We start from the raw sequence: 57,671 nt of genomic DNA on the forward strand, positions 1-57,671 counted from the left end.
TGTCATCCTGAGTGCAGCGAAGGACCTTCTCACGCAATAACAATTCGCAGTATTTCAACCCATGCGAACGTGAGAAGGTCCTTCGCTGCGCTCAGGATGACAGGCGCCTACCATTTCCCAACCCGCTACCTTTGCATCATGCCCAATACGGTTCTGTACCTCGTGCCCACGCCCATCGGCAATCTGGAAGACATCACCTTGCGCGCCATTCGCGTGCTGGGCGAGGTGGGCACGGTGCTGTGCGAAGACACCCGCACCAGCGGCCGCCTGATGCAGCACCTGGGAATTAAGAAGCCGCTGCTTTCCTACCACCTGCACAACGAGCACCAACAGGTGCCGCGCCTGCTGGAACGGCTGGAGAAAGGCGAAATCATGGCCCTCGTATCGGACGCCGGCACGCCGGGAATCTCGGACCCTGGGTTTCTGTTGGTGCGCGAGTGCCTGGCGCGGGGCCTGGGCGTGGAGTGCCTGCCGGGGCCCACGGCCTTTGTGCCGGCCTTGCTGAAATCGGGCTTCGGAGCCGAGCGGTTTACGTTCGAGGGCTTTTTGCCGGTGAAAAAAGGCCGGCAAACGCGCCTGCAACAGCTGGCCACCGAAACCCGCACCATGATTTTCTACGAGTCGCCCCACCGCATTGTCAAAACGCTGGGCCAATTGGCCGAAGTCCTGGGCCCGTTGCGGCCGGCGTCGGTCAGCCGCGAGCTCACCAAACTTTTCGAAGAAACCGTGACCGGCACGCTGGCCAGCCTGGAGGCTGACTTCGCGGCTCGGCCCGCTATTAAAGGAGAAATTGTCGTTGTCGTCGAAGGAAACCTCACCCCGCCTCCCCGCGAGCCCCGCCCCGGCCGCGATGACCGATACCGCCGCACCAACGAAGCCGATGACGAACTCGACGGCGACGACTAGCCCCTGGCGGCATCCCGTGGTGCTGGCCGTGCTTGGCGCGCTGCTCCTGTGGGGCGGCTGGGCGCCGCATCCCACGGCTTGGCTGGTCCCGCTGCTGTTCATCGGGTGGGTGCCCTACCTCGTTATGGAGCGGCAGCTCACCCTGGCCGGCGCCCGCAAAGGCCGGGTATTCGCCAGCACCTATTTATTTCTAGTGCTCTGGAATGCCCTCACCACCTGGTGGGTGAGTTACGCCGACCTCGCGGCCGGCATTGCCGCCGTCGTGCTGAATGCCCTGCTCATGTGCCTGCCGCTGATGGCCTTTCGCCAGACCAAGAAACGCCTGGGCAACCGCATTGGCTACCTGTCCCTGCCCGTGTTCTGGGTTGCGTTTGAGCAGCTGCACCTGCATTGGGACATCACCTGGCCCTGGCTCACCTTGGGCAATGGCTTCGCCGCGGCGCCGCAATGGGTGCAGTGGTACGAGTACACGGGCTTTCTGGGTGGCTCGGTGTGGGTGTGGGTAGTGAACCTTGCCTTTTTTCAATTAGCAATGAACAATGAGCAATTAACAATTGTGGGCAAGCAATTCAGTCGGCCATTGCTCATTGCTCATTGCTTATTGCTCATTATTCTACCCATCGGCCTGTCCTACCTCATCGGGGCCACTTACCAGGAAAAAGGCCCTACGGCGGAAATAGTGGTGGTGCAGCCCAACCTCGACCCCTACGTGGAGAAATTTGAAGGCGGTGCTAAGTTCGTTCCCTACGACGACCAACTTACCCGCCTCCTCGCGCTTTCCGAGCAGCACCTCACCCCCCAAACCCGCCTCGTGCTCTGGCCCGAAACGGCGCTGGAAGAACCCTACTGGGAAAACACCATCGAAAGCAACCCCAAAATTCGCCGGGTGCGGGAGTGGCTGGCGCAGCACCCCGGCGTGGCGCTGCTCACCGGCATCACCACCATCAACTCCTACCCCAACAAGGAAGCGGCCAGCGAAACCGCCCGGCACCGCGACGACCTCGGCTACTACGACATCTTCAACACCGGCGCGTACTTCGCCTCGGCTACTGCTCCTATTGCCTTCTACCACAAGTCGCGCCTCGTGCCTGGTGTAGAAAAAATTCCGCCTATCCTGGCCTCTCTCATTTCCCACATCGACCTCGGGGGCACCGTGGGCAGCGTGGGCAGCCAGGCCGAACGCACGGTGTACCGGGCACCGGCTAATGCCCCGGCTTTGCGCGTGGCCCCGGTTATCTGCTACGAATCCATTTACGGCGATTTTGTGGGCGAATACGCCCACAATGGCGCCACCTTATTGGGCCTCATCACCAACGATGCCTGGTGGCACGACTCGCCCGGCTACCGCCAGCTCCTCAGCTACGGCCAGCTACGCTGCATCGAAACCCGCCGCGACCTGGCCCGCTCCGCCAATACGGGCTTCACCGGCTTCATCAACCAGAAGGGCGAAATCACTCAGCGCGAAAAAGCCTGGGTGCCCACCGCCAGTCGCGCTACCGTGCATTTGAATGAGGAGGCGACGTTTTATGTGCGGTTTGGGGAGTTGATTGGGCGGGGCGCGCAGGTGCTGGCGGTGTTGTTACTGCTGGTGGCTATAGTAGTAGGCTGGAACAGAAAGACGGCGTTTACCTGAACGATGTAGAGACGCATACTTGCGTCTCGGCGTTGAACGAATGGAACCGCACCGGAATACCCACAACCACACAGCACTAACCACATCAGCAACGGCAATACGCAAGTATGCGTCTCTGCATCTTCAAAATTCTAATATGCCCCTCGACTTCTTCCAACTCTCCCACGCCCTTGCCGACCTCTGCCGCACCACTGCTCAGTTCATCCGCCAGGAAGCTTCCGTATTCGACCGCGCCAGGATTGAGCACAAAGGCCTGCACGACCTCGTGAGCTACGTAGACCAGGAAACCGAGCGCCGCCTCGTGGCCGGCCTGCGCCAGCTGCTGCCCCAGGCCGGCTTTATTACCGAGGAGGGAACTGCCGGGCCAGACACGCACACCGAGGAATTCACCTGGATAATTGACCCGCTCGATGGCACCACCAACTTTGTGCACGGGCTGCCGGTGTATTCCATCAGCGTGGCGCTGCTGCAAGGCCACGAGCTGGTGGTGGGCGTGGTGCACGAGGTGAACCGCGACGAGAGTTTTCGGGCGGTGCGCGGCGGCGGCGCGTTCTGCAACGACCAGCCCATCCACGTCACCGATATTCCAGAACTCAACAGCGCCCTCATTGCCACTGGATTTCCTTATAAGGATTTTGGCAAAATGCCGGCTTACCTGCAGCTGTTGGGCGCTTTTATGAGCCGCAGCCACGGGGTGCGCCGGCTGGGCTCGGCGGCGGTTGATTTGGCGTATGTGGCCGCCGGGCGTTGCGAAGCCTTCTTTGAATTCAACCTGAACTCCTACGATGTGGCGGCGGGCATTCTGCTGGTGCGGGAGGCGGGTGGGCACGTCACGCAGTTTTTGGAAGACGGCGACCCGCTGTTTGGCCGGGATGTAGTGGCCAGCAATGGCCGGCTGCACGCCGAGATTCAAGCCACCATTGGCGAGTTCTGGCAAGCATAAGAGGAATAATACAGGCTTAAACTATTCTCTTCCCATCGCAGTTTACCTCGCATGCTATTGCTTGCCATTGCTTCCGTCGAAATTCAGTACTTGCTTATTGGGGCGCTGTTTGTGGCTGCGGCGTTCTACGTGGCCCGGATTTTTTACCGGGCGTTCTTCAGTAAGACGGCCGCGGGCTGTGCCAAGGGCTGCGGCGGTGCCTGCGGACAGCTCGATGTAGACCGTTTGCAGCGCACCATTGAGGCACGGGCGGCGAAGGGCGGCCTCTGAGGCAGGCGCGACCCGAACCTGCTGATTGCTGAAATAAAGTTGCTGGAATAAATACATATAACCCGCCCCCGCCCTGGCTGCGTATAGCCGGGGCGGGGGCGGGTTGCGTTAGCTCCGGCTCCGCCGTATTTCCTTACCCACAACACCCATCGCCATGCAGGACAAAGAAGAAGAACGGTCGCTCGTAAACGTAGAAAACAAGCTGACCAAAGACGGCTTCACGCAGGATTTCAAAGTAACCAACGGCCGCTTGCACACCCTCGACCAGAATTCGTCGAAAAGTTACGCGCCCGACGAGGTAACCATTGTGGATTTCTACCGCTTCGAGGGCGAAAGCGACCCCGATGACATGTCCATTCTCTACGCCATTGAAGCGACTGATGGCGTGCGCGGCACCATTTCGTCGGCCTACGGCGTGTATGCCGACACCGACACCGACGACTTCCTGAAGCAAGTAGAAGACCTCGGCAAGAACCTGGACAAGAGCCACAAATAAGCCGGTTTCGGCTTTTCTGCCTGCTGCTACAGCACCATGCCACTGGCTTGCACCGAAAAGGCAAGCCAGTGGCATGGTGCGTTTCTGGCCTGAGGCATTTGGCCGGTGCACTTTTTGAATAGGCAGTCATGCTTAGCGGAACATCTCGCAGGCATCGCCTGTCATCCTGAGCGTAGCGAAGGACCTTATCACGATTGTACCGAACGGAGGTACTACAAAACTGTTTATGAAGCTGTTTAGAAAGAAGGTTCCGCCCGGTGCGACGCCGTAGGCGTTGCACCGGCAAACGACACCCTTCCCAAACAGCTTCTATTGGCGATAACGTCCTTCGCTACGCTCAGGATGACAAGTGCACGGGCGAGGTGCTTCGCTACGCGCTGCATGACGTGCTTGAGTTGCCAAGTGCCTCAGCCATCTAGCTAAAGAGGCCCAACAATTCCTGTTTTGTGAGGGACTTGAGCAGCGCGGCGTCGGTTTTCACCAGTTGGTGGGCCAGGGCCTGTTTGGTTTCCTGAAGCTTGATGATTTTTTCCTCAATGGTATCGGGGCAGATGAGGCGGACGGCCACCACGTGGCGGGTCTGGCCAATGCGGTAGCTGCGGTCGATGGCTTGGTTTTCGACGGCGGGGTTCCACCACGGGTCTACGAGGTACACGTAGTCGGCCTCGGTGAGGTTGAGGCCGGTGCCGCCGGCTTTCAGGCTGATGAGGAACACGCGCACGTCGGGGTTTTGCTGAAAGGTGTTGACGGCGCCGGCCCGGTCTTTGGTGTGGCCGGTGAGGTATTCGTGGGCAATGCCGCGCTGGGCCAGCTCCTTCCGAATCAGGTTGAGCATGGCCACGAACTGCGAGAAAATCAGGATTTTGTGCTGCGGAGCTTTTGTACTGATTTCCTCCAGCAGCACCTCCATCTTGGCCGACGCCTGGCCATAAAACTCCTCCTCGGGCAGCAGCGCCGGCGAGTTGCAGATTTGGCGCAGCTTGGTGAGGCCCTGCAGGATGTGCATGTGGTTTTTGAGGGGTTCGTCCTCGTGCAGGCCCAGGAGCTTGGCACGGAAATCCTCTTTGCAGGCCTCGTACACGCGGCGCTGCTCGGCCCCCATTTCACAGTAGAGCACCATTTCGGTTTTGGCGGGCAGCTCGGTGGCCACCTGCGCCTTGGTGCGGCGCAGCACAAACGGGCTGATTTTCTGCTGCAGCGCCCGCGCCTGCCGCGCATCCTTAAACCGGTCGATGGGCACCGCAAACTCGCGCTGGAAGTGCTGCCGGCTGCCCAGCAACCCCGGGCAGGCAAACGAGAGCTGCCCGTACAAATCGTAGGTATTGTTCTCCACAGGCGTGCCCGTCAGCACCACGCGGTTGCGGGCTTGCAGCAGGCAGGCCGCCCGGTAGCGCTGCGAGTCGGGGTTTTTGATGGCCTGGGCCTCGTCCAGAAACACGTAGTTGAAGCGGTAATCTTTCAGCCATTTACTGTCCGATACCACCGTGTTGTACGTCGTCAGCACGATGTCATGCTCTGCAAACTGGCTGATTTCCTGGCGCCGCCCCGCGCCGTGCAGCACGTACACCCGCAGCGTGGGCGCGAACTTCGCCGCCTCGGCCTGCCAGTTGAATACCAGCGACGTGGGCACCACCACCAAGCTGGCCGGGCGGTGGCCCGCCTCCTGCTGGTGCAGCAGAAAAGCCAGCACCTGCACGGTTTTGCCCAGGCCCATGTCGTCGGCCAGGCAGCCGCCGAAGCCAAACTCGTCCAGAAAATTCAGCCAGTTCAGGCCCTGCTGCTGGTAGGGGCGCAGGGTGGTGCGCAGGCCCGCGGGCACGGTCACCGGCGCAATGCCGGTGAAATCGGCCGCGGCGGCCCGGCAGCGCGCCAGCTCGGCCAGGGCTTCGGGTGTGAGGACGGCCGGCTCGTACAGCTCCGGCAGGGCCGCGAAGCTGATTTTGGGCGTACGGATTTTTTCCTCCACCACAGTGCCAGCCGCGAACCACGCTGCAAACTTCTCAACCCATTCCTGGGGCAACAGGCCGCGCGTGCCGTCGTCGAGCTGCACGTAGCGGCTCTGGTTGCGAATGGCCTGGCGCAGGTGCCGCAGCTGAGCCTCCTGCTGTCCGAAACGCACCCGCACCAGCGTTTCGAACCAGTCGGTTTCGCTGCTCACGCGCACTGTTATGCGGGCTTTGTGCGGGTTCAGCGTGTTGTTTTTAAGCTCATTAAATCCCAGAATGGTGATGCCGTGGTTGCGCCAGTCCTCAAACGCTTCCAAAAACCACTCCTCGCGCAGAAAATGGGTTTTGGGCACGTATAGCGCCTCCTGGCTCAGCTGCTCCTGAAAATCGGGGTAATGCCGCAGCAGGGCCAGCTCAAAGCGGGCTTCGGCGTCGCGGTCGCGGGCCAGCACGAAGGCCCGGCCCAGTTCATCGGTAGCATAAAGGCGGCGGTGCGAAAACACAGGCACTTCCTGCGGGCCGTAGCGCATGGCGGGCAACAGCTCCACGTGCGGGCCGGCATCGGTGAGGTAGAGCAGGGGCACCGGCGGCTCGTCGAAGCCCAGTGCGGCGCGGTCTTCGGGCGTGGCCGGCACCACGTAGCCGTAGTCGATGCGCAGCTTGCCTTCGAGGTTGGCCAGCACGTCGGTCCGAAACTCGGCGAACTTGCTTTCGTGAATCAGCAGCGTGTTGTTGCGCTTCTGAAAAAAAGCCACCACCCGCCACACATTGAGGTCGTCGAGCAGGTACAGCGCCTCGCGGGCCACCAGAAAATACTCGTAGCGAATGGCCAGGGTTTTCAGGTCGAAGGGCTCGTCGTGGAGCAGCAATTCGCCGCGCACTTCGAAGTACTCGCCCTGCTGGGTCACGCGCAGGCGCAGGTCGGTTTTGGCCTGGCGCAGCTGCACAGGCCGCAACGAAGCCGCCGTTATCTTTTCCGACGCCGCCGGGTTGTGTGCGTACACGGGCAGGCCGGCGGGGTTGCGCACCACGGCCCGCAGCGCGGCCAGGGCCACTTCGGTCCGTTCTTCATCGTAGTTGTGCTGGAACCGGCCCAGGGCCGTATAAAATTTCACCTCGTCGGGGTCCGTCAGCTGCCAGATGCCGTCCAGCGGGTTGAGCAGCGACACCGGGTTTTTGAGCTTGCCGGTGGCCGTGGTCGCAGCTTCGGCCAAGTGAATGGTGAGGTGGCCGTAGTAGCGGTGGCGGTCCAGCACCAAGAATTGCGAGCCAACGGATTGGAGCTCGGGCGGCGCTGCTTTAGGCAGCCACAGCTGCGCCAGCAAGTCCTGCTTGGCGGTAGACGTCACCGGATAAAGTTCGGTGCGTCGGGGCAAGGCCACCACGGTACCGGGCCGGCTGTAAGTCAGCTCAAAATGCGTGTCGAGGTCCTCGGCGTGCTCCAGGCCGTAGTCGCGGGCCAGCGTTCGCAGAAACTGCTGCCGCGCCGGCTGGTCAAAAAACAGCCGCAGCTCCCGCCGCTGCAACACGCTCAGCAGCACCAGCGCCTGGTGCTCGCACAGCTTCGGTTTGGGCTCGTCGCAGGCACACGCCACCAGTACACGGCCTGCCTCCTGCTGCACCACCACTGCCGGGAAAGTCCCGGCGCCGGCCCACGCCGCCGTGCTCGTAAAGGTGCCGAGGTTCAGCGTCAGCGCCTCGGGCTGAATGGCAGCCAGCGCACGGGCATCCGCAGCCGGCCAGGCGGTGCAGTGCTGCCCAATGAGCGCGCCGGTGAGTTCGGCCAGCGTGGGCACCGGCAGCACGTACTGGTGCGGGTGCGGCCCGGCATTTACCCCCATACCTTGGTGCCCTCCGAGCAGTTGCGGCACATCTCAATCTGGTCGCGCCCCTTGAGGAGCGTGCTGCGAAACCGCTGGTATTTCGGGCCGCGCCAGAGCTGACGGAAGGTTTCGGTTTTGAGGTCGCCCTGGCGGTATTCGGCGTCTTTGTCGAAGCAGCAGGGCACCACCAGCCCATCCCAGGTGATGACGCAGGAATGCCACATTTTCCAGCAGTGGTTCAGGAGCTGGTTTTTCAGGCTCCAGGTGCCGTTGCCGTTGTTCTGGTAGCGCGAGTAATAGTCGATGGTGGGGATGAGCGGCGAGCCGTTGGCGTGGTCGTAAATCTGGGCCGTTTTGAACCACACGTCGTCCACGCCTAAGGCTTCGGCCAATTGCTTGGCATCGTCAATCTGGTGCTCGTTGGGCCGCACCACCAAAAACTGAAAAATGATGCGCGGCGTGCTCGATTTCAATTCCTTGCGCCATTTCACCACGTTGCGGGTGCCTTCGAGCACTTTCTCCAGCTTGCCGCCCACGCGGTACTGCTGGTATACGTCCTGCGTGGTACCGTCGAGCGAAATAATGAGGCGGTCCAGCCCGCTTTCCACCGTGCGGCGGGCGTTCTGGTCGTTGAGGTAGTGGGCGTTGGTGCTGGTGGCGGTGTAAATCCCTTTATCGGCTGCGTACTTCACCAATTCCAGAAACTGCGGGTGCAGGTAGGGCTCGCCTTGAAAATAAAATATCAGGTACCACAGCCGGCTGGCCACCTCGTCAATGGTCCGCTTGAATAAATCGGCCGGTAGCATGCCCGTGGGCCTGGTGAACGAGCGCAGGCCGCTGGGGCACTCCGGGCAGCGCAGGTTGCAGCTGGTAGTGGGCTCAAAACTGAGGGCCATGGGCAGCCCGCGCAGCCGGGCCCGGCCCGTGAGCTTGCTCAGGATGTAGGAGCCAATGATTTGCGTCGCGTTCCAGACCCGCAGCGGGGTGACTTTCGACAAAACATTGAGGCTATCGGAGAGCACAGACATCGTAGGGACGGAAAACGGAAAGGCTAAAAATAGGTCATCCTGAGCGGAGCGAAGGACCTTGCCACGAGAGAACAGCTGGCGTTAGGAATGTTCTAACGGCTTTTCTGGCGTGATAAGGTCCTTCGCTCCGCTCAGGATGACAACTGGTGGGCTACCGCTATTTCTTGGTGGCCGGAAACTCGATGGCGCTGGTGTAGGTGCTGGCCTTGCCGAACGACTGGTTGATTTCATCCACGGCAGCGCGGCTGCTCAGGCGCTTCGGCTTGGTATTGAGGAAGGTACCGTCTTCCCCCACCAGCATGTAGGTGGGCACCTCCTGCAAGGCGTATTCTTTCGCCACGGGCGAGCGCAGGCCACCGCCGGGCACGCGCACCTGCACACCGGGCAGTTTTTTCACGGTCACGAGCTGCTTCCAGGCCTGCTCGTTCTCATCGAGGGCCACGTTGATGAAAACAATGTTTTTGCCCTCAAACTTGCGAATCAGCTCCTGTGCATAAGCCAGGTCGCGCAGACACAAGCCGTTGGTGCTTTTCCAGAAGTTGAGGTACACCAGTTTGCCCTGAAAGTCGTGCAGGTGTACAGTGTCGCCGGTGGCCGAGGTGAGGGTGAAGTCGGGGGCCGGCGCCCCAATGGCGAAGTCCTTGTGCTGGTTGAAATCGGCCAGCAGCGTCGGATAGTAGGCATTCTTGGAGTCATAGTTGCGGAAGTCGGCCAGCATGGCCGCCGACTGCTTCACGTGCCCAAACCGGAACGACTCCTGCAAGATGCGGCCGAGAATAATGGCGCGGGTCGTGCCGTTGAGCTTCCGACTGGCCAAGGCGTAGGAGGCCGGATAAAAGTCCGGGTCGGTGCGTTGGTGCTTGTCCTGCGCCACCGTAAAATGCACGTAGTTGAGCAGGAATTCGTGGTACAGCTCGCTCAGCACGGCATTGGGCTCGTTGAGCAGGCCGGGCTCGCGCAGGAAATTGTAGTAGTCGGGGGCCATTTTCAGGCGGCCTTCGGTGTTTACCACTTGCTCGCGCAGGTCCTGAAACGTGAGCCGGTCGTTGGCATAGGAGTACACCACTTCGGCGTGGGCGTAGTTGTAAAAGTCCTGCGTGAACGACTGCTTGGCGGCGTGGTCTTCCAGAAAGTTAAACTCGTGCTTGCGGCGGTATTCCAGAAACGACAAGAACGGGGCTTCGTACAGCTGGATGTTGTCGGGCAATACTTGAAAACCATCGTTTTCCACAAATTGCGCGTCTGCTTCCTGGAGGTAATTATTGGCGTTGGCAGCCTGCTGGCGGTGGCGCTGCTCGGCGTTCAGGTTGTTGCCGTTGCGCAGCTTGGTGGCCAAGCCAGTGGGCACGTCGTTGGCCTTGAAGCGCAGCGTCCCCGACATATCCGTGCCCTTGAAGCGGGCATCCAAGTCGGTGCCGGGGTCCAGGAACAGCGGGGCTACATCGTCGCCATACACGAAGTCAGCCTTGGAAGGCCCTTTCAAGGGCACCGTTATTTTGAACTCTCCTTTTTCAGTTATGGCGGACCGATACAGCTTTTCCTTTGGGTCGAGTGGATTTTCGCGCAATGAAATAGATACTGAATCCGTCGTCGGCCCGTTTATGCGTCCCGTGAGAATGGCTACGCCGCTGGTATTGACATCGTCGGTGAACTGGGCAGCCTTGGCGGCAGCGCCCACGACCGTCGTACGTCCCTGCCCCTGACCCAGCAGCGGCAGCAGTAGCAGTACCGTGCCAAGCAGCCGGTGTGCACAAAAACGAAAAGGTAACATCATAACCTCAAGGAGACGAGCAGCCAAAACAACTACCAAAACGGACCAGACAATGGATAGAACCAAGCCGCCTTACTTAAAAATTCGCGAAAAAAGCCTATCAGCAATCCGAAGATAAGGCTTTTCCGTTTATAAAGTCCAAAATAATATCGCGCCATTTTGCTTGGCATCCCGGAAGAACTACCCTGAGCAGCTGAACAATAGTATAGCAATACTTTTATAAGTATCGCCTTACTGCTCAATCAAATAAGCAGCTCAGTACTTCATCTAGCCGACTGACTGCGTGCACCTTCAGCCCAAAACGCGCCAGGTCTAAACCCTTGCCGTTGAACTGGGATACGTACATTTCCCGGAAGCCCAGCTTTTCGGCTTCGGCCAGGCGCTGGTCGAGGCGCGACACGGCCCGAATTTCGCCGCTCAGGCCCACCTCAGCCGCCAGGCACACGTTGCCGGGAATGGGCAAGTCGTTGAGTGACGACACCACGGCGGCGCACACAGCCATGTCGAGGGCCGGGTCGTCGAGGCGCAGGCCGCCGGCAATGTTCAGGAACACGTCGTGCTGGCCCAGGCGCAGGCCGGCGCGCTTTTCCAGCACGGCCAGCAGCATTTGCAGGCGCTTGGCGTCGAAGCCGGTGCTGCTGCGCTGCGGCGTGCCGTAGGTGGACGGGGTGACGAGGGCCTGCACCTCTACCAGCAGCGGCCGGTTTCCTTCCAGCGTGGCCCCGATGGCCATGCCGCTCAGGCTGTCGCCGCGCTGCGAGAGCAGGATTTCGCTCGGGTTGCTCACCTGGCGCAGGCCATCGCCCTGCATCTCGTAGATGCCCAGCTCCGACGTGCTGCCGAAGCGGTTTTTGGTGGTGCGCAGGATGCGGTAGCTCAGGTGCCGGTCGCCCTCGAATTGCAGCACGGTATCCACCATGTGCTCCAGGATTTTGGGGCCGGCGATGCTGCCGTCTTTCGTGATGTGGCCGATGAGCAGCACCGGCGTGCTGGTTTCCTTGGCAAATTTGAGGAACTCGGCGGTGCACTCGCGCACCTGGCTCACGCTGCCCGCCCCGCTTTCCACCAGCGTGGAATGCATGGTCTGGATGGAGTCGATGACAAGGATGTTGGGCTGCACCTGGTCTATCTGGCGGAAGATGTTCTGGGTGTTGGTTTCGGTGAGGATGTAGCAGTCGGGATGCTGGCCATCGGCCAGGCGCTCGGCGCGCATTTTTATTTGCGCCTCGCTCTCTTCTCCGCTCACGTACAGCACTTTCAGCTGGTGCAGGCTCAGGGCAATCTGGAGCATGAGCGTGCTTTTGCCAATGCCGGGCTCGCCGCCAATGAGCACAATGGAGCCGGGCACCAGCCCCCCGCCCAGTACGCGGTTCAGTTCGCCATCGGGGGTGAGGATGCGGGGCTCGTCCTCGGCCATGATGTCGCCGAGCGGGACGGACTTGGCCGCTTTCGTGAGGTTGCCGCCGGGCACGGTGCTGGCGGGCTTCCACTGGCCGGTGGTGGTGGCCGCGGTTTCTTTCTGCACCACTTCTTCGACGTAGGTGTTCCACTCGCCGCACACCGGGCAGCGGCCCAGCCACTTGGCCGACTGCGCGCCGCAGCTCTGGCAGAAAAATACACTTCTTGCTTTGGCCATGAAAAGGCTTAATTTCGGGGAGTTTAACGGATGTTTTATAAGGCCATCCCAGCCGAAAAAGTTGCCTTTTGGCCGTAGCTTTCGTCTTTCTGAAGCCTCGGGCCATCGGGTGCAAGGTACGGCTTCCACGGCCCGGACCTGCTCAACATTTTGCTCTTTTTATAGTTGTATAGCCATGGTCGAAACCGCTACCCTTTCCCCCGCCGAGCTGGCGACTGTCACCGTATTTGCCGACTTGCCGGCCGAAACCCTTGAGTGGCTGCTGGCCCACGGCGAAAGCCGCACGGCCGCCGATGGCGAAATTCTGTTTGAGCAAGGCGGGCAGGCCGATTTCATGATGGCCGTGGTGCGCGGCACCATTCAGTTCTACGCCGTGAAGGGCGCCCAGCGCGACCCCGTGTTCCGCGTTGAGACCGGGCAGGTGACGGGCGTGCTGCCCTATTCGCGCCTGCGTAACTTCGGCAGCCAGGGCGTGGCCGTGGGCGACACCTTGCTCTACCAGTTGCACCGCGACCAGTTTCCGGCCCTGGAGCAAGCAAGCCCAGAGCTGATTCAGAGCCTGGTGGCCGTGATGAACGACCGCAGCCGCGAGCAGGTGCGCGGCCAGGAGCGCGACGACAAGCTGCGGGCCCTGGGCAAGCTTTCGGCCGGCCTGGCCCACGAGCTCAACAACCCCGCGGCGGCCATTGCCCGCGCCGCCCAGGCCCTGGCCGAGCGCGCCGCCACCCAGCCCCACCTGCTCAGCGAGCTGCTGGAGCTGAGCCCCAACCCGGCCCACCTGTGCGCCTTCGCGGCCCTGGCCGCGCCCGTGGCCAAAACCGACGAGCCCGCGCCGCGCCGGTCGGCCCTGGAGCAGTCGGAGCGGGAAGACGAACTGGCCGACTGGCTCACCGCGCAGGGCGTGGCCGACGGCTACCGGCTGGCACCGGGCCTGCTCGAAATGGGCCTGACGGAAAAGACCCTGGCCGGTGCGGCCGAGGTGCTGCCCCGCGCCGCGCGCCCGGCCGCGTTTGCCTGGCTCGAAAGCCAGCAAACCACGCTCCAGCTAATCCGCGACGTGCAGGAGGCCGGCAGCCGCATCAGCAAGCTGGTGGCCGATGTGAAAACTTATTCCCACATGGACCGCGACGGCGGCTTTGAGCTGCTTGATGTGACAACCGGCCTCGACAGCACGGTCAATATGCTGGGTTTCCAGCTGCGCCAGAAAAACGTGCGCATTGTCCGCGACTATGCCCCCGACCTGCCCCAGATTCGCGGCCAGGTTAGTAGCCTTAACCAGGTATGGACCAACCTCATCGACAACGCCGTGGATGCCCTGCCGGCCCAGGGCGGCGAAATTACCTTGCGCACCCGGCGCGAAGGCGATTTTGTGCGCGTGTTTTTGATTGACAACGGCAGCGGCATTCCGGCCAATGTGCTGCCGCACATCTTCGAGCCTTTCTATACCACCAAGCAGGCCGGTGCCGGCTCGGGCCTGGGGCTCGACATTGCCCAGCGCATCATTAAGCAGCACGATGGGCGGCTGGAAGTGCATTCGGTGCCGGGCCGCACCGAGTTCTGCGCCTGGCTGCCGGTGCCCAAGCCGCTGGCGTAGCAGCAAAACCACTTGCTTCGGCGTTCGGCCTGCTGCGCATCCCAAAACATTCCCGGCGATTGAAACCACTTGCGTCCCAGCGTGAAGACGCTGCGCCACGCCTGACCCGACGGGCGGCGCGTGCTTCCGGCATAGCACCGAGAAGTCTGGGCCCTTACCTTAGAGCATCATCTTCCTTACCATGGCTGCAAAAAAACCCATTATCCTTACCATCGACGACGACACCCAGGTGCTGGCCGCCATCACGCGCGACCTGCGCCAGGAGTTCAGCCAGGACTACCGGATTCTGCGCGTCAACTCCGGCCCCGAGGGCCTGGCCACCATTCAGGAGCTCAAGGCCAAAGAAGAGCCCTTGGCCCTCATCATTGCCGACCAGCGCATGCCCGACCTGGAAGGGGTAGAACTGCTCACGGCTTCGCGCGAGTTTTACCCCGATGCCAAGCGAGTGCTGCTCACGGCGTATGCCGACACGGAAGCCGCGGTGCGGGCCATCAACTCGGCCCGGCTCGACCACTACCTGATGAAGCCCTGGGACCCGCCCGAAAACCTCCTCTACCCCACCCTGCACGACTTGCTCGACGCCTGGCAGGTAACGCACAAGCCGCCCTTCGACGGCGTGCGCCTGATTGGCTTTCAATGGTCGCCGCTTTCGCACGAGTTGAAGGACTTCCTCAGCGGCTACATGGTGGGCTACCAATGGCTGGATTACGAAACGAGCCCCGAAGCGCAGGATTTGGTGAAAGCCCGCGGCTTTGCAGCCACCGACTTGCCGCTGGTCATCTGTGCCGATGGCAAAACGGTGCCCAACCCCACCAAGGCTGAACTGGCCGACCACCTGGGCATTGCCAATAAGCCGCTGCAGGAGATGTACGACGTGGTGGTGATAGGCGCCGGCCCCAGCGGCCTGGCCGCCGCCGTGTACGGTGCCAGCGAAGGCCTCAGAACCCTCATTGTGGAGCGCCAGACGCCCGGCGGCCAGGCCGGCACCAGCTCCCGCATCGAAAACTACCTGGGCTTCCCCACCGGCCTGAGCGGCGCCGAGCTGGCCTACCGCGCCTGGACCCAGGCCGTGCGCCTCGGGGCCGAGTTCCTGGCCCCGCAGGAAGTAGCCAAGCTCTGCGTGCAGGACGGCTACAAGGTCCTCACCCTCACCGATGGCCGTGAAATCAGCACCAAAGCGGTGGTGATGACCACCGGCGTCAGCTACCGCACGCTCGACGTGCCGGGCATCGACCGCCTCAGCGGCGCGGGCGTGTATTATGGTGCGGCCCGCACCGAGGCCCGCAGCTGCGGCGAGCAGGACGTGTATATCGTGGGCGGGGGCAACTCGGCCGGGCAGGCGGCGATGTATTTGTCGACTTATGCCCGCAAGGTGTTCATCGTCATTCGCGGGGCCAACCTGGCCGCCAGCATGTCGGCTTACCTGATTGAGCAAATTCGCCATACGCCCAACATTGAGCTGCTGCCTTTTTCCCAAATCAAAGAAGTGTGCGGGCAAGACCACCTTGAAGCCGTGATGGTCGACATCAACGGCACCGTTGAAAAGCGCCCGGCTCGCGCCCTCTTCGTCTTCATTGGCGCCAAGCCCAGCACCGAATGGGTGCACGACCAAGTGCTGTGCGACAGCAAGGGCTTTCTGCTAACCGGCCGCGACCTCGTAACCGACCCGCGCTACGCTGCCGTGTGGAAGCAGACCCGCGAACCGTTTCTGCTCGAAACCTGCGTACCCGGCATCTTCGCCGCCGGCGACAGCCGCGCCGGGGCCATGGCCCGCGTAGCGTCCGCCGTGGGCGAGGGCAGCATGGCCATCAAGTTTGTACACCAGTACTTAGACGAGTAACGCTTCGCTCCATGAAGAACGAGGAGTGAGGAATGAAGAATTATCCAACGACAATTCTTCATTCCTCACTCCTCATTCTTCATGGAGCCAAAGGCGTCTTACTCTTCCAGCATCAACTGGTCGGGTAGGTGCATCAGGTAGTCGCCGTAGCCGCTTTTGCGCAGCGGAGCGGCAATAGCCCGTAGCTGGTCAGCATTGATAAAGCCTTGGCGATAAGCCGCCTCCTCAATCGAACCTACTTTCAGGCCCTGACGCTGCTCAATGACTCTCACAAATTCGCCGGCCTGCATCAGGCTTTCAAACGTGCCCGTGTCGAGCCAAGCCGTGCCCCGACCCAGGATACCTACTTTCAACGTGCCACGTTTCAGGTACTCGCGGTTTACATCGGTGATTTCGTATTCGCCGCGGGGGCTCATTTCGAGGTTTTTGGCAATTTCGACTACGTCGTTATCGTAGAAATACAGCCCTGGCACAGCGTAGTTGCTCTTGGGCTTGGCCGGTTTTTCCTCAATGCTAAGGGCTTTCTTATCGGCATCGAACTCCACCACGCCGTAGCGCTCGGGGTCGTGCACGTGGTAGGCGAACACCACGCCGCCCTCGGGGTCATTGTTGGCTTTCAGGAGTTCCTCTAAACCCGAACCGTAGAAAATATTGTCGCCCAACACCAGCGCCACTTTGTCTTTCCCAATGAAATCAGCGCCCAGCACGAAAGCCTGGGCCAGGCCATTGGGCACTTCCTGTATTACGTACTGAAAATCACAGCCGAGATTTTTGCCGTCGCCCAGCAATTTCTTAAACTGCTCCTGGTCGTGGGGAGTGGTGATAATCAAGACCTCCCGAATGCCAGCCGACAGCAAAATCGACAGCGGATAATAAATCATCGGCTTGTCGTACACAGGCATGAGCTGTTTCGAAACGGCCAGCGTGAGCGGGTGCAAACGGGTGCCGGAGCCGCCGGCGAGGATAATTCCTTTCATGAAATTTGAGGTGTTAGAACGTCATGCAGAGCGCAGCGAAGCATCTCGCGTGCAATAGTAATTCAACCGATTGATATAATGCTACACGCGAGATGCTTCGCTGCGCTCTGCATGAAAACGAATTAATTTCTCTCTTGAATAAACGCTTGGTTGGCCCGGAACCAGTCCAGGGTCTGGCGCAGCCCTTCGCGGATGCGAATCTGCGGGTTGTAGCCCAGCAGGTTTTGGGCTTTGGAGATGTCGGCCAAAGAGTCGCGAATGTCGCCGGCCCGGTCGGGGCCGAACTTCGGCGCCAGGTCCGAGCCGGCTTCTTCGCGTAAAATGTCATACATCTGCACCAGCGACGTCCGGTCGCCCACGGCAATGTTGTAAACCTGGCCCAGCGCTTCGGGCTTTTGCACCAATGCGGCGCGAATGTTGGCCTGCACGCAGTTCTCTACGTAGGTAAAATCGCGGGTCTGGCCGCCGTCGCCGTTGAGCGTGGGCGGCGTATTGTTCAGTATGGCGTCAATGAACAACGGAATCACGGCCGCATAAGCTCCGCCGGGGTCTTGGCGGGGACCGAAGATATTGAAATAGCGCAGGCCGATTATCTCCATGCCGTAGGTGCGGGCAAATACGTCGGCGTACAGCTCGTTGGCATATTTCGTCACGGCATAGGGCGAAAGCGGCTTGCCAATCCGGTCTTCTACTTTGGGCAAGCCGGGGTGGTCGCCATAAGTGGACGACGAAGCGGCGTACACGAAGCGCTTCACGCCCGCATCCTTTGCCGCGGTCAGCATCTGCACAAAACCGCCCACGTTCACGTCGTTGGTCAGCACGGGGTCTTTGATGGAGCGGGGCACCGAGCCGAGGGCCGCTTCGTGCAACACCACGTCTACGCCGGCGCAGGCGGCAGCGCACACCGCTGCGTCGCGAATGTCCCCGTCCAGAATTTCCAGGCGGGAATCTCCGGCAAACAGCGCCAGGTTTTTGCGGAAGCCGTTGGAATAATTATCCAAGGTCCGCACTTTTTTCACGCCGTATTTCAGCAGGTACTCCACGATGTTGGAGCCAATAAAGCCCGCACCACCGGTAACGAGAAACGTCAGGTTATCAAGCGGCTGCTCGTGGAAAGGGGTTTCGTACACTTTGTTTAATTAAGAATAAGGAATGAAGAATGAGGAATTGTTACTGACGAATCAGGCGAAGCAATTCTTCATTCCTCATCCTTCATTCCTCATTGAGCGCAGCGCTACCGTCCCGCGTACTGCTTCTGGTTGTAGTCCTGGTAAGCACCGCTCGTTACGCTGTTGAGCCATTCTTCGTTGGCGAGGTACCAGTCTACGGTTTGGGCGAGGCCTTGTTCGAAAGTCACGCTCGGCTTCCAGCCCAGCTCGTTCATGATTTTCGAGGAGTCGATGGCGTAGCGCATGTCGTGGCCGGCGCGGTCGGTCACGAACTTGATGAGCTTGCGCGAGGTGCCCTGGGCCTGGCCGGTTTTCTGGTCCACCACGTCGCAGAGCAGCTCGATGAGCTTGAGGTTCTGCCACTCGTTCACGCCGCCGATGTTGTAGGTATCGCCGTTTTTGCCCTTGTGAAACACCGCGTCGATGGCCGTGGCGTGGTCCTTCACAAACAGCCAGTCGCGCACGTTTTCGCCTTTGCCATACACGGGCACCGGCTGGCCGGTACGCAAGCGGTGAATGGCCAAGGGAATCAGCTTCTCGGGGAAGTGATTGGGGCCGTAGTTGTTGGAGCAGTTGCTCAGCTTGATGGGCAGGCCGTACGTATGATGCCAGGCGCGCACAAAATGGTCGGAGCTAGCCTTAGAAGCCGAGTAAGGCGAACGAGGGTCGTAAGCCGTTTCCTCAGTGAACATTTCGGGACCGAAGTCCAATGAGCCGTATACCTCGTCGGTGCTTACGTGGTAAAACACGTGGCCATCGTAGCCGCCGGGCTGCCACAGGTTGCGCGCCGCATTCAGCAGATTCACGGTGCCGATGACGTTGGTTTTCACAAACGCCATGGGGTCGGTGATGCTGCGGTCGACGTGCGACTCGGCCGCGAGGTGAATCACCGCGTCGGGCTCTTCGTTGGCAAAAAGCTGGTCGATGAAGTTCTGGTCGGCAATATCGCCCTTGATGAACTTGTAGTTCGACGCGTTTTCAATGTCGCGCAGGTTCTCCAAGTTGCCGGCGTAAGTCAGCGCGTCGAGGTTGAGAATCTGGTAGTCGGGATATTTCGTAACGAAGAGCCGAACTACGTGGGAGCCGATGAAGCCGGCGCCGCCGGTGATGAGAATTTTCATGGGTTGGATTATTAAATTGTTGACCTGTTAAATGGTTAAACTGTCGGAAGGCTTATCAGCCCAGGCAATTCAGCCATCCAACAGTTCAATAGTTCAGCCATTTTTATGAAGGGTTTGCTGCCATTTCCAGGCACTTGCCAAAGAGTCCAGCAGTGACGTTTCGGTTTTAAAGCCCAGCACCTGCTCGGCTTTGGTAGCATCGGCGTAGATGGCCGGCACGTCACCGGCCCGGCGTGGGCCGATGTGGTAGTTCAGCTTCAGGCCACTGGCCTGCTCAAAGGCCTGCACCACCTCCAGCACCGAATTGCCGTGGCCCGTGCCCACGTTGAAGGTCTCGACCACCTCACTGGCCTTACGGTCCAGCAAGCGCTGCACCGCAACCACGTGCGCTTTCGCGAGGTCAACGACGTGAATGTAGTCCCGGATATTGGTCCCGTCGGGAGTGTCGTAATCGCCGCCATTGATGGTGAGCTGCTCCCGAATGCCCGCCGCCGTTTGGGTAATGTAGGGCACCAGGTTGTTGGGCACTCCCAGGGGCAATTCCCCAATTTTAGCGGAATTATGGGCCCCGATTGGGTTGAAATAGCGCAGCAAAATGGTGTGCAGCTTATTGGTGGGCGCGGCCGAAACGTCGTGCACCACATCCTCGCACATTTGCTTGGTGCGGCCGTAGGGCGACGAAGCCGGCTTGCTGGGCGTGGCTTCCGTTACGGGCAGGGCATCGGGAATACCGTACACGGTGCACGAGGACGAAAACACCAGGTTTGTTACCTCAAACTCGGTCATCACTTCCAGTAGGGTCAATAGCGAACCCACGTTGTTCTGGAAATAGGCCAACGGCTTCTGCACCGACTCGCCGACGGCTTTGTACGCCGCAAAGTGTATGACGCCGTCAATCTTTTCCTCCGTCTGAAAAACAGTGCGAAGGGCCGCGTTGTCGGCGCAATCGATGCGATACGTGGGTACTTTGGCGCCAATAATGGCTTCAATACCGGCCAGCGCCGATTCTTCCGAATTGCTAAAATTGTCGACTATAACCGGCTGATAGCCCGCTTGGTATAGCTCCACCACGGCGTGAGAGCCGATGTAGCCGGCGCCGCCGGTAACGAGAATTTTCATATTGTTAGCGACTAGCTGAAAGCCATTAGCGGTTAGCTTTTTTGGCTATTGCTCCCATAGACAGAGAGCTAACAGCTAATAGCTATTGGCTAACAGCTCAATAAATTATAAGCTCCAGTAATGCAGGTCCTTCATTTTGCCGCGGTACAGGCCCTTGATGTCCACCAGCACGGCGTTATCGGAGGTGATGGATTTGAAATAGGCCTCGTCTTTCTCGGCATAGGGCTGGTGGCTCACGGCCACAATCACGGCGTCGTAGTCGGCACGTACGTCATCGTTGTGGGTGAGGCGGAAGCCGTATTCGTGGTGCAGCTCATTGGAATCGGCGTGCGGGTCAACGATGTCGACATTTACCGAGAAGTTTTTCAACTCCTGAATCACGTCGGCCACCTTGGAGTTGCGAATATCCTCCACATTTTCTTTGAACGTAGCGCCCATCACCAGCACTCGGCTTTTGGCCACGTCCTTGCCTTTTTTAATCATCATCTGCACCGTCTTGCGGGCAATGTAGGCACCCATGTTGTCGTTGGTGGTGCGGCCCGAAAGAATAACTTTGGCGTCGTAACCCAGCTCTTTGGCCTTGTAGGTCAGGTAGTACGGGTCGACGCCGATGCAGTGACCGCCTACCAGACCGGGCGAGAACTTCAGGAAGTTCCACTTGGTGCCGGCGGCTTCCAGCACCTCGTAGGTGTTGATGCTCATGCGGTCGAAAATCATCGACAGCTCGTTCATCAGGGCAATGTTGACGTCGCGTTGCGTGTTTTCAATGATTTTGGCGGCCTCGGCCACCCGAATGCTGCTGGCGCGGTGCACGCCGGCTTTCACCACCAGCTCGTATACCTTGGCAATCACGTCGAGCGACTCCTCGTCGCAGCCGCTCACCACCTTCACGATGCGGGTGAGGGTGTGCTCCTTGTCGCCGGGGTTGATGCGCTCAGGCGAGTAGCCAACTTTGAAATCAACCGGAAATTTCAGGCCCGAAAGGCGTTCCATCACCGGAATGCAGTCTTCCTCGGTGCAACCGGGGTACACGGTGCTTTCGAATACCACGTAGTCGCCTTTCTTCAGCACTTTGCCCACCGACGACGACGCGCCGAGCAGGGGCTTGAGGTCGGGCTGGGCATGCTCGTCGATGGGCGTGGGAACGGCCACGATGTAGAATTGGGCCTGGCGCAATACCTCCAGCGAATCGGTGAACGTGATGTCGCAGCCCTCAAAGTCTTTTTTCTCCAGTTCGCCGCTGGGGTCAATGCCCTGCTTCATCTGGGCCACCCGGCCGGCGTTGATGTCAAAGCCGATAACCTTGAGTTGCTTGGCAAACTCAAGGGCGATGGGCAGGCCCACGTAGCCGAGGCCGATAACGGCCAGCGTGGCCTCTTTGCGCAATAATTGGTCGTACACTGCTGGAATTATGAGTTATGAATTATAAATTATGAGTTCACCCGGGGGCGTTTGGCTGCGTTAGGCACCACGGGCCTCACCGAGTGTTCGTCGGGGCTCAACTGGTAAGCCTCCCCGCTTTCCGGGCACGTCGCACGGCCTTTTTCGTCAAAAGTGAGGCGGTGCCCGTAGGCACTCATCCAGCCTTGGGGCTGCGCAGGCGTGCCGTATACGAGGGCGTAGGCGGGCACGTCGTGCGTGACCACGCTTCCTGCTCCCACAAAGGCGTAGCGCCCCAAGCGCACGCCGCATACGATGGTGGCATTGGCCCCGATGGTGACGCCCTGCTCCAGATACGTGGTCAGGTATTGGCCGGGCCCTTTGCGAGCCACCGCGCTGCGCGGATTTTTCACGTTGGTGAACACCACGGAAGGGCCCAGAAACACGTCATCTTCGCAGATGACGCCCCCGTAGAGACTGACGTTGTTCTGCACCTTCACATTGCGGCCCAGGGTCACGCCGTCGGCCACGAAAACATTCTGGCCCAGGTTGCAGTCTTCGCCAATATCGGCGCCGGCGCACACGTGGCAAAAGTGCCAGATGCGGCTACCCCGGCCTACCTGGCAGCCCTCGTCGAGGACGGCAGTGGGATGGGCGTAGTAATCGGGCGTAGCGTGGGGCATGCGGGGTGCGGGTAGTTTCGGCCCGCAAAGGTAAGGAGAAGGGCGGGGTTGGCTTCGTACTTTTGGGTAATTCGCTTATTTCGCTTGTATTATGGAGCAACCTGCCTTTCAAGCTGACCCCACGGCCTTTGTTTCGCCCGAAGACTACCTACGCCTAGAGCGTGCGGCGGAATTCAAGCACGAATATTATCAGGGTGAAGTGCGGGCCATGGCCGGCGCCGGCTACGCGCACAACCTGATTTGTGCAAACCTGACAGGAGAGTTATATAGTCGCCTGCGCGGCAAAGGGTGCTCCGTAGTGGGCAGCGACCAACGCCTGCAAATCATGAGCGGCAGCGCCTTCGTGTATCCGGACCTGACGGTGGTGTGCGGCAAGCCAGAATTTAACGATGGCCAAAAGCCTGACACCCTGCTAAACCCCACGCTACTGGTCGAGGCACTATCGCCCAGCACCAGCCTCTACGACCGCAGCGACAAGTTTATGCTGTACCGCCAAGTACCAAGCCTGCGCCAGTACCTCACGCTGGACGCGCAGTCGGTTCACGCCGAATTGCATACGCTGGACGAGCTCGGCCGCTGGGTGCTCACCGAAACCCGCGACCTCAATGCCGTGCTGGACTTGAGTTGCATTGGCTGCCAAGTGCCGCTGGTGGAGGTGTACGCGGGAGTTGAATTTGACTAGCGCTTATGGCTTTGCGCCAAGAATTGCATGCAGCATTGCAGCTAGGCCGTAGCCGAATGAAATCAGGAGGTAAAAGCAAAAGCTTAGGTAGGTCAACCAAAGCATCCCGATGAATGCGGCCACTGATTCGCCCACGTGTCGCTGCCGTAAGGCCCACGCCAGCAGGCCAGCATTGAACGCCATTCCCAGTCCCCAACTGACCAACGCATTTGTCTCCACAGCTGCTTGGGACAAAGCGAAACCGCCATCTGACGCATTCACAGGCGCTTTTACAAAGTCAATGTAAAGCCCCATATACGACCATGCACTATCAAGCACGAGCAACACCAAAAGCATCACAAAGAAGCGGGGCCAGGCGGACCAGAGGTTTCCCATTTGCTGGTACGGCATAGCAGCTGCTTGTTAAAGCTTCACGCACACGTTCTGCGCTTCGGTGAAAAACCGTAAGGCTTCCAAGCCGCCTTCGCGGCCCACGCCGGAGTTTTTCATGCCGCCGAAGGGCGTGCGCAGGTCACGGTGTAGCCAAGTATTTATCCACACAATGCCGCTGTGTAGCCGATGCGCCACGCGGTGCGCGCGTTGCAAGTCGCGGGTCCAGATGGTGGCCGACAGGCCGTAGTCGGTGCTGTTGGCCATCATCAGGGCCTCTTCATCGGTGTCGAAGGGCGTAAGCGTCACTACGGGGCCAAATATTTCTTCCTGGTTGGTGCGGCAGTCAAACGGCAGGCTTTCGAAGACAGTGGGCTCCAGGAAGTAACCACCTTCGCAACGGCCGGGCACGGTGACGCGGTGGCCGCCGGCCAGGAGCCCCCCCCCTTCTTCGTGCGCCAGTTTAATGTAGGCCAGCACTTTGTTTAAGTGGGCCTCACTCACCAACGCGCCCTGCTTGGTATCGGTTGCGAGTGGGTCGCCTATTTTTTGGCCCTTAAGCTGCTTGAGAAACTCGCTTTTAAACGCCTCATATATGGGCCTTTCGATGAATATCCGGGAGCCGCACAGGCAAATCTGGCCCTGGTTGGCGAAGCTGCTGCGGATGCTGGTGGCCACGGCCGCAGCCAGGTCGCAATCGGCAAATATCAGGTTGGGATTCTTGCCGCCCAGCTCTAGGCTAAGCTTTTTGAACATGGGCGCGGCAGTGCGGGCCAAGTGCCGCCCGGTGGAAGTGCCCCCCGTGAAGCTGATGGCCTTAATGCCCGGATGCTCCACCATGGCCTGCCCGCAGTTAGGGCCGTTGCCGTGCACGATGTTGAGCACGCCCGCCGGCAGGCCCGCTTCAATGCATAGTTCGCTCAGTAAAAAAGCCGTAGCGGGGGTGATTTCTGACGGCTTGGCCACTACGCAGCAACCCACGGCCAAGGCCGGCGCAATTTTCCAAGTGAAGAGGTAAAGCGGCAGGTTCCAGGGCGAAATGCAGCCGACCACACCCACCGGGTGGCGCACGGTGTAGTTTACGGCCACGCCTTCCTGCACGTGGGCTTCGGTGGCGAAATGACCGGCAGCCGTACCAAAAAAGTGAAAGTTGCTGGCCGCGCGCGGAATGTCCATCACGCGGGCCAGGCTCAGGGGCTTGCCGTTGTCCTGGCTTTCGGCCTGGGCCAAGCGCTCCAGATTGGCATCGATTAGGTCGGCAATTTTGACCAGCAGGCTGCCCCGGCCTTCGGCCGGCAGGGCCCGCCAGGCTGGCAGAGCAGCTTCGGCGGCAGCAACTGCGGCGGCTACGTCTTCGGGGCCGGAATCGGGAATCTGGCCGTAGACTTGGCCGGTAGCGGGCTCGATGTTGTCGAGGTAGCGGCCGGCGAGCGGTGGCGCGAGCTGACCGTTGATATAGTTGTGAATGCGGAGCATGAGCGGCAATTGTGTGGGCAGCACCAAAAGTAGATACTGGCTCCAACAAGTGACATCTTGTCTGAAGCGGTGGCCTTCGATGGCTACCCATACCTTTGTCTCTAATTTGCCGGCTGCTCTAGCATCTACCAATTATTTGCTTATGAATTTCAACGCCTTATTCTCACAATCCGACAATGCTACTGAGCGCCCGTTTTACCTGTGGCCAACAGCCGTTTTGGCGTTGACGGTGCAGGCGGTTGTGCTGGCTAACACGTACGCTTCGTTGCTGTTTAACCCGGGCCAATATTTGATTTGCAGCCACTATGATGGCATCAAAAGCTACTTTTCCCTGGCTTCGTTTCTGAGGCAGCCCCTAAGCGATGGAATGTTGATACACGGCCATAACTACCCGTTTGGGGAATACATCTATTACACCGACTGTGCGCCGCTGCTAGCGGCCCCGTTGCATTGGCTGGTGCAGACGGTACCAAGCCTGGGGCCGTATGGGCTGTATTTCTTTGACCTGTTTATTTTGAGCGGTTTGGTGGTTTCCACCGGCCTGTTGGTTCTGATACTGCGTCGGCTGGGCCTGCCGGCTTGGTTTACGGTATTGCTGGCGGTGACCCTGCCCTGGCTGGCACCTCAGGCGTATCGGTTGCAGGTAGGCCATATGAGCCTTAGCTACACGCCAGCCATACTGTTTACCGCCTGGGGATTACAGCGGCTGTACAACGCGTGGAAAGCTAGCCGGCCGTTGGGCAAGCACTTTGGGCTGCTGCTGGCTGGCGTTGTGGCCGCGTCGTGGCTGCATTTCTACTATTTGCCACTCATGAGCGGCTTGGTTGTCCTATTTGTAGCCGTACTCTTGATTGAAAGCTGGCGTACGCACCGGCCGTGGCAAGGGCTGGTGCTGGGTACAGCGGGCTTGCTGGCAGGCGCCGTGGCCCTTACCTGGGGGCTGCTGCAGGTGCTGGACGGCCGCTATAGCCAACGCCCCGTGGGCAGCAATGGCTACGATTGGATAGAATGGAAACTGCAGTTTAGCTCGCTCTTCACCGGGTATATCTACAACAAGGTCCGTTTTCCCTTTGAGCGCACCAGTGGCGTCCCATACGAGTCGGTGTCTTATCTGACCGGCTTCGTGCTCTTTGGCTTGCTGGCGGTGGCAGTGCTGGCCCTGTTGCGCCGCCTGCCCAAAGAGGCGCACCTTTCTCACCAATTGGCCAACGAAAACGCAGGGTTTGTGAAATATTTCCTGCTGGCGGCCATCCCAATGGCCATTATCGCCCTGGGAGAAAGCATTGACATCGATAACGGCAACTACATCCTCTATAATTACCTGAACGTGTTTCGCTGGCTGCATAAGCTCACCGACCGGGTAACCCAGTTTCGAGCGCTGGGACGCTTTGTCTGGCCTTTCTGGTGGGCAGTGCTGTTGGGCTTTGGCTGGTATGCGGCTCAGTGGCGGCGCATCCCGGGGCTGCGCTGGGTGCTGCCGGTGCTGTGCGGGCTTCTGGTGACTGACGCTGTGAATGCCGTCCAATTCTACCACACCGAAACCCAACGCCCCAACCTGCTGGCCCAAAGTGGGGAGCTGGAGCCCATGCAACAGCTGGTGGGCTGGCCCAAGGCAAACCGCTATCAGGCCATCTTGCCTATTCCCTTCTACCACGCCGGCACCGAATGGCAGGACGAGCCCAGCAACTTCAACACGGACCCGGACGACCCCCACTGCAACCGCACCTACCAACTATCGATGGTGACCGGCCTGCCGCTCATGTCACAGAAAGCGACCCGGTCCATCAGCAGCCAAGCCGAGCAGTTGTATTCCATGTTTAAGCTCGGTGGGCCGGACCCCGCCCTGCTGGCATTACTCGACCAGCGGCCCATCCTGGTGTTTGTGGATACTGCTTATTTCGACGGGCGCAACAATTATTACCGCGACCTGCTGCGCGAGCGCCCCACGATGAAGGCGGTCTATGAGCGGGAGCCCGCTTTCATTCAGGAGCAAGGCATGCGGCGCATCCGGCACCAGGGCAGTTGGTCGCTATACGAGTGGTTTCCCAAAGGCACAGCCGCAGCGGCATCGCGGCTTTAGCGCGTAATAATACAGCGAGCGCATGCCCTGCGGGCTTATCGCTTTTGCGGCGGCCGACGGTCCGGCTACTACGGCTAAATCCCCCTATGTTTACGCTTTCAATACCTTCCCGATGGATTTAAAAGAACTGGAAAACGGCGTTAACCCGGAAACACATTGGTACTACCAGAGCAAAAAGCTGCCCCTGTTTTTCTATGCTGAACGGCTGCTGAATAGCGGCCATCCCCTGACCATCGTGGACGTGGGGGCTGGCTCTGGGTTCTTCGCGCTGGAGTTAGAGAAGCACTACCGCGCTTCCATTGCGAAAGTGTACCTGGTTGATATAGGCTATTCTGCCGAAGAAATAGCCAGCACGAAAGGTCAAAAAATTGAAAAAGTGGTCGCCATTCCCTCCGTCATCGAAAATGCACTTGTGCTGCTGATGGATGTGCTCGAGCACCTTCCCGATGACTTGGCCATGCTTCAGTCCATCAAGGAAGCCTGCGTAGGCACGAATAATTACTTTTTCATCACAGTACCGGCGTTTCAGTCCCTGTGGAGCGGGCATGACGTATTTCTGGGGCACTACCGCCGCTACCGTATTCCCATGCTGCGCCAAGTATTGGAAAAAGCGAAGTTTCGCCACATTAGCAATTACTACCTCTACGGCAGTCTGTTTTCCCCTATTTGGGCCGTGCGGCGCCTCAGTAATCTTTCCAAAAAGGAAGCCGCCTCGAACATGCGGCCCGCCCATCCAGTCATCAATCGCCTACTTCTGGGCCTGACCAGTGTCGAAATGAAATTCACCACTGCCAACAAGCTTTTTGGGGTGACATGCGTCGGGCAGGGCCAAATTTAACGACTGCTTCTTGATGACATCACTGCCCTGGCCCTAAGCATTCGCCCTATCGAGCCCGATTTAGGGTGTCCAAAGTTTACCGCGCACCAGCGTCAGCACAAGGATTAGGTTGAACTCATTGCTAGCTTTGCAGTAGCCTTTGATTAACTCCAAAATCTTTTGCGCTTTCTCTCCCTTGTTATTCCCGCTTATAACGAAGCCGCAAGGCTAGGCAGTACGCTTAAAAAAGTACTGGCCTACCTTCACGCGCAGCCTTTTCACAGCGAGGTCATCGTCGTCGATGATGGGTCCACTGATGATACGGTGCAAGTCGTGCAAACCATTTTTGCTGGCCGAACAGAAAACATTCTTACCCGCTTAATCAGCTATCCGGTCAATGAGGGCAAAGGGTATGCCGTGCGCAAAGGGCTGCTGGCAGCCGAAGGCAAAGTAGCGGTGTTCTCCGATGCGGATTTATCGACGCCCATTACCGAACTGCCAAAAGTGCTTGACCCCATTATGACCGGCAGCTTCGATGTGGTCTTTGGTTCTCGCGCGCTCGAACGCAGCTTAATTGGCGTGCACCAGCCGTGGTTGCGGGAGCAAAGCGGGCGGCTCTTCAATACGATTATGCAACTGGTGACCGGACTGCCGTATGCCGATACCCAGTGCGGCTTCAAAGCATTCCGACTCGACGTCTGCCGTCCGCTCATTGAAAATGCCATCCTGAACCGATTTGGGTTTGACGTAGAACTGCTTTACTTAGCCCACAAGGCAGGCTTGCGTCTCAGTGAGCAGCCCGTGCGCTGGGACGATGCTGCTGGCAGCAAAGTGGGTATTTTCAGTGGCATTGATGGCTTCCGCGAACTATACCAGTTGCGCCGCCGAGCTGGGAGCGGCTATTACAATGCGGCTTTGCAGCGTACGCGCCAAACGGTAGCCGAAGGGGTTGGAACACCGGAAGATGCTTCCCTCCCCATGCACATCCATAACAAGTGATAGTGCGAACTCAAGTCCCCGGTGACGTTGCAGGCCACGACAACCAGTCCAGCTTAAGGGGTCACCGTCAATCTGTTCTGAAACACAAGGCTTTCGCATTTGATTGCGCCATGCTCTGGCGTTTAAGCATCAGAAATATCCGATGCTTGTGTGAAAGCCCACCGTCTATTTAATGTAATACGTCCCTACACAAGTGGGCATAAGGCTTCGTCTTTTCAGAAGCGCGGCACAGTATTTTTGCTATCCCATGTTTGTGTCTGGGCACTGCAGTATAATTATATGATTCCTTCAAAGGCTTCACGCTGGTCGTTCCGCCCACGTCCCTACCACGTCGCGGCAGCGTTGTTTTTTATTGTATTAGGGGCTGCCTTCTATACTCCTTACCTTTCCGAACTGCCAACCGGTATTCATACCTGGGCCCAGTGTGACCGGCTGGCCCTCGCATTTAATTTCTACGATTACGGGCTGCATTTTCTAACGCCTCAAACGTACTCGCTTGCATCGATTGGCGGAGTAACAGGGGTAGAGTTTCCGCTACAAGCTTACTTAGCGGCGCTTGGCGGCTTGGTTTTTGGGCGCGGCAGTATTGTTACGCTGTTTCGGCTACTTGATGTTGCGATGGTCGTATTGGGGTTTTATTACCTTTTTCGGCTCGTGTACGAGCATACCGGGCATTTTATAGCCGGATTGGTACCGGGAGCCTTTTTGCTGGCTTCGCCTTTTTTTGCCTTCTACGCAGGCAGTTTCATTCCCGACCCGTTTAGCCTGAGCATCAGCTTTATTGCCTATTATTACTGGTTTTGCTTTTTCGAAAAAAGGCGCTTTGTTGATTTACGGCTTTCGCTGTTGCTACTGGCTTTGGCGGGCCTCATCAAAACTACTTGCGCCATGCATTTTGGGGCTGTTGCGGGAATCACGCTGCTATGGGCTTTTTTGCAGCCCCAGCTTCTGTTACCCAAGGAGCGCTGGCAACTGCTTCTGGTGTCAGCGGCTGGCGCGGGGCTTATTGTGGTCTTTTTCCTGCATAATCAATACCTCAACGCCACCTACCAGTCGTGGATGTTCAAATCGAGTGCGAACCCGGTGGAAGGCGTGGACGAATGGCACGAAGTGATTTACTCCATTCGGCAGAATTGGCTGCAAGAGTACGCAACCAGCACGCAATACCGAACCCTGGGCGTCTGCCTAGGGCTGTTTCTGGTATTCTTGCTTCCTAATTTGCGTCGCTTTCTGCCCCTGACGCTGTTGTTCGGGGCATCGGTCCTTATCGCCTACGCTTTCACCCAGATAATGGGCGCCGGGCTTGGCGTTCACGATTATCACATGATATGTGCAATGGGTCCCCCGGCCATGCTGTTGCTGGTACTGGGTTTGCTGAACCTCGGGCGCTACGCAGGACGAGTTCGTCTGCTTACCAGTGTGGGCCTGGGCGTACTGGTGTTTTTTTTGGTGGCCAACGGCTACAAGCGTCTGCACCGACGCATGAGCGACGACTACCCGCCCTTCACGCCCTACGCCCACGTGTGGATGCGGGGCGGAGCTGCCGAACTTGCCAAAGCCGGGGTCCCTGCAGGGGCCAACATTTTGGCATTCAATGAAGGTGCGCCAAACGTTGCGTTGGTTTATTTCGACCGCCGCGGTATTAACTGGCAGCCCGAAAACGTGGCGACAGTTACCTCCGATAACTTTCTCGACCGCATGGCTATCGATAGTCTTGACTATGTAGTAATGGCCCCCAGTGTGTACGCACAAATGGCCCCGCAACACGCGGCCATGGCCATCGACTTTGAAACCGTGGGCCAGCAGCCCGCCGTCGTGTTGCGCCGACGCAATCGCCTGCACCCTTGGTAGGTGCTATGCCAGAGCTCTTCCGACTGATAATCAGCTATGTAATGTCTCAAGTAATTCAAAAAATTTGGCTTCTGCTTTTGTTCGCCCTATGGGCTTCGGGATGCGAGCCTCGTAATGGAAGGTTCGAGACTAAGCAACACGAGCTAATGCATACCAGCTTCGAAGACGTAGCAGGCTGGATGCCCGAAATACCGCCGTCCCTTGCCACGGAGAAGGCGCACACTGGGAAATACTCCATCCGCGTAGACGCGCAGAATGCTTATTCGCTCACCTACCGTGCCAGTTTGGGCGCGCTGAGTAGCGGCCACCGGCCACGCCGGCTCACCCTTAGCGCTTGGGTATGGGTGCCCAGCTTCCGCGAAAACGCGGTAATTGTGGCGGCTGTCACCAACCCCAGCGACCCCGACCACCCTATCATGAGCAAGTACGTGTACCTCAACGACAGCGGTCCATTTGAGAAGTGGAAGTACGTGAGCCGCGACTTGGACCTGCCCGCCGAGATTCATTCTACTACTCAGCTGGTGATTTACCTCTGGAGGGTAAACGCTCAGGAGCCGGTGTATGCCGACGACCTGCGCCTCACCGAGCTGTGGTAGCAGTACCGGGTATTCTTACCTGTTTCCTTAATCAATAACTCTTACCTACTAAACCCTTTACGTTTTCTGATTTTATGAAGACTCCCCTACTTTTGCTGGGCTCCCTGGTGGCCCTGACGGTTGCAGGCTGCGGCGGCAGCGACAGTTCCGCGGCCGACCCCAGCCTGCTGGTCAGCTGCGACTTTGACACCCTGGCTGGCTGGCTGCCCGAAGCTCAGAGTGGCATGCTCAGCCGCGATAAGGCCCACTCTGGCCGCTACGCGATAAAAGTGGAGCCCGGTCACGATTACAGCCTGAGCTATAAAGCCCCCCTAGGCCAGCTGCACGAAACGCGCGTTAAAAAAATTAAGGTGACGGCCTGGGCATTCGTGCCAACGGCCGATGCCAAAGCCTCGCTCGTGGTAACTGTGGGTAACTCGGACCCTGCCAACGACAAGCCGCTGATGTGGGATGCCGTGGAAGTGAACAGCACAAAAGACACGGGCAAATGGACCGAAGTGAGCAAAGAGTTTACCATTCCCGACAATGCCATGCCGACCAGCCCGCTGGGCGTTTACCTGTGGCGCACCGGCGGCAGCCAGCCCGTGTACCTCGACGATTTGCGCATAAAGGCGGTAGAATAAGGCAGTACCGGGGCCGCCGGCAGGGCCGGGGCGCTGGGTTTGGCTGCTGCACGGGGGCCGGCTAGTGCAGCCGGCCCCCGCGTTGGGTTTAGGCGGGGGCTAGTGCCCCTTGCGGGGTGTTGTCAGGCCGTCGTCGGTTTCGCGAATCAAGTAGGGGGGGCGCTGCTTGGACTGCACGAACAGCCGGCCGAGGTATTCGCCCATGATGCCCAGCACCAACAATTGAATGCCCCCAATAAAGAGCACACTTACCAGCACGGAGGCCCAGCCCGATACGGCCCGGTTGGTGAAGAGCAACACATAGATGGCATAAAAGGCATACGCAAAGGCCACGGCCGATACGCAGACGCCCGCCAGCGTGGCAAAATGCAGGGGCCGTACGCTGAACGAGGTGATGCCGCTGAGGGCCAGTTTCACCATTTTGCGCACCGTGTACTTGGTGGTGCCCCGAAACCGGGGCTCGGGGGTGTACTCCACTCGTTTTTGCCGGAAGCCTACCCAATGCACAAACCCACGCAGAAACAACTCCACATCGGGACTGGCCCGTATTACGTCTACCACGCGCCGGTCCAGCAGGCGGTAATCAGCAGTGCCCGGCTCGAAGCTCACGCTTGACAGCTTGTTCATGAGGCCATAAAACGCAGCCGAGGTCTTCCGCTTTAGCCAAGGCAGTTTTTCGTCATCGCGGCGCTGGGTGTATACGATGTCGTAGCCTGAGAGCCAGTGCCCCAGCAATTCAGGAATGAGGCGCGGCGGATGCTGCAAGTCGGCGTCGAGCGAAATAACACAGTCACCAGTGGCGTAGTCGAGGCCGGCGCGCAGGGCACTTTGGTGGCCAAAGTTGCGGGCCAGCAGGAGGTAGTGCACTTCCGGGTCTTGGGTGCGCATGTCGCGCAGCACGCGCTCGGTGCCGTCGCTTGAGCCGTCGTCCACGAATATTAATTCCCGCTCGTAGCGCCCGCCCAAATGCTCTTTGATGCGGGCGCACACTTCGGGCAGGTTTTCTTCTTCGTTGAAGGCTGGAATGACGATGGAGATGCGCATAGAACGCGGGAAGGTAGTGAAGGACCGTACCAGCAAAAGGTGAACAGAACCAGCCCGGCCGCCAAAGCTACGGCGCAGGTACCGGCAGGCCTCAGGGGTTCAGGGGGTAGGTATTCTTGATTAGCTGACGTTGCGCGCCGGTGCCCACGTAGTAATACACATCGGTATTGAGCGGGCGCACCAGCAGGTCATCCACCAGCAGGTCGCGGTTGTCGTAGAGGATTTCGAGGCGCACGGCTGTGGGCGCACGGCGGAACGGCACCACCACCCGCACCCAGTCGCCGAGCACTTCGGTGGCGTGGCGCGCATCGGCGGTCTGGTGGTCTATTTCCCGACCACCGGCTTCGTATTGCTTGATTTGCATGTTGCCAAGGCCATAATTCGACTTGGCATACATCCACACCGAAGCCTCGTAGCGGCCGGTGTCGGCTGGCATGGGCAAGGGACCGTCGTATAGCGTAGAGAAGCCCTCTTTGGGTGCATAGAAAGCGCCGGCCCCGAGGCGGCCCCGGCGGTCGGGGGCGCTGTCATAGCCCTGCACTATTACGCCAGCCGGCGTGGTAACCCGCAACCCGCCGGCCCGCGCGGGCAGCGCAGGCAGCAGCGAATCGGCTTTGGCTCGCTCCCGGGCAAGCGAAGTAGCCCCCAACGCCGCCAGCGGCAGTTCATAGAGGGACCCTTCAGGGGCCTGCACCAACAAATGGCCCAAGCGCACGAGGCGCTGCTCGGCTTCGGTGAGGGCGTCGGGCGTGACAAGCAGCAGAATCGGCTTTTGGCTGGGAAAAGCCGCTAGCAACGTTTTGGGTATCAACTCGCTGCTAAATAGCTGAATGTGCTGCATTACCTGTCCTACCGAGGCGCGGGGAATGTAGCTGGCCAATAGCGGCAGGCCCGTGGTAGCAGACATTTTATACGCTTGGTAAAACGAGTTACCACTGCCGCTCAAGTCAAATTTATCGGTGCCGATATTGAAATATGGCAGCGGCATGATAGCTTGAAAATCAGAAATTTGACGCTTCGACCATGTCATTCGACTGGCTAAGCTGGTATTGGGGTCCAGGAAGTCATTGGCCCCCACGGCTTCTGATACCTGGGCTGCTTTGGCCGAGACTTGGTACCAAGCATCAATGGCCCAGAAAAGTATCAGTGCCAATCCGGCCAAAGCCACCATCGGCTGGCGCCGCAGGCGCAGAAAGCGCCACGCCCGATAAAGGTAATAGGCCGTGAAAGTAGTGGCCACGTAGTAAAACGGCCACGCAAAGCGCCCTAGCGAACGGAATTGCTTCACCGGCCCGGCGTAGTCCGTCAGAGCATCCAGCCAGCGCCACTTGAAGGGGTAGCCAAAGGAAAGCAGCAGCAGCAGGCCGGCGGCCCACAGCCCGGTGCGCAGGTGCAGCGGCAGCGCGGGCCGGCCCAGTTGCCACCACCTTCGGCGGCGCACCACGCTGCCCAGGCCCACCACCAGCGCCACTACGAGGGTGGCCGTGCACACTAGCCCAACGTAGGCAAGGCCTTCGTAGCTGTCGCTGCTGCCGGGCAGGTGGCGCTGCCACCAGTCGTGCAGCTTCCCCAGCGCGGGCGTGAATACGGTGCCTGGAGTGGCCACGTACACCAGCAGGCCGTAAGGGTTGGGGGGGCGGTCGGTTACGGGGTCGGTGGCCCAGAGGTATGCCCTAAACAGCAACAGCGGCAGCAGCGCCGCCACAAGCATGCGGCCCAGCCAGCGCCGCATATTGGGCTGTTGCATGCCCAGCACCAGCACATGCCCCAACAGAAAAAAACAGCCCAGCGCTAGAAAATACGGCATCACCGTGGCCATAAACAAAGTGCTGGCCACAAATGCGCCGTACCATTGCCACCGCGCTGGGGCTTCTTGCATGCGGATGATGCAGTACCACAGCAAGGGCACAAACCATGCATAGCTGAGTGCCAAATGAGCGTCGAGGCGCAGCACCTGGGGAGACATGAAGCCGATAAGCAGCGCCAGTACGGCGGCGTAGACCACCGGTAGGCGCGTGCGGCGCAGAATGGCGTAGACCACCACCGGCGTTATCAGCAGCGACGACAAGGCAGCTGAGTTAATAATGGCCACCGCGTAGCGCCCTGTTTCTACCCCGTGGCGCTGCAAAAAGCCCATCGTGACGGCCAACAGCGGTTGGAGACTGGGGTAGTTGAAATGCTCACCAAACGGATAATTCATCCCTGTGAATTGGGTGCCCGTGTTGTGCATAGCGTAAAACGCCGTGACGTAATAGCTTTGAAGAGCGTCGCCGCCGGCCGTCACAAAATGGTCGTTGGGATAGACCAGCATCGGCCAGAACAAAACAGCGGTCAGCACCGCAGCAGTCAGCGCCACGCCAGCCATCCCCAGCCAATGCGCCCTAGCAGAAGTTGAACTCATGGGAAAAAGTAATTAGACATAACGTTCTGACCCGACAATGCGCCCGGGTGCCCAAACCGGACTTCCTAAGCTTCAAAACTACGGCCAAATCAGCGAGCACCCTTGGCCTAAACGCACGCCGGTCGGGCAGTGGTGTTTGCCGGCTTGGCGTGAAAGACCTTTGCGCGGACACGGTGGCGAGGCTAGCCGCCGGTAAGCATCCGTTTTTTTGTTTACTTGCCTAATGGACCTCCTGCTCTACTACTTAACTCCTTCCATCAGACGACGCATAACCAAGCCGGTACAGGCCCTGCTATTTATTGGCCTGATGTGGCTGGCCGCAGCGCCCTCAACACTGGCACAGCACCGCATAAATTACACTGACTGGCGCCTCGAGTGGGCCGAGGAGTTCAATACGCCCTTGGATACCGCCCTCCTGGCCCAGCGGTGGCGGTTTGCGTTCCCGTGGGGTCGCAGCCAGACATCACCTATTGACGATGGCTACTCAACCGCCGAAACGCTGCACCAGGGCAATGGCGTGCTGAATATGACCATGGAGCGCCGCCGCGCGCCCCGGCCCTACCGGGGCAAGCTGCTGCACTACGACACCCCCATGCTCATGAGCAGGCACCCGGCCGACTCGCTGCGCCCTCAGAACTGCAATCCCACCGATGACGGCTTTAGCTACGGCTTATTCGAGGCGCGGGTGCGGCAGCCTAAAAGCGACGCTGCCGCCTCCGGCTTTTGGCTGTACGGGGGCGCCCCTGATGAAGTCGATATTTTCGAAACCAACGCCAATGTGCTCACCAACAACGTACACCTACTGCCCGGCAATTACTGGCGACCGTCGCGCCGCGAAGACCTGACCAGCCAAAGCAAGTTCTACAATACCGACCCGGCCGGCAACCTGCACGAGCAGTTCCATACCTATGGCGTCAGCTGGCTGCCTAACGAAATCACGTTTTATTTCGACGGCGTTCCCATTCGCCGCGAAACTCGGTTTGTACCAGCCGGCTGCACCATGTCGCTGATTTTGAACATAGCGGCCCTCGCTTGGGCCCGCGAGGAAGCCGATACGATGGTGGTCGACTACATCCGGGTGTACCGGCCGCGCCGGTTGCCCACCGTGCCCGTTGTGCAGCGTCCCAGCGGTAACTTCCCGCAAACCGAGCTGGCTTGGCTGCCCGCCGAGGAAGCCCCCGGCCGGCCTGACCAAGCCACCCATCAAACCTGGCAGCTGGCCGCCGAGTCCCGGCAGCCCCACCGCCTCACCCTGCTCCTGACCGACAATTATAACCCGCCTCGCGACCTTGCCCTGCCGCTGCCTATTGCCGGCCGCTGGGCCCCTGCCTGGCACCAAAATGGCGGCACGCCGGAGCTGAAGGTGCAGGTCGCGGCCCCTGACTCAGTGCACTGGACTGTGTGCGACGTGCGCGGCGCCCCCGTGGCCGCCGGCGTGGCCCCGGGTGGGGGCACTTGGCAGCCGCGCTGGGCGCTGCTGGCGGCCGGTGCCTATGCTCTGCACTTGCAGCAGGGCATGGCCCGCGCCGTGCATCCGCTTATCATCATCGAGCGCCCCGCCAATTCAAAGCCGACGGCCGAATGGCAAGAGTCCGCACCCGTTGCCCCAAACCCGGACTAGCTGCGTGCATAGACCAATTCAGGGCAGCAAACTGCTGCCCTGAATTGCCGTAGCTTTGCCCCAAAGAACCTCAATCACAATAATGGCGAAACAATTGATTAATCCGGCTAGCCTGATGATTCTTGGGTTGCTCTTGGCCGCGTGCTCCGACAAAGATGCTGCCGCGGTGCAGGGAACGGTGGTCACACGCAACGACTTCGAGAGCATACAGGGCTGGAACGGCACCGACGATGCTACCATCAGTAGCGAGCGGGCCCACTCGGGCAAATATGCAGTGCGGGTAGGCCCAGCCAACGAGTTTGGCTACACCTACATCCGCAGCTTAGGAAAAATGAGCATAGCCAAAGTGAAAGCCGTAACCGTATCGGCGTGGGTGTGGGTACCGAGTGCCCAGGCCACGAGCAGTTTGGTAGTGGAGATAACGCATTCACCTGAGATTAACAAGCCCGTTTTTTACGGTCGCATGCCCTTGGTTGATGCCGTCAAAAAGTTCAAGGAATGGCAGCAGGTATCGCAGACGTTTACGCTACCCGACTCGGTGCAAACCACCAACCAATTCAAATGCTACCTGTGGCGAGCGGGCGCTACCGAAAACGTGTACGCCGACGACATAACCATCAGTATCAGCAACTAGGCTGCCGGTTCGCCAGAAAGTTGACCCGCCCATGCGAAAGGTCCCGGCAAACAGTCGAGCCGGGCCCCTCGGATTTCTTTTGCATTTGCCTGCGTGTTTTCACGCCAGCTACCGGGCCAGCAGCCCGTATTTGATAATGCAGTAAATAGCCCGGAACCCGTCGCGCCAGCCTATTTTCTTGCCTTCCGCATACGTCCGGCCATAGTAGCTGATGCCTACTTCGTAGATGCGGGCATCCTTGACGCGTGCTACTTTGGCCGTTACCTCGGGCTCGAAACCGAAGCGTTTTTCCTCAAGCTTCAGGCCCTGAATAATGTCGCGCCGAAACAACTTATAGCACGTTTCCATATCCGTAAGGTTCAGGTCGGTGCACATGTTGGAGAGGAAGGTAAGCCAGGCATTGCCGATGCTGTGCCAGAAGAACAGCACCCGGTGCGGGTTGCCGCCCATAAAGCGCGAGCCAAATACCACGTCGGCAAAGCCTTTCAAAATCGGCTTGAACATTAGGTTGTATTCCTCGGGGTCGTACTCCAAGTCGGCATCCTGAATGATGACATAGTCGCCGGTTGCTTCCCGAATGCCCGTGTGCAGCGCGGCGCCTTTGCCTTGGTTCACCGTGTGCTCCAGCAGGCGCAGCTGCATTTCGGGGTAACGCGCGGCGTAGGCACGGATGGTTTCGGCCGAGGCATCGGTGGAGCAGTCATTAACGAGGATAATTTCCTTGCCGATGTCGTTTACCAGTTTCAACTCGCGCAGCAAATCCAGAATCTGGTGAATAGTCCGCGCCTCGTTGTAGACCGGAATAACAATGGAAAGGGTGTCGAATTTTACCAAAACAGGTAGCCGTTAGCGTAGCGCGCCACAAAAGTAAGGTTTTGCGGGGGAGCGGGCCAATGGCGGCTGTTTTATCCCGCAGAGCTGTTATAAGCTCCCCGTGCGGCCGCCGTCGACCGGTGTGCTGGTGCCATTGATGTAGCCTGCCGCTGGCGAGGCCAGAAAGGCCACGGCGGCGGCAACTTCTTCGGACTGCCCAAAGCGCCGGGCCGGAATCGACTTCAGCATATCGGCTTCGATGGTTTCGGCGGGCTGCCCGGTCTGAGCCATTTTTTTCTCGATGAGCGAGGTGTGGCGCTGGGTGAGGGTGGCCCCCGGCAGCACGTTATTGACCGTGATGCCGTAAGGCCCCAGTTCGTTGGCAAGGGTTTTGGCCCAGCTGGCCACGGCTCCGCGCATGGTGTTGCTCACCCCCAAGCCCGGCAGCGGAATTTTTACCGAGGTGCTGATGATGTTGATGATGCGCCCAAAGCCCGCGGCCTGCATGCCCGGCACCACGGCCTGCGCCAGCAAATGGTTGCATACGATGTGCTGATGGAAAGCCAGCTGCAACGCAGCCACCGGAGCCTCGAGCAGGGGGCCACCGGGAGGGCCGCCGGTGTTGTTTACCAGAATCTGGAAGGCGTTGGGGTGCTGCGCGAGGTAGGCTTGCACCACTTGCGCCAACTGTTCGGGGTGGTCGAAGTCGGCGACCAAATAGTCGTGGGCCTGGCCGGTGGGCGTAGGCAGCTCGGCAGCGGTTTCACGCAGGCGTTGCTCGTTGCGGGCCAACAGGGTAATGGCGCAGCCGCTTTCGGCCAGCGCCACGGCCACCGCCCGGCCAATGCCTTGGGTGCTGCCGCCCACAAGAGCACGGCGGGAGGAAAGGGGAAGTGACATAGCTTGTTGAAATTAGCAGTAAAAAATGGGCAAATAAGCAACCAGCCAAGCTATTGGGCCGGTGGCACTAGCAGCGCATAGTCGCCCACCATACGCTCTTGATAGCCGTAGGGCAGCAGCAACTGGCGCAAGTAGGCATGCACGGGTTGTTTACAATAAGCAGGACTGATGACAAAGGCGGCGGGCTTGTAAACGCGAAAAAAAGCTTCCATCTGCTCAGCAGTGGGAGGGGCCGGCTGCACCGAATCGGGCCGGGTCTGCACGCTGAGCAGGGCATGCAACACGGGCTGTTGGTCCAGCGAGGCGAAATACGCAGGCGGCAGCCGCGAAAGGTAGCCGATGGGCAGCTTTTTGTGGTGCAGCGTTTGGTAAAACATCTGCTCCGATTCCATGCGTCCCACTTGCCGGAAGCCATCGATGATGCCCAGTGGAATGGGAATGAGCGTAGTACCGGGCAGTCGGGCCACTTCCCGGAACACGGGCGGAATAGTGGCCGCCGAGGCCAGCACGTAGGGCTGGGGCCAGTATTCCGCCAACACCACGGCCGCCAACAACACGCTCATAGCTAACTGAATGGAGACACGCAGCCGCCCGCGCCACGCCGCCTCCAACGCGCTAAGCGTGACAATGGGCAGCAGCAACCCAATCATCATCACCCAGCGGGTAGGGCAGCGGATGTTGTTGAAGAACGGAACGAAGTGCAACACGGCCGTGGGCATGTTCAATTCCTCGTAGCCGTGAATGCGGAGCGTCGGCACGGTAAGCACCAGAAACCCCACCAGCACCCAGGCCAGGGGGCGCCCCTGCTCATCGGCAAAGCGCTGCGAAACAGGCCGCCATCGGAACAGCCGCAGGGCCCAGAGCACCATAGCCAGCAGCGGCAGCGCAAAGCCGATAAACAGCGTGTTTTCGATGGACCCCGGCGACAAGAATACGGCGGGGTCGTGCGTCAGTTTCGCTGCCCAGGGGCCGTACAGCAAGCGGCTGGTGGGCGGCGGAACGAAGTAGGAAGCGACATCGCCACCCCACCACAGGCCGCTGTTTTCATCAAAGCGCAGCAGGCGCAGCTTCCGAATAAAAAGGCTGCTGCCCAGCAGAATAACGGCCAACGCCAGCCACGCCCGGTGCCCGCGCCACCGCACCTGCCCCATGCGAAACCAGAACCACAGCGCGTAGAATAGCGAGAAATAGAGGAGCCCGAACAGCACGTAGTAGTCGCAGAACAACGTAAAGATGCCAAGAACCAGGCAGCCCACCACGGCGCGCCAACTGCGCACCAGCGGCATTCGCGGACCTTCTCGAAACGTAAAAGCCCGCAAAAACAGCAGCACGTAAAACGGTACCGTGGCCGTGAGAACCAGCGTGTAATGCTCGGGGAGGCGTTGGAGCTTATAGGGCGAATAAGCGAAAATGAACCCCGCCAGCAGGCAGAGCACCGGGCTGGCCACCCAGCGCCGGGCCAGCAGGTAGGCCCCGGCGCCCGACAGCGCGTAGCTCAGCAGCAGCACCACGTTGATGGCCAACATGGCATTGCCCAGCACCAAGCTCAGCAAGCCCATGATGGGCGCATAGGAATGTAGCAGGAGACCCGTGTGGCGCGGGTAAAACAGCCAGTCGGTAACGTACGGGTTGTGCCCACTCAGCACGGCTTCGCGGAAGTGCCACACGTTCCAGATAAACACATAGGAATCGCTGCCGGGCACGACCGGAAACGCAGCCGAGAATGTGGCCGCCAATGGCCAGGTAAACACCCCAAACCAGGGCCCATAAAAAGCCAATAGCAGCAGCAGGCGCAGCCCGTTTTTCATGTAGTGTTAAGGTAGAGCCGCCGCGCTTCTGCAGGCATTGCATTGCTGGCCGCTGCAAAGGTAGCGGCTTGGCCCGCCCGCTTTGCCCGGCAATGCTTTGGCAAGCCCGGCCGCCCGGCCGTAGATTAGCAGCTGTAACCAAGCGCCCCCGCCCATGATAACCCGCCCTTTTAATTTTCAGAAATGGATTGACGAACACCGGCATTTGCTGAAGCCCCCCGTGGGCAACCAGCAGGTGTTCAAAGACAACCAGGACTTTATTGTGATGGTGGTGGGCGGCCCCAATGCCCGCAAGGACTACCACGTGGACGCCGGCGAGGAGTTGTTCTGGCAGATTGAGGGCACCATGACCGTGAAAATCATCGAGGACGGCCAGCCCGTTGACATCACCATTGGGCCGGGCGAGATGTTCCTGCTTCCGCCTTATGTGCCGCACTCGCCGCGTCGCCCGGCGGGCACCGTGGGCCTGGTGCTGGAGCGCTACCGCGCTACCGACGAGCCGGATGGCTTCCAGTGGTACTGCGAAAACTGCGGGCACAAGCTCTACGAAGAGTTTGCAGAAATTACCGACATCGTGGCCCAATTGCCGCCCATCATGAACCGCTTCTGGGCCAACGACGACTTGCGTACCTGCAAAAACTGCGGCACCTACATGGAAGCCCCTGCCCCAGTGGCTGGCTAGGCCAAAACCCTTCGCTATCAATGGAATACTTACCGACAAAGACAGACCCGCTTCCTAAAAACAGTACCTTCTTCACGCTGAACCTTTTGCGGCTGCCCGGCGGCTGGTTGCGCCGTTCTCACACGTTCTACATCTGCCTGGTGGTTTCGCTGGTGCTGATGGCGGGTACCATGCGGGCCGCCCGCTGGAACATTAATCAGGTGTTCGTGAGCGACATGGGCGGCTATTACCTGTACCTGCCTTCCGCGTTTTTGCTGAACGACCTGGGCAACGGGCAGTGGGGACTGGCCGCTTCGCGCGCGCACCAGCCCCAAACCGACCAGGTAACCAATATGGTGACGCTGCCTAACGGCAAGGTGGTCTATAAGTACACGATGGGCATGGCGGTGGCCTACTCGCCGTTTTTCTTTCTGGCCCGCGGCATTTACTACGCCCAGGGCCGGCGGGTGACTACTGGCTACGAATACGGGTACCAATTCGCCATCACGTGGGGCTGCGTGGCCTACGTGCTGCTGGGGCTGTGGGTGCTGGGCCGGGAATTGCGTCGCTATTTCAGCGACCAGGCGGCGGCCCTGACGGTGCTTATCATCTTGCTGGGGACCAACTTGTTCACCTACACGTCCAACGAGACGATAATGTCGCACGGCACCTTGTTTCTGCTCGCCGTGCTGCTGCTGCGCTACACCCGGCGCTGGTACGAGCAAAACCCCAGTCGCTGGACCGATGCGCTGTGGCTGGGGGGCGTGGGCGGACTGCTGGTGCTCATCCGGCCTTCGGAGCTGATGCTGCTGGGCGTGCCCGTGCTGTGGGGCCTAGACAGCCGGACGGCCGTGGCCGGGCGCCTGCGTTTCTGGCGGCAGCGCTGGGGTCAGGCCCTGCTCATCGTCGGGTTGGTGGTGCTCGTTGCCGGGCAGCAGCTGGTGTTCTGGCGGCTGGTAGGCGGGCAATGGTCCGTGCCGTTCTACAAAGGCGAAGGGTTTAATTTTGCTGACCCGCACATCATTGATGGCGTGTTTAGCTTTCGCAAAGGCTGGCTGGTGTACTCGCCCTTGATGGCGCTGTCGCTGGTGGGCATTGCGTGGGCACGGCGCTGGGCCGCACCGGCTTGGCCGGTGCTGCTGGTTTTAACGCCGGTGTACTTTTACGTCACGTTTTGCTGGTGGAACTGGGAATACGGCGGCAGCTACGGTGGGCGGGCCCTCATCAGCCTCTACCCGGTGCTGGCCTTTGGGATGGCGGCGTTCTGGCAGCGGTGGCTGGGGCCGTTTCGCTTAGCGTGGTTCCCACCGGTGCTGCTGCTGCTGCTGCTGAGCATCATTCAAAACTACCAATACCTCGTGATGCTCCTGAGCTGCTGCGACATGTCGTGGGAGAAATACAAAGACCATTTTCTGGTGCTCAGCTGGCCCCATTGAGGCAGGCACAGTGCCCGTCCAGTTGCCACCCCCTGCCCCGCCCCGCCCGTGCTTTCCATCGACATTCACACCCACATTTTGCCCGAGCGCTGGCCTGACCTGCGCGAGCGGTACGGCTACGGCGGCTTCATCCGCCTCGACCACCACAAGCCCTGCTGCGCCCGCATGATGCAGGACGACAAGTTCTTCCGCGAGGTGCAGGACAATTGCTGGGACCCCGCCGTGCGCCTGCGCGAGTACGACCAGTTGGGCGTGCAGGTGCAGGTGCTGAGCACCGTGCCCGTCATGTTCAGCTACTGGGCCCAACCGCTTGACTGCCTTGACCTGAGCCAGCTGCTCAACGACCACATTGCCGACGTGGTGCGGCGCTACCCCACCCGCTTTGTGGGCCTGGGCACTATTCCGATGCAGGCGCCCGACCTGGCCATTCGGGAGTTGGAGCGCTGCATGAAAATCGGCCTGGCCGGCGTGCAGATTGGTTCGCATATCAACGACTGGAACCTCGACGCGCCGGAGCTTTTCGAGGTTTTCGCGGCGGCCGAGGAGTTGGGCGCCTGCGTTTTCGTGCATCCGTGGGACATGATGGCCCAGCAAAAAATGCCCAAGTACTGGCTGCCTTGGCTGGTGGGCATGCCCGCCGAAAGCACCCTGGCGCTGTGCTCGCTGATATTCGGCGGGGTGCTGGAGCGGCTGCCCAACCTGCGCGTGGCGGTGGCCCACGGCGGGGGCTCGTTTGCCAGCACCATCGGGCGCATCGAGCACGGCTGGCAGGTGCGGCCCGATTTGTGCGCCATCGACAACCCGCACAACCCGCGCAAGTACCTGGGCAAGTTCTGGGTCGACTCGCTGGTGCACGACCCGCTCATGCTTGATTACTTGGTGAAAACGCTGGGCGCCGACAAAATCACGCTGGGCACCGACTACCCTTTTCCGCTGGGCGAGCTGGAGCCGGGCCAGCTCATCAAATCCATGCCGTTTTCGGACGACATCAAAGCCCAAATGCTGGGCCAGAATGCGCTGGACTGGCTGGGGCTGGCCCGTGAGCGGTTTGGGCCGGTTGGCACGAGTGCCCCGAATTTTCAATTCGGCTCGCGTTGAACGGCTAAAATTGAACGGGCCGAATTAAAAATTCGGGGTACTCGTGCTAAGCGGATGCCATAACCTTTTGTTAGCATCGGCAAGGGCTTTGGGCCGACCTTTGCGGCCATGACTGCCCCGCTTACCCTTGCCTCCGCGGCCGAGCTTGACGCCGCCGACCCCTTAGCTCCTTTCCGCGAGGAGTTTCACATTCCCCCGGGCCCCGACTGGAAACCGAGCGCCTACTTCTGCGGCAACTCGCTGGGCTTGCTGCCCAAGGCCGTGCAGGGGGCCCTGGAGCAGGTGCTGGCCGACTGGGCGCGTCTGGGTGTCGAGGCCCATTTCGATGGCTCCTCGCCCTGGATGCATTACCACGAAACCCTTGCCGACGCCACGGCCCGGCTGGTGGGCGCCAAGCCCATCGAAGTAGTGGTAATGAACAACCTGACGGTGAACCTGCACCTGCTGATGGTGTCGTTTTACCGGCCCACGGCCACGCGCTACAAGATTTTGATGGAAGGCGGCGCCTTCCCCTCCGACCAGTACGCCATGGAAAGCCAGGCCCGCCTGCACGGCCTTGCCCCCGACGACGCCATTGTGGAGCTGGTGCCCCGCCCCGGCGAGCACACCCTGCGCACCGAGGATATTGAAGCGAAGATTCAGGAGCTGGGCGACTCGCTGGCCACCGTTCTCATCGGCGGGGTAAACTACTACACCGGACAGGCGTTCGACATGGCGGCCATCACGAAGGCCGGCCACGCCGTGGGCGCCTACGTAGGCTTCGACCTGGCCCACGCCGCCGGCAACCTGCACTTGCAGCTGCACGACTGGGATGTGGACTTTGCCTGCTGGTGCACCTACAAATACCTGAACTCCGGTCCTGGCGGCACCTCGGGCGTGTTTGTGCACGAGCGGTTTGCCAACCGCCCCGACCTGGTGCGCCTGGCCGGCTGGTGGGGCCACGACCCCAGCGTGCGCTTCCAGATGAAAAAAGGCTTCCGGCCCATGCCCGGTGCCGCCGGCTGGCAGCTCTCCAACGCCCAGATTTTCCCGATGGCCATTCACCGCGCCAGCCTCGAAACGGTGGACCGGGCCGGCGGCATGGCGGTGCTGCGCCGCAAGAGTGAGCAGCTCACCGCCTACCTCGAATCCCAGATTTGGGCGCTGGAACTCCCGGCTTCCCAGCTCGAAATCATCACGCCGACCGACCCCGCCCAGCGCGGCTGTCAGCTCTCGATACTGGTGCACCAGCGCGGCCGCGAGCTGTTCGATTTCCTGGCGGCCCAAGGCATCATCGCCGACTGGCGCGAGCCCAATGTCATCCGGCTGGCACCCGTGCCGCTCTATAATTCGTTTGAGGACGTGGCGCGGGTAGGTGAAGCGCTCCGTCAGTTTTTTAGGTGAAAGGCAAAAGGTGAGCGTTAAACCCGCCGGCTGGGTTCTCCAGCAGTCAATTTCAACTCGTATTCATTTCCTTCTTAATTTTTAACGCTCACCTCTTAACCCTCCCTAATGGAAGATTACGCCGCCAAGATGCTGCTCAAAACCGACGCAGCCCTGCGCGAATACGTGACCGGCCATGGCCAATACCGCGAGGCCGCCGTGCTGGCTGCGCTTGACGAGTTGCGCCGCCGCGGCCAGCCGGCGCCAGAAGAAGCCGCGCTACGCCCAGGGCTCGAAGCCGCCGCGCGGCGTTTTCAGGAGGAAGCCGCCCAGGCCGAGCGCCTGCGCACCGTAGCGGCCGAGGAAGTGGCCCCTGCTACAAGCCCGGCGCTGTATTCGCCGGTCACGATTATGCTGTTTTCCATGCTGCCCACCTCCACCATGCTCACGGGCGGGGTGCTGATGTGCATGAATCTGTACCGACTCGGGAAAAAGCGGGCCACGCTGGGCTTGGCCTTGTTCATTATTGCCTACCTGTTTGTGGCGTCAACGCTGGTGAACTGGGCCGTCTTTCAGCAAGGGTTGAATCCCGTGTGGGGCATTCTGCTGTTCAACCTGCCAGCGGCGCTGGCCTACGTGCTGTGGTTTTGGCCGCGTTACGTGGGCGCCACGCCTTTCCGCAACCGGAGCGTGCTGATGCCCATTTTGGTGTGCATGCTGCTAATGTGGGGCCTGAAACAGCTCACGCCCTACCTCATAAAGCAACAGCCCAAAGAAGTGCGCCAGGAAATGGAGAAAATGATGGCGCGCTAAGCGGATACTTATGGCTTTGCTGCCCCTGCTTCGGCCCCAGGCCGACCTGCTTTTCGACCCGGCTTTTATGCCCGCCCCGGAGGCCGATGCCCTGCTCGCGCAGCTCACCGCCGAAGTCGGCTGGGAGCAGCGGGCCATCCGCCTGTTTGGGCAGGAAATTCCGCAGCCGCGCCTCACCGCCTGGTATGGCGACGCGGCTGCCCGCTACACCTATTCCGGTCTCAGCTGGGAGCCCCGGCCCTGGCTGCCAGCCCTGGCAGCGCTACGCCAGCGCATTGAAATTGCCAGCAGCGCCCGCTTCAACAGCGTGCTCCTGAACCTGTACCGCAACGGCCATGACAGCATGGGCTGGCACGCCGACGACGAACCTGAGCTCGGCCCAGCGCCCACCATTGCTTCGCTCAGCCTGGGCGCTACGCGCCGTTTTCGGCTGCGGCCCCGCGCAGGCTTGGCGGCCGCTCCTTTTGCCATCGACCTGCCCAGCGGCAGCCTTCTGCTCATGCGCGGGGCCACCCAGCAGCACTGGCAGCACGCCCTGCCCAAAACGGCCAAGCCCATTGGCCCGCGCCTGAACCTGACGTTCCGGCTGGTGGCCAGCGCCGGCTAGTAGCGAATGCCGGGGTGCCCGCACAGGCGGGGGCAAAAGCCCGCGCCCACTTCGTAGTCGCCCACCCGTAACACAGAAACGGCTACGTATTCGAGCAAAGGCGCTGGGGCATATTTGAGCGCCTCCAGGGTTCGGCTCACTCCACGGAAAGCGGCCGGAGGCTCGTCAGCGGGAGGCTGCTCGGCCAAGGGAGCAACGGGCTTTTTCTTGGACCGGGGAAAACGGGCATTGCGAAACATAAGCTGAGAACGAAAAGAGTGAAAAGAACGATTTAAACTCAACCGTAGTCAGCGTTGCAACGCTGCGGCACTCGACTGTTTACAAGTAGCGTACCAAGCTGCCGATACGGTTCAGCTTCGATTTATCAGCTAATTGTTGAAAAACTGAAACGGCCTTTTCTAGCCCAGACAGTGAAGCTGTTTAGAAAGTCTGATTTGCCTACACGTCTGTCATCCTGAGCGCAGCGAAGGACCTTATCACGTCAGAACAACGCCTATTCTGACGTGATAAGGTCCTTCGCTGCGCTCAGGATGACAACGATTTTGACTTTCTAAACAGCTTCAGTGGCAAAAAGCTCGTTTGGCAGACATAAAAAAATCCCGGCCATTTACTGGTCGGGACGAGTTTGGACTGTCATTTTTTCTATCCCGTCGAGCACTTAGCTGGCGCTGCGGGGCGGTGGTGGCCCCTGCTGGGGCGCCGGTTCTGTATGACAGGCAGGAAACCGGTGGCGTTAGGCGCTGCCTCAAGAGTTGGTGGGCCGGTGACAGTTTGCTTGCTTTTCGTGCCGCTTTCCTGGTTCCTCACGGCACCCACAGCCTGGGTTAGTACCGGATATCGGGGTGGCCCACCAGTTGCGGGTCGGCTTCTTCGCCCACCACAAAATCGCCGACCACCAGGACGGGAGAAGGTACCTGGATGGGCACAAATACCGGCACTGTGCGGCGCCAGGCGGCGGTGCTTGGTTTAAAGCGCGCAGCCGCTGTCAGGGGTAGCACTATTAAAATAGCGCGGCGGCTGGCGGTGCGGCAGCGCCACCGCATGTACCCTACGCGCTTGTAACGGAATCGGAAATGCGTCATAGCAGAAAGTAGTTTAGTTCTAATTCGTCAAAGGTCCGCCACGGGTTGCCTGCATGGGGGTTTTTCCGACTAGTCATATAAAATACTCGCTGAGTGCAACCCAAGCAACGACGGGAATTTGCCGGGGCCAGCCAAAGCGCCAGCGCCGTTGTAGTTTCGCTGCCCCACCACCGTTGTTTGCTTTCCCGCGCATGTCCTCCTCCTCGCCCTTGCCGCCTACTGCCGAGCCCCTCACCGTGATGGGGGCCGGCTTGGTGGGCTCGTTGCTCTCGCTGTATCTGGCCCGGCGCGGCCATCCGGTGCGGGTATTTGAGCGCCGCGCCGACCCGCGCCGGGCCGGGTTTCAGGAAGGCCGTTCTATCAATTTGGCCCTGTCGGACCGCGGCTGGCGGGCACTGGGCGGCGTGGGCGTGGCCAACGACATTCGCCAGGTATGCATTCCGATGACCGGCCGCGTGATGCACGACGTGCACGGCAACCTGACGCGCCAGCCCTACGGCCACGAGGGCCAGGCCATCTATTCGGTAAACCGCGGCCACCTCAACCGCCGCCTGCTCGACCTGGCCGAAGCCCAGACCGGCGTGGAATTGCATTTCGGCCAGCAATGCCTCGGCATCGACCTCAAAAAGCAGGAATTGCACCTGCTGGATACTGCTACGCAGCAGGAACACCACGTGCCATATACCCGCCTGTTTGGCACCGATGGGGCCTTTTCGGCGGTGCGCAGCGCCTTGCAGCGCACCGACCGCTACGACTATTCGCAGGAATACCTGGAGTATGGCTACAAGGAGCTGACCATCGAGGCCGGCCCCGGCGGAGCTTGGCAGCTGGAGAAAAACGCCCTGCACATCTGGCCGCGCGGCCAGTACCTGATGATTGCGCTGCCCAACCTGAACGGCTCTTTCAACTGCACCCTGTTTTTTCCCTACGAAGGAGCCGAGAGCTTCGCGGCCCTGCAAACGCCGGCCGATGTGACGGCTTTTTTCACCCGCGTTTTTCCGGATGCCGTGCCCATGATGCCGGACCTGACCAAGGAATTTTTTGAGCACCCCACGGGCTCGTTGGTCACTATTCGCTGTTTCCCGTGGAAATACGCGGACGATGTGCTGCTGCTCGGCGACGCGGCCCACGCCATCGTGCCTTTCTACGGGCAAGGCATGAACGCCGGCTTCGAGGATTGCAGCGTGCTCAACGAGCTGCTCGACCAGCACGGCGACGCCGACTGGGCCGCGGTTTTTGCCGAGTTTCAGCAGCAGCGCAAGCCCAACAACGACGCCATGGCCGACCTGGCCGTGTACAACTTCGTGGAGATGCGCGACCGGGTGGCCGACCCACGCTTCCTGCTCCAAAAGAAGCTGGAAGCCAAAATTTCGGCCCAATTCCCTGGCCGCTGGACGCCGCTCTACTCGCAGGTCACGTTTTCGCACACGCCCTACGCCGAGGCCTGGGCCGCTGGTCAGCGCCAGGATGCCATCATGGCCCGCCTCATGCCCCATATCCAAACCGAGGCCGATTACGACACGCCCGCCGTGCAGGCGCTGGTGCAGCAGGAAATGGGCCGTTAGGCCTAGCGCAGGGCCAGTTCTGTCCCGTCGAGGGAAAAGGCGGTGCCGTTCAGCTGCTGGCGCAGCACGGCGTAGGTGTTGTGCTGGCTGGCCGTCAGCACGCTGTGGATGGCCAGCAGGTATTCGTGCCGGACCAGGGTGGCGGTGGCGGTGGTAGCGGCCAGCGCCAGTGCCGTCCGCTCGGCCAGGGTGTAGCAGGCCACGGCGTGCCGCTGCACATTGCTCAGCACCAGGGCATCGCTCAGGTAAGCGGCAATGCGGCCGGCTTCGCGCACCTGCGGGGCAAAGCTCGGGGCAGCGGTTTCGTTGCGGGCTTCGTCTTCGGCGGCGGTTAGGGCTTTGGGCCGGTGATGAGCTCCGGCAAAGGTGCTGCTGGCCAGCAGGACTGCCAGGGGCCCTACAATTTGCTTAAAACGCATGATAACGGAACGAAGAAGTAGAACCCAAACAGCTAGTTCAGGCTGTGATATTTATGGAAAACAAAGCTAAACCGTAGATTCATACCGTATGCCTGGCGAAGTCTAATTGTCGAATTTTGCCCACTAAGTGGTTACTTTATGTCGGCGAATGAACAATTTGCTAGTTTAGCCGCTTAGCGCACTATGCTCTTCCCCTCCTTCTATGTTAACATGCGCCATCATTGATGATGACGAAATCAATCGTCTGACTCTCGAACATTACGTTGAGCTTTCGCCCAATCTGAAATTGGTCGCTTCGCTGGCCGATGGCATTGCCGGCCTCACTTTCTTTCGGGAAGGCAACCGCGTCGATGTGCTGTTTTTAGATATTGAGATGCCGCACCTGAGCGGCTTGGAGCTGTTGCGGGTGCTCACCGACCCGCCCGAAGTCATCATCACCACCGCTCGGCAGGACTTTGCCGTGGATGCTTTTGAGCTGCGCGTGACGGATTACCTGGTGAAGCCGTTCGATTTTGCCCGCTTCACGCAGGCCGTGCAGCGGGTGCAGCCCCGCCAGAGCTCGGCCCCGCCGGCCCCCAGCCCCACCGATGCGCCGGCCAATGCCGACCTGTTTGTGAAGGTGAACAGCCGCATGGTGCGCATCAATTTCGACGAAGTCCTGTACGTAGAGGCCCTGTCGGACTACGTTAACATCGTCACGGCCAAGCACAAATACATTGTGTACACCACCCTCAAGGCGCTCGAAAACCGGCTGGCGGTGTTTCCCAATTTTGTGCGGGTACACCGCAGCTACCTGCTCAACTGCCAGCACATCGAATCCATTGAGGACAACACGGCCAACCTGCGCGGCGGCCATTTTGTGCCCATCGGCAAGTCCTACCAGGAAGGATTTTATAAGAGCTTGCAGCGGATTTAATATTGATAGCCCAGAGCCAAGACGTGAGGAAAACAATGTCTTGGCTCTGGGCTCTTGGTTCTAACCTCTTGGCTCTGCTAGCTGCTTATACCCCGGCAGCTCGTAGAACGGGCGCAACAACTGCACCACGTCCAGGGCATCGGCCAGGGCTTCGTGGGCCACGTCACGCCCCAGGCCGGCGCGGGCTTTGCAGATGCTCAGAGTGGGCAGGCGCGAGTCTTTGTGCCAGTTGAGGTAGAAGGCGGCCGGGTCGAGCATGGCCGGCTCGGCACGCACGAGAGCCCCGTACCCCGGCAATTCTTTGAGGAAGCCCAGGTCGAAAACGGCGATGTTTTTGCCGGCCATCGTCACGGCCACGCAATCCTGCTTGTCGGGTTTGAAGCCGTGCGCCAGCAGAAACTCCCGTAGTTGGGGCAACAGCTCGTCGGGCGTGCACAGCTCAGGATTGGCATCTTTGCGGGCCAGTTCCTCGAGCAGGCGGGCGTTTAGTGCCAGGGCGCCGGCCGTGCCCACGTATTCGGGGTGGCGCACCACGCGCCGAAAGCTCGGCAGCTCGGCCAGCGGCAGGGGGCGGCGGCTGTCTTCGATGACGGCGGCCAGCTCCAGCACCTGGTGGCGGCGTGGGTTGGAGCCGGAGGTTTCGAGGTCGAGGGAAAGGTAGCGCATGGTGGCAAAGTACGAACCCGGGCCGCCGGCTGCCGCACTCCTTAGCCGCCAAACACTTTTTTCAGCAGCTCGGTGGTGCGGGCCACGGGGTTTTGGCGAATGTTGGCTTCTTCCTGGGCAATGAGCGTGAACAACCCGTCGATGGCCTTGCCGGTAGCGTACTGGTTAAGGTCGGTTTGCACGGGCTGCACCAGCGGCAGCTTGTTGTAGGTGGTGCTCAGCTGGGTGTAGTATCTGGTAGCGCCCACTTTGTCGAGGCTTTGCTGAATGATGGGCTGAAAGGCCGTGGTGAGCTGGCCGGTGGTGGTGCGTTTCAGGTACTGGGTGGCGGCGTCTTTCTGGCCGCTCAGAATGTTCCACACATCGGTGAAGGTGAGGCCTTTGATGGCATTCAGGAAAATGGGCTTGGCGCTTTTGGCGGCGTCCTCGGCCCCGCGGTTCAAACTGAGTTCAAAGGCGTCGACCTGACTGCCCAGGCCGATGGCCCGCAGCCGGGTGGCCACCTTCTGGGCATCGGGCGGGAAGGGGATGCGAATGAGCGAATTCAGGTTGAAGCCATCGGTTTGGGAGGCTTGGTCGGCCCCTTTGCTGATGCCCTGGATGAGGGCTTCTTTGAGGCCATTGGCCGCTTCGGTATTGGAAACGCCGCCGGTGCCGGCAGTACCGGTTTTGCCCACGGTGGGCAGCTTGACGTTGCCGATTTTGGGAAGCGTGAACTGCGCCGAAGCGGATAATGAAACGGCCGACAATGCCAGCAACAGCAGGAAAACAGGTTTTCTCATCACATAAGAGGATAAACGAACGGCAAATCAATGCCGCATTTGTAATCACCAGCAGCATTGTGGAGTGCAAACCTAACCGCGACCCACCGGGCATTATCCTGTTATCGACCATTGGCGCACCTCCGGCGACCGGTGCCCCGCATTCATCGGTTGGGCGGCTTGGCGCCAGGCCCGGTTATGCGGCATTGGCTATATAGAATAAAAACTTCAGCGCCACAGTTTTGCGCGGAAGTTATAGCTTAGCAGAACCTTAAGCCTTTGGTATCCTTCCTTGCTATGAAAGCATTTCACGTTGCCGCTATTGTTTTGGGGTGCTCATTGGCACTTACACGGCCAGCTTTCAGCCAGGTGGCCGGTGCCGATGTTGACTTATCGGCTTCGGTTGCGGCGGCGCAACAGCCGTATGCCCGTGCCTTCGCAAGCCACCCACAGCTGTTGAACGGGCCCGAATACCTGGACTACGCCAAGCGCTACCACGCCCGCACCGGCCACCAGTTTTTTGGGGTGCCCGAAATGCAGGCCGGCAGCGTGGACTACAACGACCACCGTTTTGCCAATGTCCCGCTGGCTTACGACCTGGTGCTCGACCAAGTGGTGCTTTCCCCGCCAAACAGTCCGCTTACCCTGCGGCTCATCAACGAAAAAGTGCAGGCGTTTTCTATTGGCAGCCACCGATTCGTACGGCTGGTAGCCGACAGTTCTTCGGGCAAGGTTATCCGCACCGGTTACTACGAAGTGTTGGTCGACAAGCCGGTGCAGGTGTTGGCCAAGCGCACCAAGCGCATGCAGGAGCACCTGAACCAGCGCGCCATCGACGTCGAGTTTTCGTCCGCTGACCGGCTGTTTCTCTGCAAAGCGGGGCAGTACTATCCGGTCAGCAGCAAGTCGTCCATTGTCCGCTTGTTTGCCGACCACAGCAAGGAAGTTGCCAGTTACTTGCAGGAGCACCGGCTCCGGTTCAGCCGGGCACAGCGCGAAGCCTCGGCCGTGGCGCTGGCCACCTACTACAACACCCTCACCGTCCGTTAGCCCGTCCCCATCAGTGGCTGGCTTCTGCCGCCGGCTTCACCCTCTCCGCCGTTTCCTACCCGCCTCTATGCAACATATTTACCGGGCCATTTTCGCGCTTTGTTTTGGCTTGCTGTGTTTGCCCGGCTACGGGCAGCAGGCCGAGAAAACCATCACCGGCACCTTCACCCGCCTGCGCTTCGAGCAGTTTGCGACCCAGGTAGAAGCCCAGACCAACTTTCACTTTTACTTCGACCCCAAGACAGTCGATAGTTTGTTTGTGACGGTAGAGGCGCAGGCGCAGCCGCTACGCGCCGTGCTCTACAAAGCCCTGCAGAACACGAATTTCCGCTTCGCCATCGACGATGAGAACCGCGTGTTTGTGACGGCCGGCGCGGCCATCAACCCCACGCTGCCCGGCGAATTTTATGATGCAAAGGCGGCCGGCCCCGGCACTGCCCTGGCCGATGACCCCACCGAAGCCGGCACCCCGGGCCGCTCACACCTCGTGAGTGCATCGGAATACAAAGTGTATGAGATTGGGGGGCCGGGCAGCGGAAGCGGCAAGGCCACGCTGGCCGGCCACATCCGCGACCAGAAAACCGGCGAGCCCATGATTGGGGCTTCCATTTACTCCGAGTCGCCGAACATCGGGGCCAGCACCGACCCGTTTGGCTACTTTTCGCTGACGCTGCCGGTGGGCCGCTACGACTTAAAAATCCGAGGCGTGGGCATCAAAAACACCAAGCGGCAGGTGGTGCTGCGCGGCGATGGCAAGCTGGAAATTGAGGTGGAGGAAGACATCGTGACGCTGAAGGAAGTGGTGATTGAGGCCGAAAAGGACAAGAACGTATCGGGCATGCAAATGGGACTGGAGAAGCTGGACATCAAAACCATGCGCCAGGTACCCACGGCTTTTGGCGAAACCGATATTCTGCGCGTTATCATGACCTTGCCGGGGGTGAAAACCGTGGGCGAAGGCAGCACCGGCCTCAACGTGCGCGGCGGCGCCACCGACCAGAACCTGATTCTGTTCAACGATGCTACCATCTACAACCCTTCGCACCTGTTCGGCTTTTTCTCGGCCTTCAATCCCGATATTTTGCAGGGCGTGGAGCTCTATAAAAGCGCCATTCCGGCCAAGTACGGCGGGCGCCTGGCGTCGGTGCTGGACATTACCACCCGCGAGGGCAACAAGAAAAAGCTGGCCGGCTCCGGCGGCATCGGGCCGCTCACCAGCCGCCTCACACTGGAAGGCCCGCTGGTGAAAGACAAAAGCTCGTTCATCGTGAGCGGGCGCGCCAGCTATTCCGACTGGATTCTGAAGCAGCTCTCGGACAAGAACTTCGCGCAAAGCTCGGCCGCGTTCTACGACATCACGGCCCACATCAGCCACGAGTTCAACGAGAAAAATTCGCTCTACGCCACCGGCTATTTCAGCTCCGACCGGTTCCGGCTGGCCAGCGACACCACCTACCACTACACCAACCAGACGGCGACCCTGAAGTGGCGGCACAACTTCACCAACCAGCTCTACGGCGTGCTGACCGGCACCTACAGCCACTACGCCTACGACGTAACCACCACGAAAAACGAGGTGACGGCTTCGCAGCTCAAATACGCCATTGGCCAGACCGGCCTGCGGGCCGATTTCAGCTACTTCCCCAACGCGCGGCACACCGTCGACTTTGGCGCCAGCTCGCTGCTGTATGACATTGCGCCGGGCAGCTTCACGCCGCTGGGCGCGAAGTCGTTGATAAAAACCAACATTCTGGGGCAGGAAAAAGCCCTGGAAAGCGCCCTGTATGCATCGGACAAGTTCGACATCACGCCACGTTTTTCGGTGTCGGTCGGCTTGCGCTACTCGTTTTTTCAGGCGCTGGGGCCGCGCGAGGTGTACCAGTACGCCCCCGGCGAGGCGCGCTCCGAAGCCACCATCATCGATACGGTCCGGTACGCCTCGAACAAGGTGCTGGCCACGTACCACGGCCCGGAATACCGCCTCTCGACGCGCTACTCGCTCAGCGACAACTCGTCGGTAAAGGCAAGCTACACCCGCACCCGCCAGTACATTCACCAGCTCACGAACACGGCCTCGGTGTCGCCGACCGACGTGTGGAAGCTGAGCGACAACAACATCCGGCCCCAGGTGGGCGACCAGTACTCCATCGGCTATTACCGCAATTTCAAGGCGAACACGATTGAGTTTTCCATTGAAACCTATTACAAGACACTCCGCGACTTTGTGGACTACAAGAGCGGGGCCACGCTGGTGCTCAACCACCACATCGAAACCGACATCATCAACGCCGAAGGCAAGGCCTACGGGGTGGAGTTTTTTGTGAAAAAGCTCACCGGCAAGCTCAACGGCTGGGTGGGCTACACCTATTCCCGCTCGTTGGTGCAGGTGAACGCGGCCACCACCTCCGACATGGTGAACGGCGGCAACTACTACCCCAGCAATTTCGACAAGCCCCACGACGTGACGCTGGTGGGCAACTACCGCTTCAGCCGCCGCTTCAGCACGTCGCTGAACTTCAACTACAGCACGGGCCGCCCCATTACGCTGCCGCTGGCCAAATACTACCTTGGCAATTCGCTGCGCGTGTACTACTCGGACCGCAACGAGTACCGCGTGCCCGACTACTACCGCGTCGACTTAGCGTTCAACATAGAGGGCAGCCACAAGGTGAAAAAGCTGGCCCACAGCTCCTGGACGGTGGGGGTGTATAACCTCACTGGCCGCCGCAATCCCTATTCCATCTATTTCAAGTCGGTGAATGGGCAAATCAAGGGTTATCAGTTATCCATTTTCGGCCAGCCCATCCCGACCGTCACTTACAATTTCAAATTCTAAAGATGCGTGTGTTTTCTTTTTTGGTTCGGCGGGTGTTGCCCTGGAGCCTGGCCCTGCTGGGCGCCTGCACCGACCCCTATATGCCGGAAGCGGTGACCTCACCGCCAAGCTATTTGGTGGTAGACGGCTATTTAAACCCGCTGGGCATCAGCACGATAAAGCTCTCCCGCACGTTTGCCATTGCCTCAAAAGCCACGCCGCCCACCGAAACCAAGGCCACGGTGTACATCGAGGACGAGGCCGGCACGCGCACGCTGCTTCGCGAAAGCCCGGCGGGTACCTATACCTCGGCCTTCCTCACGCTGAACCCGGCGCGCAAGTACCGGCTACATCTCAATACCTTAGCGGGCAAAGAGTATGCCTCTGACTACGTGCCGGTAAAAATCACACCGCCCATTGATGGGGTGAACTGGCAGGCCGAAAACAGTGGGCTGAGTATTTACGTGAACGCCCACGATGCCACCAATACCACGCAGTACTACCGGTGGGAAACCGACGAAACCTGGGAGATACATCCTGTTTACAGCCCATCGGTAGAATACGTTGGCAATGCCATGCGGCCCATTGTGGTGTCATTTCCAAGCATTTGCTGGGGCAATACGCACTCTTCCGCTCTGCAACTTTTCAAAACCACGGCCCTTACCCAGGATGTGGTGGCCAACTACCGGCTGCGGCAGCTGGCCTTCAACTCCGAGCAATTGCATGTGCGGTACAGTATTTTGGTTCAGCAGCACGCGCTCACCAAACCGGAATACGACTACTGGGAGCTCCTGCGCAAAAACACCGAAAGCATTGGCTCGCTCTTCGACCCGCAGCCGGCCCAGCTTACCGGCAACGTGCGCTGCCTCAGCAGTCCAACCGACTTGACTCTGGGATTCATTGGGGCGCATTCGGTCACGGAAAAACGGATTTTTATCACTCCTCAAGAATTGCCTAGCAACTGGCATACCCTATCGGGATACGAAACCTGTCAACCGCCCGATACCGTTTCCCTGTACCCGCCTCCGCCTGCCCCTACTCCGGCCGAGATTCTGGCGTCAACCTTCAATCCCGCGACCGGTTTGTTGCCCATTATGCCCATCTACGCGGCCACTGGCGCTAAAGTGCTGGCCTATACCGCCAAATCGCGCGACTGCGTCGACTGCCGCACCCGTGGCGCTTCTACGAAGCCCAGCTACTGGCCCTAGCCGCTAGCCAAAGGCTTTTTACCCGCTTTTTCTTGACCCTGCGATGTATGCGTAGCCGCTTTTCTGCCGCCTTTCCTACTTCTTTGCTTATGCGTTTCCGCACCTGCCTTGGGCTGGTTCTTTTCCTGGCCACGGTGGGCACCGCAGCCGCCCAAACTCCACT

General features: G+C 59.8%; 50 protein-coding genes (1 of these 50 running past the window's edge). 28 read left to right on the forward strand and 22 right to left on the reverse strand.

Annotation, left to right across the window (positions count from 1 at the left end; translation table 11 throughout):
- Positions 1-138 precede the first annotated feature (138 nt).
- The 5 genes from rsmI (at position 139) to JKL48_RS01345 (ending at position 4,248) form a co-directional block, all read left to right on the forward strand.
- Positions 139-906 carry a 16S rRNA (cytidine(1402)-2'-O)-methyltransferase gene (gene rsmI / locus JKL48_RS01325; RefSeq protein WP_201977614.1) on the forward strand — a complete coding sequence of 256 codons (768 nt, stop codon included), beginning with the start codon at positions 139-141 and terminating at the stop codon, positions 904-906.
- Complete coding sequence (lnt, locus tag JKL48_RS01330; protein ID WP_201977615.1) at positions 881-2,539, forward strand: apolipoprotein N-acyltransferase; 1,659 nt, start codon at positions 881-883, stop codon at positions 2,537-2,539. The genes rsmI and lnt overlap by 26 nt, the downstream gene beginning before the upstream one ends.
- A 136-nt stretch (positions 2,540-2,675) precedes the next feature.
- A complete protein-coding gene (locus JKL48_RS01335; RefSeq protein WP_201977616.1) occupies positions 2,676-3,482 on the forward strand; it encodes an inositol monophosphatase family protein in 807 nt (268 codons plus the stop codon).
- Between the two features lie 51 nt (positions 3,483-3,533).
- Positions 3,534-3,752, forward strand: coding sequence for a hypothetical protein (locus JKL48_RS01340; protein WP_201977617.1), 219 nt, complete (start codon positions 3,534-3,536; stop codon positions 3,750-3,752).
- Positions 3,753-3,906: 154 nt separating this feature from the next.
- Positions 3,907-4,248, forward strand: a complete 342-nt coding sequence (locus JKL48_RS01345) for a hypothetical protein (RefSeq protein WP_201977619.1) — start codon at positions 3,907-3,909, stop codon at positions 4,246-4,248.
- 415 nt (positions 4,249-4,663) lie between these two features.
- Here JKL48_RS01345 and JKL48_RS01350 read toward each other — a convergent pair whose 3' ends face one another.
- The 4 genes from JKL48_RS01350 to radA form a co-directional block, all read right to left on the reverse strand.
- Entirely contained in the window at positions 4,664-8,065 is a 3,402-nt protein-coding gene (locus JKL48_RS01350; protein WP_317191873.1) for an SNF2-related protein, read from the reverse strand.
- Positions 8,026-9,045: an SPASM domain-containing protein gene (locus JKL48_RS01355; RefSeq protein WP_201977620.1), complete on the reverse strand. Its 1,020-nt coding sequence runs from the start codon at positions 9,043-9,045 to the stop codon at positions 8,026-8,028. The genes JKL48_RS01350 and JKL48_RS01355 overlap by 40 nt, the downstream gene beginning before the upstream one ends.
- A gap of 157 nt (positions 9,046-9,202) precedes the next feature.
- Positions 9,203-10,819 carry a TlpA family protein disulfide reductase gene (locus tag JKL48_RS01360; protein WP_201977621.1) on the reverse strand — a complete coding sequence of 539 codons (1,617 nt, stop codon included), beginning with the start codon at positions 10,817-10,819 and terminating at the stop codon, positions 9,203-9,205.
- 235 nt (positions 10,820-11,054) lie between these two features.
- The gene (radA, locus tag JKL48_RS01365) at positions 11,055-12,452 is read right to left on the reverse strand and encodes a DNA repair protein RadA (RefSeq protein ID WP_201977622.1); all 1,398 of its coding nucleotides are present in this window, start codon (positions 12,450-12,452) and stop codon (positions 11,055-11,057) included.
- A 175-nt stretch (positions 12,453-12,627) separates the two neighbouring features.
- Between radA and JKL48_RS01370 the strand changes: the two genes are divergently transcribed.
- Together JKL48_RS01370 and JKL48_RS01375 are read left to right on the forward strand one after the other, a co-directional pair.
- A complete protein-coding gene (locus JKL48_RS01370) occupies positions 12,628-14,046 on the forward strand; it encodes a sensor histidine kinase (protein WP_201977623.1) in 1,419 nt (472 codons plus the stop codon).
- Positions 14,047-14,227: 181 nt separating this feature from the next.
- On the forward strand, positions 14,228-15,886 hold the full coding sequence (locus JKL48_RS01375) for an FAD-dependent oxidoreductase (RefSeq protein ID WP_201977624.1): 1,659 nt from the start codon (positions 14,228-14,230) through the stop codon (positions 15,884-15,886).
- 98 nt (positions 15,887-15,984) lie between these two features.
- Here JKL48_RS01375 and rfbA read toward each other — a convergent pair whose 3' ends face one another.
- The 6 genes from rfbA to JKL48_RS01405 all read right to left on the reverse strand — a co-directional run bounded on the left by rfbA (position 15,985) and on the right by JKL48_RS01405 (position 22,335).
- Entirely contained in the window at positions 15,985-16,863 is an 879-nt protein-coding gene (gene rfbA / locus JKL48_RS01380) for a glucose-1-phosphate thymidylyltransferase RfbA (protein WP_201977626.1), read from the reverse strand.
- Between the two features lie 122 nt (positions 16,864-16,985).
- Complete coding sequence (locus JKL48_RS01385; protein WP_201977627.1) at positions 16,986-17,993, reverse strand: SDR family oxidoreductase; 1,008 nt, start codon at positions 17,991-17,993, stop codon at positions 16,986-16,988.
- Between the two features lie 104 nt (positions 17,994-18,097).
- Positions 18,098-19,153 carry a dTDP-glucose 4,6-dehydratase gene (rfbB, locus tag JKL48_RS01390; protein WP_201977628.1) on the reverse strand — a complete coding sequence of 352 codons (1,056 nt, stop codon included), beginning with the start codon at positions 19,151-19,153 and terminating at the stop codon, positions 18,098-18,100.
- Between the two features lie 93 nt (positions 19,154-19,246).
- Positions 19,247-20,272 carry a UDP-glucose 4-epimerase GalE gene (gene galE, locus JKL48_RS01395; RefSeq protein ID WP_201977629.1) on the reverse strand — a complete coding sequence of 342 codons (1,026 nt, stop codon included), beginning with the start codon at positions 20,270-20,272 and terminating at the stop codon, positions 19,247-19,249.
- A gap of 105 nt (positions 20,273-20,377) precedes the next feature.
- A complete protein-coding gene (locus tag JKL48_RS01400) occupies positions 20,378-21,673 on the reverse strand; it encodes a nucleotide sugar dehydrogenase (RefSeq protein WP_201977632.1) in 1,296 nt (431 codons plus the stop codon).
- Between the two features lie 29 nt (positions 21,674-21,702).
- Entirely contained in the window at positions 21,703-22,335 is a 633-nt protein-coding gene (locus tag JKL48_RS01405; RefSeq protein WP_201977634.1) for an acyltransferase, read from the reverse strand.
- A 91-nt stretch (positions 22,336-22,426) separates the two neighbouring features.
- Between JKL48_RS01405 and JKL48_RS01410 the strand changes: the two genes are divergently transcribed.
- Positions 22,427-23,017 carry a Uma2 family endonuclease gene (locus JKL48_RS01410; RefSeq protein WP_201977635.1) on the forward strand — a complete coding sequence of 197 codons (591 nt, stop codon included), beginning with the start codon at positions 22,427-22,429 and terminating at the stop codon, positions 23,015-23,017.
- 3 nt (positions 23,018-23,020) lie between these two features.
- On the opposite strand, the gene JKL48_RS01415 is transcribed toward JKL48_RS01410, so the two are convergent.
- Both JKL48_RS01415 and JKL48_RS01420 read right to left on the reverse strand, forming a co-directional pair.
- On the reverse strand, positions 23,021-23,392 hold the full coding sequence (locus JKL48_RS01415; RefSeq protein WP_201977636.1) for a hypothetical protein: 372 nt from the start codon (positions 23,390-23,392) through the stop codon (positions 23,021-23,023).
- Positions 23,393-23,419: 27 nt separating this feature from the next.
- Positions 23,420-24,862 (reverse strand): aldehyde dehydrogenase, encoded by a 1,443-nt coding sequence (locus JKL48_RS01420; protein ID WP_201977637.1) that lies wholly within the window; start codon positions 24,860-24,862, stop codon positions 23,420-23,422.
- A 367-nt stretch (positions 24,863-25,229) separates the two neighbouring features.
- Between JKL48_RS01420 and JKL48_RS01425 the strand changes: the two genes are divergently transcribed.
- From JKL48_RS01425 to JKL48_RS01450, 6 genes are all read left to right on the forward strand, one after another.
- A complete protein-coding gene (locus JKL48_RS01425) occupies positions 25,230-26,942 on the forward strand; it encodes a hypothetical protein (protein WP_201977638.1) in 1,713 nt (570 codons plus the stop codon).
- Between the two features lie 22 nt (positions 26,943-26,964).
- Positions 26,965-27,780, forward strand: a complete 816-nt coding sequence (locus tag JKL48_RS01430; protein WP_201977639.1) for a class I SAM-dependent methyltransferase — start codon at positions 26,965-26,967, stop codon at positions 27,778-27,780.
- Between the two features lie 159 nt (positions 27,781-27,939).
- A complete protein-coding gene (locus JKL48_RS01435; protein ID WP_201977641.1) occupies positions 27,940-28,758 on the forward strand; it encodes a dolichyl-phosphate beta-glucosyltransferase in 819 nt (272 codons plus the stop codon).
- Positions 28,759-29,037: 279 nt separating this feature from the next.
- A complete protein-coding gene (locus JKL48_RS01440; protein ID WP_201977643.1) occupies positions 29,038-30,609 on the forward strand; it encodes a glycosyltransferase family 39 protein in 1,572 nt (523 codons plus the stop codon).
- Positions 30,610-30,755: 146 nt separating this feature from the next.
- Complete coding sequence (locus JKL48_RS01445) at positions 30,756-31,205, forward strand: hypothetical protein (RefSeq protein ID WP_201977644.1); 450 nt, start codon at positions 30,756-30,758, stop codon at positions 31,203-31,205.
- A 74-nt stretch (positions 31,206-31,279) separates the two neighbouring features.
- Positions 31,280-31,828 carry a carbohydrate binding domain-containing protein gene (locus tag JKL48_RS01450; protein ID WP_201977645.1) on the forward strand — a complete coding sequence of 183 codons (549 nt, stop codon included), beginning with the start codon at positions 31,280-31,282 and terminating at the stop codon, positions 31,826-31,828.
- Positions 31,829-31,927: 99 nt separating this feature from the next.
- Here the strand turns inward: JKL48_RS01450 and JKL48_RS01455 are convergent, their stop codons facing one another.
- Complete coding sequence (locus tag JKL48_RS01455) at positions 31,928-32,872, reverse strand: glycosyltransferase family 2 protein (protein ID WP_201977646.1); 945 nt, start codon at positions 32,870-32,872, stop codon at positions 31,928-31,930.
- A 91-nt stretch (positions 32,873-32,963) separates the two neighbouring features.
- Positions 32,964-35,273, reverse strand: coding sequence for a hypothetical protein (locus tag JKL48_RS01460; RefSeq protein WP_201977647.1), 2,310 nt, complete (start codon positions 35,271-35,273; stop codon positions 32,964-32,966).
- Positions 35,274-35,496: 223 nt separating this feature from the next.
- Here JKL48_RS01460 and JKL48_RS01465 point away from each other — a divergent pair, with 223 nt between their 5' ends.
- Together JKL48_RS01465 and JKL48_RS01470 are read left to right on the forward strand one after the other, a co-directional pair.
- Positions 35,497-36,894 carry a glycoside hydrolase family 16 protein gene (locus tag JKL48_RS01465; RefSeq protein WP_201977648.1) on the forward strand — a complete coding sequence of 466 codons (1,398 nt, stop codon included), beginning with the start codon at positions 35,497-35,499 and terminating at the stop codon, positions 36,892-36,894.
- An 82-nt stretch (positions 36,895-36,976) separates the two neighbouring features.
- Positions 36,977-37,528, forward strand: coding sequence for a carbohydrate binding domain-containing protein (locus JKL48_RS01470; RefSeq protein ID WP_201977650.1), 552 nt, complete (start codon positions 36,977-36,979; stop codon positions 37,526-37,528).
- Between the two features lie 108 nt (positions 37,529-37,636).
- Here the strand turns inward: JKL48_RS01470 and JKL48_RS01475 are convergent, their stop codons facing one another.
- From JKL48_RS01475 to JKL48_RS01485, 3 genes are all read right to left on the reverse strand, one after another.
- Positions 37,637-38,362 carry a glycosyltransferase family 2 protein gene (locus tag JKL48_RS01475; RefSeq protein WP_201977652.1) on the reverse strand — a complete coding sequence of 242 codons (726 nt, stop codon included), beginning with the start codon at positions 38,360-38,362 and terminating at the stop codon, positions 37,637-37,639.
- Positions 38,363-38,449: 87 nt separating this feature from the next.
- The gene (locus JKL48_RS01480) at positions 38,450-39,241 is read right to left on the reverse strand and encodes an SDR family oxidoreductase (protein ID WP_201977654.1); all 792 of its coding nucleotides are present in this window, start codon (positions 39,239-39,241) and stop codon (positions 38,450-38,452) included.
- A gap of 50 nt (positions 39,242-39,291) precedes the next feature.
- Entirely contained in the window at positions 39,292-41,049 is a 1,758-nt protein-coding gene (locus JKL48_RS01485; RefSeq protein WP_201977656.1) for a glycosyltransferase family protein, read from the reverse strand.
- A 154-nt stretch (positions 41,050-41,203) separates the two neighbouring features.
- On the opposite strand from JKL48_RS01485, the gene JKL48_RS01490 reads away from it, so the two are divergent.
- The 6 genes from JKL48_RS01490 (at position 41,204) to JKL48_RS01515 (ending at position 47,026) form a co-directional block, all read left to right on the forward strand.
- Positions 41,204-41,731 (forward strand): 3-hydroxyanthranilate 3,4-dioxygenase, encoded by a 528-nt coding sequence (locus tag JKL48_RS01490; protein ID WP_201977658.1) that lies wholly within the window; start codon positions 41,204-41,206, stop codon positions 41,729-41,731.
- A gap of 107 nt (positions 41,732-41,838) precedes the next feature.
- Entirely contained in the window at positions 41,839-43,146 is a 1,308-nt protein-coding gene (locus JKL48_RS01495; RefSeq protein WP_201977660.1) for a hypothetical protein, read from the forward strand.
- Between the two features lie 48 nt (positions 43,147-43,194).
- A complete protein-coding gene (locus JKL48_RS01500) occupies positions 43,195-44,244 on the forward strand; it encodes an amidohydrolase family protein (RefSeq protein ID WP_201977662.1) in 1,050 nt (349 codons plus the stop codon).
- A gap of 108 nt (positions 44,245-44,352) precedes the next feature.
- Positions 44,353-45,627 carry a kynureninase gene (kynU, locus tag JKL48_RS01505; RefSeq protein WP_201977664.1) on the forward strand — a complete coding sequence of 425 codons (1,275 nt, stop codon included), beginning with the start codon at positions 44,353-44,355 and terminating at the stop codon, positions 45,625-45,627.
- 108 nt (positions 45,628-45,735) lie between these two features.
- On the forward strand, positions 45,736-46,419 hold the full coding sequence (locus JKL48_RS01510; protein ID WP_201977666.1) for a hypothetical protein: 684 nt from the start codon (positions 45,736-45,738) through the stop codon (positions 46,417-46,419).
- 10 nt (positions 46,420-46,429) lie between these two features.
- The gene (locus tag JKL48_RS01515; protein WP_201977668.1) at positions 46,430-47,026 is read left to right on the forward strand and encodes an alpha-ketoglutarate-dependent dioxygenase AlkB family protein; all 597 of its coding nucleotides are present in this window, start codon (positions 46,430-46,432) and stop codon (positions 47,024-47,026) included.
- Here JKL48_RS01515 and JKL48_RS01520 read toward each other — a convergent pair.
- Both JKL48_RS01520 and JKL48_RS01525 read right to left on the reverse strand, forming a co-directional pair.
- Positions 47,023-47,166, reverse strand: a complete 144-nt coding sequence (locus JKL48_RS01520) for a hypothetical protein (RefSeq protein ID WP_201977669.1) — start codon at positions 47,164-47,166, stop codon at positions 47,023-47,025. The two genes, JKL48_RS01515 and JKL48_RS01520, sit on opposite strands and share 4 nt — an antisense overlap.
- Before the next feature lie 684 nt (positions 47,167-47,850).
- On the reverse strand, positions 47,851-48,108 hold the full coding sequence (locus JKL48_RS01525; RefSeq protein WP_201977670.1) for a hypothetical protein: 258 nt from the start codon (positions 48,106-48,108) through the stop codon (positions 47,851-47,853).
- A gap of 191 nt (positions 48,109-48,299) precedes the next feature.
- Here JKL48_RS01525 and JKL48_RS01530 point away from each other — a divergent pair, with 191 nt between their 5' ends.
- Positions 48,300-49,673, forward strand: a complete 1,374-nt coding sequence (locus JKL48_RS01530; protein WP_201977671.1) for an FAD-dependent oxidoreductase — start codon at positions 48,300-48,302, stop codon at positions 49,671-49,673.
- Between the two features lie 2 nt (positions 49,674-49,675).
- Here the strand turns inward: JKL48_RS01530 and JKL48_RS01535 are convergent, their stop codons facing one another.
- Complete coding sequence (locus JKL48_RS01535; RefSeq protein ID WP_201977672.1) at positions 49,676-50,092, reverse strand: hypothetical protein; 417 nt, start codon at positions 50,090-50,092, stop codon at positions 49,676-49,678.
- 202 nt (positions 50,093-50,294) lie between these two features.
- Here JKL48_RS01535 and JKL48_RS01540 point away from each other — a divergent pair, with 202 nt between their 5' ends.
- Positions 50,295-51,008: a LytR/AlgR family response regulator transcription factor gene (locus JKL48_RS01540; RefSeq protein WP_201977676.1), complete on the forward strand. Its 714-nt coding sequence runs from the start codon at positions 50,295-50,297 to the stop codon at positions 51,006-51,008.
- A 60-nt stretch (positions 51,009-51,068) separates the two neighbouring features.
- Here the strand turns inward: JKL48_RS01540 and JKL48_RS01545 are convergent, their stop codons facing one another.
- Together JKL48_RS01545 and JKL48_RS01550 are read right to left on the reverse strand one after the other, a co-directional pair.
- Entirely contained in the window at positions 51,069-51,674 is a 606-nt protein-coding gene (locus tag JKL48_RS01545; RefSeq protein ID WP_201977678.1) for a 3'-5' exonuclease, read from the reverse strand.
- A gap of 41 nt (positions 51,675-51,715) precedes the next feature.
- Positions 51,716-52,459 carry a DUF4197 domain-containing protein gene (locus JKL48_RS01550; RefSeq protein WP_394368840.1) on the reverse strand — a complete coding sequence of 248 codons (744 nt, stop codon included), beginning with the start codon at positions 52,457-52,459 and terminating at the stop codon, positions 51,716-51,718.
- A gap of 273 nt (positions 52,460-52,732) precedes the next feature.
- Between JKL48_RS01550 and JKL48_RS01555 the strand changes: the two genes are divergently transcribed.
- From JKL48_RS01555 to JKL48_RS01570, 4 genes are all read left to right on the forward strand, one after another.
- Positions 52,733-53,485, forward strand: coding sequence for a hypothetical protein (locus tag JKL48_RS01555; protein WP_201977683.1), 753 nt, complete (start codon positions 52,733-52,735; stop codon positions 53,483-53,485).
- A 67-nt stretch (positions 53,486-53,552) separates the two neighbouring features.
- Positions 53,553-56,321: a TonB-dependent receptor gene (locus JKL48_RS01560; RefSeq protein WP_201977685.1), complete on the forward strand. Its 2,769-nt coding sequence runs from the start codon at positions 53,553-53,555 to the stop codon at positions 56,319-56,321.
- Between the two features lie 2 nt (positions 56,322-56,323).
- Complete coding sequence (locus JKL48_RS01565) at positions 56,324-57,508, forward strand: DUF4249 domain-containing protein (RefSeq protein ID WP_201977687.1); 1,185 nt, start codon at positions 56,324-56,326, stop codon at positions 57,506-57,508.
- An 89-nt stretch (positions 57,509-57,597) separates the two neighbouring features.
- Positions 57,598-57,671 carry the 5' end (the start) of a hypothetical protein gene (locus tag JKL48_RS01570; protein WP_201977689.1) on the forward strand. The gene runs 2,317 nt beyond the window's last position, so only the first 74 of its 2,391 coding nucleotides appear in the window; it begins with the start codon at positions 57,598-57,600; its stop codon lies beyond the right edge, outside the window.

The sequence above is a fragment of the Hymenobacter rubidus genome, from assembly GCF_016734815.1.
In the GTDB taxonomy this organism is placed as follows: domain Bacteria; phylum Bacteroidota; class Bacteroidia; order Cytophagales; family Hymenobacteraceae; genus Hymenobacter; species Hymenobacter rubidus.

What these genes read in the sequence shown, in the direction of transcription:
- galE (WP_201977629.1), bottom strand. Translation starts at nt 20,272, where the DNA reads ATGAAAATTCTCGTTACCGGCGGCGCCGGCTACATCGGCTCTCACGCC.
- JKL48_RS01345 (WP_201977619.1), top strand. Translation starts at nt 3,907, where the DNA reads ATGCAGGACAAAGAAGAAGAACGGTCGCTCGTAAACGTAGAAAACAAG.
- JKL48_RS01340 (WP_201977617.1), top strand. Translation starts at nt 3,534, where the DNA reads ATGCTATTGCTTGCCATTGCTTCCGTCGAAATTCAGTACTTGCTTATT.
- JKL48_RS01565 (WP_201977687.1), top strand. Translation starts at nt 56,324, where the DNA reads ATGCGTGTGTTTTCTTTTTTGGTTCGGCGGGTGTTGCCCTGGAGCCTG.
- JKL48_RS01405 (WP_201977634.1), bottom strand. Translation starts at nt 22,335, where the DNA reads ATGCCCCACGCTACGCCCGATTACTACGCCCATCCCACTGCCGTCCTC.
- lnt (WP_201977615.1), top strand. Translation starts at nt 881, where the DNA reads ATGACGAACTCGACGGCGACGACTAGCCCCTGGCGGCATCCCGTGGTG.
- JKL48_RS01430 (WP_201977639.1), top strand. Translation starts at nt 26,965, where the DNA reads ATGCCCTGCGGGCTTATCGCTTTTGCGGCGGCCGACGGTCCGGCTACT.
- JKL48_RS01375 (WP_201977624.1), top strand. Translation starts at nt 14,228, where the DNA reads ATGGCTGCAAAAAAACCCATTATCCTTACCATCGACGACGACACCCAG.
- JKL48_RS01555 (WP_201977683.1), top strand. Translation starts at nt 52,733, where the DNA reads ATGAAAGCATTTCACGTTGCCGCTATTGTTTTGGGGTGCTCATTGGCA.
- JKL48_RS01415 (WP_201977636.1), bottom strand. Translation starts at nt 23,392, where the DNA reads ATGGGAAACCTCTGGTCCGCCTGGCCCCGCTTCTTTGTGATGCTTTTG.
- JKL48_RS01455 (WP_201977646.1), bottom strand. Translation starts at nt 32,872, where the DNA reads ATGCGCATCTCCATCGTCATTCCAGCCTTCAACGAAGAAGAAAACCTG.
- JKL48_RS01355 (WP_201977620.1), bottom strand. Translation starts at nt 9,045, where the DNA reads ATGTCTGTGCTCTCCGATAGCCTCAATGTTTTGTCGAAAGTCACCCCG.
- JKL48_RS01470 (WP_201977650.1), top strand. Translation starts at nt 36,977, where the DNA reads ATGGCGAAACAATTGATTAATCCGGCTAGCCTGATGATTCTTGGGTTG.
- JKL48_RS01535 (WP_201977672.1), bottom strand. Translation starts at nt 50,092, where the DNA reads ATGCGTTTTAAGCAAATTGTAGGGCCCCTGGCAGTCCTGCTGGCCAGC.
- JKL48_RS01545 (WP_201977678.1), bottom strand. Translation starts at nt 51,674, where the DNA reads ATGCGCTACCTTTCCCTCGACCTCGAAACCTCCGGCTCCAACCCACGC.
- JKL48_RS01465 (WP_201977648.1), top strand. Translation starts at nt 35,497, where the DNA reads ATGGACCTCCTGCTCTACTACTTAACTCCTTCCATCAGACGACGCATA.
- JKL48_RS01440 (WP_201977643.1), top strand. Translation starts at nt 29,038, where the DNA reads ATGATTCCTTCAAAGGCTTCACGCTGGTCGTTCCGCCCACGTCCCTAC.
- JKL48_RS01335 (WP_201977616.1), top strand. Translation starts at nt 2,676, where the DNA reads ATGCCCCTCGACTTCTTCCAACTCTCCCACGCCCTTGCCGACCTCTGC.
- radA (WP_201977622.1), bottom strand. Translation starts at nt 12,452, where the DNA reads ATGGCCAAAGCAAGAAGTGTATTTTTCTGCCAGAGCTGCGGCGCGCAG.
- rfbA (WP_201977626.1), bottom strand. Translation starts at nt 16,863, where the DNA reads ATGAAAGGAATTATCCTCGCCGGCGGCTCCGGCACCCGTTTGCACCCG.
- JKL48_RS01425 (WP_201977638.1), top strand. Translation starts at nt 25,230, where the DNA reads ATGTTGATACACGGCCATAACTACCCGTTTGGGGAATACATCTATTAC.
- rsmI (WP_201977614.1), top strand. Translation starts at nt 139, where the DNA reads ATGCCCAATACGGTTCTGTACCTCGTGCCCACGCCCATCGGCAATCTG.
- JKL48_RS01530 (WP_201977671.1), top strand. Translation starts at nt 48,300, where the DNA reads ATGTCCTCCTCCTCGCCCTTGCCGCCTACTGCCGAGCCCCTCACCGTG.
- kynU (WP_201977664.1), top strand. Translation starts at nt 44,353, where the DNA reads ATGACTGCCCCGCTTACCCTTGCCTCCGCGGCCGAGCTTGACGCCGCC.
- JKL48_RS01485 (WP_201977656.1), bottom strand. Translation starts at nt 41,049, where the DNA reads ATGAAAAACGGGCTGCGCCTGCTGCTGCTATTGGCTTTTTATGGGCCC.
- JKL48_RS01360 (WP_201977621.1), bottom strand. Translation starts at nt 10,819, where the DNA reads ATGATGTTACCTTTTCGTTTTTGTGCACACCGGCTGCTTGGCACGGTA.
- JKL48_RS01445 (WP_201977644.1), top strand. Translation starts at nt 30,756, where the DNA reads ATGCATACCAGCTTCGAAGACGTAGCAGGCTGGATGCCCGAAATACCG.
- JKL48_RS01420 (WP_201977637.1), bottom strand. Translation starts at nt 24,862, where the DNA reads ATGCTCCGCATTCACAACTATATCAACGGTCAGCTCGCGCCACCGCTC.
- JKL48_RS01560 (WP_201977685.1), top strand. Translation starts at nt 53,553, where the DNA reads ATGCAACATATTTACCGGGCCATTTTCGCGCTTTGTTTTGGCTTGCTG.
- JKL48_RS01540 (WP_201977676.1), top strand. Translation starts at nt 50,295, where the DNA reads ATGTTAACATGCGCCATCATTGATGATGACGAAATCAATCGTCTGACT.
- JKL48_RS01460 (WP_201977647.1), bottom strand. Translation starts at nt 35,273, where the DNA reads ATGAGTTCAACTTCTGCTAGGGCGCATTGGCTGGGGATGGCTGGCGTG.
- JKL48_RS01480 (WP_201977654.1), bottom strand. Translation starts at nt 39,241, where the DNA reads ATGTCACTTCCCCTTTCCTCCCGCCGTGCTCTTGTGGGCGGCAGCACC.
- JKL48_RS01510 (WP_201977666.1), top strand. Translation starts at nt 45,736, where the DNA reads ATGGAAGATTACGCCGCCAAGATGCTGCTCAAAACCGACGCAGCCCTG.
- JKL48_RS01490 (WP_201977658.1), top strand. Translation starts at nt 41,204, where the DNA reads ATGATAACCCGCCCTTTTAATTTTCAGAAATGGATTGACGAACACCGG.
- JKL48_RS01370 (WP_201977623.1), top strand. Translation starts at nt 12,628, where the DNA reads ATGGTCGAAACCGCTACCCTTTCCCCCGCCGAGCTGGCGACTGTCACC.
- JKL48_RS01450 (WP_201977645.1), top strand. Translation starts at nt 31,280, where the DNA reads ATGAAGACTCCCCTACTTTTGCTGGGCTCCCTGGTGGCCCTGACGGTT.
- JKL48_RS01515 (WP_201977668.1), top strand. Translation starts at nt 46,430, where the DNA reads ATGGCTTTGCTGCCCCTGCTTCGGCCCCAGGCCGACCTGCTTTTCGAC.
- JKL48_RS01410 (WP_201977635.1), top strand. Translation starts at nt 22,427, where the DNA reads ATGGAGCAACCTGCCTTTCAAGCTGACCCCACGGCCTTTGTTTCGCCC.
- rfbB (WP_201977628.1), bottom strand. Translation starts at nt 19,153, where the DNA reads ATGAAAATTCTCATCACCGGCGGCGCCGGCTTCATCGGCTCCCACGTA.
- JKL48_RS01525 (WP_201977670.1), bottom strand. Translation starts at nt 48,108, where the DNA reads ATGACGCATTTCCGATTCCGTTACAAGCGCGTAGGGTACATGCGGTGG.